42 protein-coding genes, 1 tRNA gene and 1 riboswitch (1 of these 44 running past the window's edge) are annotated in these 57,671 nt (G+C 61.3%); of the genes, 23 read left to right on the top strand and 20 right to left on the bottom strand.

Annotated elements, in window-relative coordinates; translation table 11 throughout:
- Positions 1-11,782, top strand: the 3' portion of a protein-coding gene (locus L4923_RS16710; RefSeq protein ID WP_239367087.1) for an Ig-like domain-containing protein. Its footprint begins 11,189 nt before the window's first position; the window shows 11,782 of its 22,971 coding nt (coding positions 11,190-22,971); its start codon lies off the left edge, out of view; the stop codon is at positions 11,780-11,782.
- A gap of 144 nt (positions 11,783-11,926) precedes the next feature.
- Here L4923_RS16710 and L4923_RS16705 read toward each other — a convergent pair.
- Positions 11,927-12,001: transfer RNA gene (locus tag L4923_RS16705), tRNA-Glu, on the bottom strand.
- Between the two features lie 292 nt (positions 12,002-12,293).
- Between L4923_RS16705 and L4923_RS16700 the strand changes: the two genes are divergently transcribed.
- On the top strand, positions 12,294-12,704 hold the full coding sequence (locus tag L4923_RS16700) for a hypothetical protein (protein ID WP_239367085.1): 411 nt from the start codon (positions 12,294-12,296) through the stop codon (positions 12,702-12,704).
- Between the two features lie 21 nt (positions 12,705-12,725).
- On the opposite strand, the gene L4923_RS16695 is transcribed toward L4923_RS16700, so the two are convergent.
- Positions 12,726-14,027, bottom strand: a complete 1,302-nt coding sequence (locus L4923_RS16695; protein ID WP_425530962.1) for a YcbK family protein — start codon at positions 14,025-14,027, stop codon at positions 12,726-12,728.
- A 213-nt stretch (positions 14,028-14,240) separates the two neighbouring features.
- Positions 14,241-16,073 carry a class I poly(R)-hydroxyalkanoic acid synthase gene (gene phaC, locus L4923_RS16690; protein WP_239367081.1) on the bottom strand — a complete coding sequence of 611 codons (1,833 nt, stop codon included), beginning with the start codon at positions 16,071-16,073 and terminating at the stop codon, positions 14,241-14,243.
- Between the two features lie 124 nt (positions 16,074-16,197).
- Between phaC and L4923_RS16685 the strand changes: the two genes are divergently transcribed.
- The 3 genes from L4923_RS16685 to L4923_RS16675 are packed head-to-tail and all read left to right on the top strand — an operon-like array spanning position 16,198 to position 19,224.
- Positions 16,198-16,602 carry a hypothetical protein gene (locus tag L4923_RS16685; protein ID WP_239367078.1) on the top strand — a complete coding sequence of 135 codons (405 nt, stop codon included), beginning with the start codon at positions 16,198-16,200 and terminating at the stop codon, positions 16,600-16,602.
- Between the two features lie 41 nt (positions 16,603-16,643).
- Positions 16,644-17,861: an LL-diaminopimelate aminotransferase gene (locus tag L4923_RS16680; protein WP_239367075.1), complete on the top strand. Its 1,218-nt coding sequence runs from the start codon at positions 16,644-16,646 to the stop codon at positions 17,859-17,861.
- Between the two features lie 49 nt (positions 17,862-17,910).
- Positions 17,911-19,224, top strand: coding sequence for a homoserine dehydrogenase (locus L4923_RS16675; RefSeq protein WP_239367072.1), 1,314 nt, complete (start codon positions 17,911-17,913; stop codon positions 19,222-19,224).
- A gap of 50 nt (positions 19,225-19,274) precedes the next feature.
- On the opposite strand, the gene L4923_RS16670 is transcribed toward L4923_RS16675, so the two are convergent.
- Positions 19,275-19,745 carry a methyltransferase family protein gene (locus L4923_RS16670; protein WP_239367069.1) on the bottom strand — a complete coding sequence of 157 codons (471 nt, stop codon included), beginning with the start codon at positions 19,743-19,745 and terminating at the stop codon, positions 19,275-19,277.
- The gene (locus tag L4923_RS16665) at positions 19,742-20,731 is read right to left on the bottom strand and encodes an acetyltransferase domain-containing protein (protein ID WP_239367066.1); all 990 of its coding nucleotides are present in this window, start codon (positions 20,729-20,731) and stop codon (positions 19,742-19,744) included. The genes L4923_RS16670 and L4923_RS16665 overlap by 4 nt, the downstream gene beginning before the upstream one ends.
- 225 nt (positions 20,732-20,956) lie before the next feature.
- On the opposite strand from L4923_RS16665, the gene L4923_RS16660 reads away from it, so the two are divergent.
- The 5 genes from L4923_RS16660 to cobO all read left to right on the top strand — a co-directional run bounded on the left by L4923_RS16660 (position 20,957) and on the right by cobO (position 24,515).
- Positions 20,957-22,156, top strand: coding sequence for an MFS transporter (locus L4923_RS16660; protein ID WP_239367063.1), 1,200 nt, complete (start codon positions 20,957-20,959; stop codon positions 22,154-22,156).
- A 70-nt stretch (positions 22,157-22,226) separates the two neighbouring features.
- A riboswitch (cobalamin riboswitch) is annotated at positions 22,227-22,417 on the top strand.
- Between the two features lie 34 nt (positions 22,418-22,451).
- Positions 22,452-22,631 (top strand): CbtB domain-containing protein, encoded by a 180-nt coding sequence (locus L4923_RS16655; RefSeq protein ID WP_239367060.1) that lies wholly within the window; start codon positions 22,452-22,454, stop codon positions 22,629-22,631.
- Positions 22,632-22,647: 16 nt separating this feature from the next.
- Positions 22,648-23,397, top strand: coding sequence for a CbtA family protein (locus L4923_RS16650; RefSeq protein ID WP_239367057.1), 750 nt, complete (start codon positions 22,648-22,650; stop codon positions 23,395-23,397).
- Positions 23,390-23,899: a bifunctional adenosylcobinamide kinase/adenosylcobinamide-phosphate guanylyltransferase gene (gene cobU, locus L4923_RS16645; RefSeq protein WP_239367055.1), complete on the top strand. Its 510-nt coding sequence runs from the start codon at positions 23,390-23,392 to the stop codon at positions 23,897-23,899. The genes L4923_RS16650 and cobU overlap by 8 nt, the downstream gene beginning before the upstream one ends.
- A gap of 1 nt (position 23,900) precedes the next feature.
- Positions 23,901-24,515: a cob(I)yrinic acid a,c-diamide adenosyltransferase gene (gene cobO, locus L4923_RS16640; RefSeq protein ID WP_239367053.1), complete on the top strand. Its 615-nt coding sequence runs from the start codon at positions 23,901-23,903 to the stop codon at positions 24,513-24,515.
- A 3-nt stretch (positions 24,516-24,518) separates the two neighbouring features.
- On the opposite strand, the gene cbiB is transcribed toward cobO, so the two are convergent.
- Positions 24,519-25,481, bottom strand: coding sequence for an adenosylcobinamide-phosphate synthase CbiB (gene cbiB / locus L4923_RS16635; protein WP_239367051.1), 963 nt, complete (start codon positions 25,479-25,481; stop codon positions 24,519-24,521).
- On the opposite strand from cbiB, the gene cobD reads away from it, so the two are divergent.
- Positions 25,480-26,535, top strand: a complete 1,056-nt coding sequence (gene cobD, locus L4923_RS16630) for a threonine-phosphate decarboxylase CobD (protein ID WP_239367049.1) — start codon at positions 25,480-25,482, stop codon at positions 26,533-26,535. The two genes, cbiB and cobD, sit on opposite strands and share 2 nt — an antisense overlap.
- The gene (locus tag L4923_RS16625; protein WP_239367047.1) at positions 26,532-27,041 is read left to right on the top strand and encodes a tyrosine phosphatase family protein; all 510 of its coding nucleotides are present in this window, start codon (positions 26,532-26,534) and stop codon (positions 27,039-27,041) included. The genes cobD and L4923_RS16625 overlap by 4 nt, the downstream gene beginning before the upstream one ends.
- 82 nt (positions 27,042-27,123) lie before the next feature.
- Here L4923_RS16625 and L4923_RS16620 read toward each other — a convergent pair whose 3' ends face one another.
- Both L4923_RS16620 and L4923_RS16615 read right to left on the bottom strand, forming a co-directional pair.
- Positions 27,124-27,918 carry a creatininase family protein gene (locus L4923_RS16620; protein ID WP_239367142.1) on the bottom strand — a complete coding sequence of 265 codons (795 nt, stop codon included), beginning with the start codon at positions 27,916-27,918 and terminating at the stop codon, positions 27,124-27,126.
- 61 nt (positions 27,919-27,979) lie between these two features.
- Positions 27,980-28,363: a RidA family protein gene (locus tag L4923_RS16615; RefSeq protein ID WP_239367045.1), complete on the bottom strand. Its 384-nt coding sequence runs from the start codon at positions 28,361-28,363 to the stop codon at positions 27,980-27,982.
- Between the two features lie 318 nt (positions 28,364-28,681).
- On the opposite strand from L4923_RS16615, the gene L4923_RS16610 reads away from it, so the two are divergent.
- The 7 genes from L4923_RS16610 (at position 28,682) to L4923_RS16580 (ending at position 35,360) form a co-directional block, all read left to right on the top strand.
- Positions 28,682-29,632 (top strand): ABC transporter substrate-binding protein, encoded by a 951-nt coding sequence (locus L4923_RS16610; protein ID WP_239367139.1) that lies wholly within the window; start codon positions 28,682-28,684, stop codon positions 29,630-29,632.
- A 94-nt stretch (positions 29,633-29,726) separates the two neighbouring features.
- Positions 29,727-30,539: an ABC transporter ATP-binding protein gene (locus L4923_RS16605; protein ID WP_239367043.1), complete on the top strand. Its 813-nt coding sequence runs from the start codon at positions 29,727-29,729 to the stop codon at positions 30,537-30,539.
- Positions 30,536-31,387, top strand: coding sequence for an ABC transporter permease (locus L4923_RS16600; protein ID WP_239367041.1), 852 nt, complete (start codon positions 30,536-30,538; stop codon positions 31,385-31,387). The genes L4923_RS16605 and L4923_RS16600 overlap by 4 nt, the downstream gene beginning before the upstream one ends.
- A gap of 79 nt (positions 31,388-31,466) precedes the next feature.
- The gene (locus tag L4923_RS16595) at positions 31,467-32,783 is read left to right on the top strand and encodes a cytosine deaminase (protein ID WP_239367038.1); all 1,317 of its coding nucleotides are present in this window, start codon (positions 31,467-31,469) and stop codon (positions 32,781-32,783) included.
- The gene (locus tag L4923_RS16590) at positions 32,783-34,186 is read left to right on the top strand and encodes an FAD-binding oxidoreductase (RefSeq protein WP_239367137.1); all 1,404 of its coding nucleotides are present in this window, start codon (positions 32,783-32,785) and stop codon (positions 34,184-34,186) included. Before L4923_RS16595 ends, L4923_RS16590 begins: the two co-directional genes overlap by 1 nt.
- A gap of 8 nt (positions 34,187-34,194) precedes the next feature.
- The gene (locus L4923_RS16585) at positions 34,195-34,776 is read left to right on the top strand and encodes an NAD(P)H-dependent oxidoreductase (protein ID WP_239367035.1); all 582 of its coding nucleotides are present in this window, start codon (positions 34,195-34,197) and stop codon (positions 34,774-34,776) included.
- On the top strand, positions 34,776-35,360 hold the full coding sequence (locus tag L4923_RS16580; protein WP_239367032.1) for an NAD(P)H-dependent oxidoreductase: 585 nt from the start codon (positions 34,776-34,778) through the stop codon (positions 35,358-35,360). The genes L4923_RS16585 and L4923_RS16580 overlap by 1 nt, the downstream gene beginning before the upstream one ends.
- Positions 35,361-35,384: 24 nt before the next feature.
- Here the strand turns inward: L4923_RS16580 and L4923_RS16575 are convergent, their stop codons facing one another.
- From L4923_RS16575 to L4923_RS16555, 5 genes are all read right to left on the bottom strand, one after another.
- Positions 35,385-37,829 (bottom strand): GcvT family protein, encoded by a 2,445-nt coding sequence (locus L4923_RS16575; protein WP_239367029.1) that lies wholly within the window; start codon positions 37,827-37,829, stop codon positions 35,385-35,387.
- Positions 37,826-39,007 (bottom strand): pyridoxal phosphate-dependent aminotransferase, encoded by a 1,182-nt coding sequence (locus L4923_RS16570; protein WP_239367026.1) that lies wholly within the window; start codon positions 39,005-39,007, stop codon positions 37,826-37,828. The genes L4923_RS16575 and L4923_RS16570 overlap by 4 nt, the downstream gene beginning before the upstream one ends.
- A 1-nt stretch (position 39,008) precedes the next feature.
- Complete coding sequence (locus L4923_RS16565) at positions 39,009-39,701, bottom strand: HAD-IA family hydrolase (RefSeq protein ID WP_239367023.1); 693 nt, start codon at positions 39,699-39,701, stop codon at positions 39,009-39,011.
- Positions 39,701-42,154, bottom strand: coding sequence for a GcvT family protein (locus L4923_RS16560; RefSeq protein WP_239367021.1), 2,454 nt, complete (start codon positions 42,152-42,154; stop codon positions 39,701-39,703). Before L4923_RS16560 ends, L4923_RS16565 begins: the two co-directional genes overlap by 1 nt.
- A gap of 116 nt (positions 42,155-42,270) precedes the next feature.
- On the bottom strand, positions 42,271-42,858 hold the full coding sequence (locus L4923_RS16555; RefSeq protein ID WP_239367019.1) for a helix-turn-helix domain-containing protein: 588 nt from the start codon (positions 42,856-42,858) through the stop codon (positions 42,271-42,273).
- A 182-nt stretch (positions 42,859-43,040) separates the two neighbouring features.
- On the opposite strand from L4923_RS16555, the gene L4923_RS16550 reads away from it, so the two are divergent.
- Positions 43,041-43,751: a nitroreductase gene (locus L4923_RS16550; RefSeq protein ID WP_239367017.1), complete on the top strand. Its 711-nt coding sequence runs from the start codon at positions 43,041-43,043 to the stop codon at positions 43,749-43,751.
- Positions 43,752-43,829: 78 nt separating this feature from the next.
- Here L4923_RS16550 and L4923_RS16545 read toward each other — a convergent pair whose 3' ends face one another.
- The 6 genes from L4923_RS16545 to L4923_RS16520 form a co-directional block, all read right to left on the bottom strand.
- Positions 43,830-45,272, bottom strand: a complete 1,443-nt coding sequence (locus L4923_RS16545; RefSeq protein WP_239367015.1) for an MFS transporter — start codon at positions 45,270-45,272, stop codon at positions 43,830-43,832.
- Positions 45,273-45,430: 158 nt separating this feature from the next.
- Positions 45,431-45,817 (bottom strand): RidA family protein, encoded by a 387-nt coding sequence (locus L4923_RS16540; RefSeq protein ID WP_239367013.1) that lies wholly within the window; start codon positions 45,815-45,817, stop codon positions 45,431-45,433.
- Positions 45,818-45,832: 15 nt separating this feature from the next.
- Positions 45,833-46,420 carry a sarcosine oxidase subunit gamma family protein gene (soxG, locus tag L4923_RS16535; RefSeq protein ID WP_239367011.1) on the bottom strand — a complete coding sequence of 196 codons (588 nt, stop codon included), beginning with the start codon at positions 46,418-46,420 and terminating at the stop codon, positions 45,833-45,835.
- Positions 46,413-49,406, bottom strand: coding sequence for a sarcosine oxidase subunit alpha family protein (locus tag L4923_RS16530; protein WP_239367009.1), 2,994 nt, complete (start codon positions 49,404-49,406; stop codon positions 46,413-46,415). The genes soxG and L4923_RS16530 overlap by 8 nt, the downstream gene beginning before the upstream one ends.
- A complete protein-coding gene (locus L4923_RS16525) occupies positions 49,403-49,705 on the bottom strand; it encodes a sarcosine oxidase subunit delta (protein WP_239367007.1) in 303 nt (100 codons plus the stop codon). The genes L4923_RS16530 and L4923_RS16525 overlap by 4 nt, the downstream gene beginning before the upstream one ends.
- A gap of 8 nt (positions 49,706-49,713) precedes the next feature.
- A complete protein-coding gene (locus tag L4923_RS16520; RefSeq protein ID WP_239367005.1) occupies positions 49,714-50,973 on the bottom strand; it encodes a sarcosine oxidase subunit beta family protein in 1,260 nt (419 codons plus the stop codon).
- A 214-nt stretch (positions 50,974-51,187) separates the two neighbouring features.
- Here L4923_RS16520 and L4923_RS16515 point away from each other — a divergent pair, with 214 nt between their 5' ends.
- From L4923_RS16515 to L4923_RS16505, 3 genes are all read left to right on the top strand, one after another.
- Positions 51,188-53,818: a mechanosensitive ion channel family protein gene (locus L4923_RS16515; RefSeq protein WP_239367003.1), complete on the top strand. Its 2,631-nt coding sequence runs from the start codon at positions 51,188-51,190 to the stop codon at positions 53,816-53,818.
- A 139-nt stretch (positions 53,819-53,957) separates the two neighbouring features.
- The gene (locus tag L4923_RS16510) at positions 53,958-54,221 is read left to right on the top strand and encodes a hypothetical protein (RefSeq protein ID WP_239367000.1); all 264 of its coding nucleotides are present in this window, start codon (positions 53,958-53,960) and stop codon (positions 54,219-54,221) included.
- A gap of 248 nt (positions 54,222-54,469) precedes the next feature.
- Positions 54,470-57,031: a GcvT family protein gene (locus L4923_RS16505; protein ID WP_239366997.1), complete on the top strand. Its 2,562-nt coding sequence runs from the start codon at positions 54,470-54,472 to the stop codon at positions 57,029-57,031.
- Positions 57,032-57,044: 13 nt separating this feature from the next.
- Here the strand turns inward: L4923_RS16505 and L4923_RS16500 are convergent, their stop codons facing one another.
- Positions 57,045-57,617 carry a TetR/AcrR family transcriptional regulator gene (locus L4923_RS16500; RefSeq protein WP_239366994.1) on the bottom strand — a complete coding sequence of 191 codons (573 nt, stop codon included), beginning with the start codon at positions 57,615-57,617 and terminating at the stop codon, positions 57,045-57,047.
- Positions 57,618-57,671: the final 54 nt, after the last annotated feature.

The raw sequence follows: 57,671 nt of genomic DNA, 5'->3' as shown, positions 1-57,671 counted from the left end.
CAGTGAGGACACACCCGTCACCTTCGACGTGCGCACCAATGACAGCGACGTCGATGGCGGCACGATCACGGTCACGCAGATCGAGGACCAGAACATCGCACCCGGCGGTACCGTCGCTGTGACCGGCGGTACCGTGACTCTGAATGCTGACGGTACGCTGACATTCACGCCGGCCCCCGACTTCAATGGCTCGCCTTCCTTCACCTATACCATCTCTGATGGACAGGGCGGAACGGGCACCGGAACCGTCAACGGCACGGTCAATCCCGTCCAGGACTCGCCGGTGGCGGCGAACGATACATTCGTCACCAATGAAGACACTGCGGTCACCGTGGATGTTCTTGCCAATGACAGCGACCCTGACAGAGACCCGCTTTCCGTAACGCAGATCAATGGCACGGACATCGTGCCCGGCAGTTCTGTAGCCGTTACCGGCGGCACGGTGACGCTGAACGCAGACGGCACCTTGACCTTCACGCCGGCTGCGAATTTCAACGGCTCGCCGTCTTTCACCTATACGATTTCCGATGGCCATGGCGGCACGGCCAGCGCGACTGTCAACGGCACGGTCAATCCCATCCAGGATCCGCCAGTCGCCGCGAACGATGCCTTCACCACCAATGAGGACACGGCGGTCACCTTCGATGTCCGTGGCAATGATGGCGATCCTGATGGGGACCCGCTTTCGGTCACGCAGATCAATGGCACCAACATTGCGCCCGGCAACTCAATTGCCGTCACGGGCGGCACGGTGACGTTGAACGCAAACGGCACGCTGACCTTCACGCCGACGGCCAACTTCAACGGCTCGCCGTCCTTCACCTATACCGTGTCGGACGGGCAGGGCGGTGTTGCCACCGCCACCGTCAACGGCACAGTCGTGGCGGTCAACGATGCACCGGTGGCCAATGACGATACGTTCACCACGGATGAAGATACGGCTACCGTCTTCGATGTCAGGACGAATGACAGCGATGTCGAGGCCGACGCGCTTTCGGTTACGCAGATCAATGGCCAGAACATCGCCGCGGGCAGTTCTGTGGCGGTTGCCGGCGGCACCGTCTCGCTGGGCGTCGACGGGCGCCTGACCTTCACGCCTGCCGCCGATTTCCACGGTTCCCCATCCTTTACCTACACGATCTCGGATGGGCATGGTGGTACGGCCACCGCGACCGTGACGGGCACCGTCAACCCGGTCAACGATGCGCCGGTAGCGGTCGCCGACAGCTTTACGACGAACGAGGACACGCCGGTCGTCATCAACGTGCGCTCCAATGACAGCGACGTCGATGGCGACACGATCACGATCACCCAGATCAACGGCACGGCCATCGCGGTGGGCGCGTCGGTCTCGGTCACCGGCGGCAGCGTCATGCTCAATGCGGATGGAACGCTGACATTCGCGCCGGACGCGAATTTCAACGGCAATCCAAGCTTCACCTACACGATCTCCGACGGCAATGGCGGCTCTGCGACCGCAACGGTCAGCGGAACGGTCGCGGCGGTAAACGACGCGCCGGTGTCTTCCGATACGACTGTCACCACACCGGAGGACGGCACGCTCAATGGCACCTTGCCACCGGCAAGCGATGTCGACGGCGATACCGTCACCTATGCGGCCGGATCGACCACGCCGGCACACGGCACGGTCACCATCAATGCGAACGGCACTTACTCCTATGTGCCGGCTCCAAACTTCAACGGCTCCGACAGCTTCAGTTTCATCGTCAGTGACGGCAACGGCGGCACCAACGAATACACGGTGACGGTGAACGTCACGCCGCAGAACGATGCGCCTGTCGGCACTCCTATTCCCGACCGCTCCAGCCAGGATGGTGCGGCAGTGAATGTCAGCATCGCCGGCTTCTTCAGCGATATCGATGGTGACACGCTGAGCTTTAGCCAAACCGGCTTGCCGGCGGGTTTGAGCATCGGCGCCAATGGCGTCATTTCCGGCACCATCGATCGCCAGGCCAGCCAGGGCGGGCCTGGCGCCAACGGCATCTACACCGTCACGATTACAGCGAGTGATGGTCATGGCGGCACCGCCAGCCAGACCTTCACCTTCACCGTTGGCAATCCTCCGCCGGTAGCGGTCAACGATACGGCCGTCACCAACGAGGACACACCGGTCACCATCAATGTCCTGGATGGTTCTGCCAGCGGCGGTGCTGCCGACAGTGACCCTGATGGGGATCCACTGACGGTGATCTCTGCCAGCGCGGCGAACGGCGCGGTCACCATTGGGGCGAATGGTCAGATCACCTATGTGCCGAACAGCAATTTCAACGGCACCGACATCATCACCTACACCATCTCGGATGGTAACGGTGGCACTGCTACGGCGACGGTCACGGTTACGGTCAATCCGGTCAACGACGCGCCATCGGGCACGCCGATCGCCGATCGGACGCGCAATGACGGCGATACGGATTCCATCAACGCTTCAGCTTTCTTTGCCGATGTCGATGGAGACACGTTGGCCTATTCTGTCACCGGGCTGCCGGCCGGTCTCACCATTGATGCCGCCACCGGGGTGATTTCCGGAACGATCGCACATGATGCGTCCGGCCCGACCGGAGAACGTGTCTATACCGTCACGGTGAGCGCAAGCGATGGCCATGGCGGCACGATGCCGATCACGTTCCGCTACACCGTCCTCAATCTTCCACCGGTGGCCGAGAACGATACGGCGACGACGACCGAGGATACGCCGGTCGACATCCCGATCCTTGCCAATGACAGCGATCCCGACGGCGACGATGCCGAGGTTATCCGCGTCAACAACATCGTGCTGACCGTGGGTGGGCCGGGGGTTGCGACAAGCAATGGTCTGGTCCAGCTCGTGCTCGACGGATCGGGCCAGCAGGTTCTGCGCTTCACGCCGAACGCGGACTACAATGGACAGGAGGCGTTCACCTACACGATCGACGACGGCAATGGTGGGGTGGATACCGCAACAGTCACGATCACGGTGGTTGCCGAAAACGATGACCCGGTCGTCACCAATCCGATCCCCGACCGGGTGAGGGCGGATGGACAATCGTTCACCTACGATACCAGCGACTTTTTCAACGATCCGGACGGCGATGGCCTTAACTACGTCATCACCGGGCTGCCGGCAGGTCTCACCTATGATCCCTTGACCGGCATCATTTCCGGTATGATCGACCATAATGCGAGCCAGGGCGGTAGCGGAGGCGTCTATACCGTCACAATCACCGCCTATGACAGGCCGGGCGGTACCGGCCTCTCTGTCGCCCAGAGTTTTGACCTGACGGTGACAAATCCTCGTCCAGTTGCCATCAACGATACGGTGACCGTCAACGAAGACGCCGTGGCGGTTTTCAACGTATTGACCGGAGCTGGCACGACAAGTGGAGCGTCAGGTGCCGATACGGATCCGGACGGCGACATACTCACAGTCACCGCCGCCAGCGCCGGCAACGGGACCGTGATCATCGGTGCCAATGGTCAGCTGACCTATACGCCGAAGGCGAATTTCAACGGAACCGACACGATCATTTACACGATCTCGGACGGTCAGGGCGGCACATCGACCGCGACGGTCACAGTCACGGTCAACGCCGTCAACGATGCGCCGATCTCCCAGGACATCGCCAACAGGATCGACAATGACAGCCAGATCATCGCCCCGCAGTCATTTGCCCCTTATTTCGAGGACATCGACGGCGACACGCTGACTTACACCGTTACCGGCTTGCCGCCTGGGCTGACCTTCAATGCCGCGACCGGCGAGGTGAGCGGAACAATCGACTCCGGCGCATCCACAGGAGGGCCTGCGGGCAATGGCGTCTATACGGTCACCATCGTTGCCAGTGACGGCAGCCTGACCGCCACCGAGACTTTCACCTGGTTCATCGACAATCTCCCGCCGACCGCCTTTGACGACACCCTGACGGTCAACGAAGATGCAGGCGCGACAGGTGGCAACGTTCTTACAAATGACATCGATCCCGACGGCGATGGCTTTGCAGTCTCTGCGGTGGAGGGACAGACTGTGGTGCCCGGGTCGCCTGTCACCGTCACCGGTTCGAGCGGCGGCACCTTCACCATAAACGCCGATGGCAGCTACACGTTTGTTGCCGGTCCAGTCTTTTCCGACCTTCAGGCCGGCGAGACGCGGACGACAACGATCGTCTATACCATTCGCGACGACGATGGCGGGCTCGACACGGCGACCTTGACGGTGCTTGTCACCGGCGTCAACGACAGTCCGACTGTGGATGCCATTCCCAGCTATACGCGCGCCGATGGCCAGTCGATGACCAGCAATCCGTTGAATATCTCGACCTTTTTCCACGACGTGGAAAGTGACGCGCTGACTTTCAGCGCCACGGGTCTGCCGTCCGGCCTCACAATGGATGCCGCAGGCAACATCACCGGCGTCATCGCCAACAACGCGTCGGTGAACGCCCCCTACACCGTGACCGTGACCGCAAATGACGGCAACGGTGGCTCGGTCATCCAAACCTTCACATTCAACGTGACGAACCCGGCACCGACTGCGGCCAATGACACCGCTTCGACGGCGGAAGACACGCCCATTGAAAGCATCAACGTTCTAGGGAACGACACCGATCCCGACGGAGACATTCTGTTCGTCGATCCTGCGTTCCCACCCCAGGCTGGTCATGGAACCGTCTCCATCAATGCCGATGGGACGCTGCGCTATGTCCCGAACCCCGACTACAACGGTACCGACACCATCGTCTACCGGATCAGCGACGGCCAGGGAGGGTTCAGCACCGGTGTGGTGACCGTCAACGTCGGCGCTGAGAACGATCCGCCGAGTGTCACGCCCATCCCGGACATCCTGCGCAATGATAGCGATACTTTCAGTCTCGACGTCACCGGCAACTTCTCCGACCCGGAAGGCGACCCGCTGACTTATACGATCACCGGTTTGCCGCCGGGGCTCACCTATGATCCCGCAACCGGCGTGGTCTCCGGCAAGATCGCACCGGATGCTTCCGGTCCGACCGGTCGCCAGACCTACATCGTCACGGTAACGGCCAGCGACGGCTTCCCGGGAGGCAGTGCGGCCACGCAATTCGCCTTCGTTGTCGAGAATCTGGCGCCGGAGGCAAACAACGATACCGCAACGACTGCAGAAGATACGCCGGTCAACATTCCGGTCCTGGCGAATGACCGCGACCCGGACGGCGATGACGGCGTCGTCATCAGCGTCAACGGCGTAGATCTGATCCTCAACGGCCCATCCGTGCAGACGACGAATGGCTCGGTGCAACTCGTAATGGACGGCAGCGCGATGGTGCTGCGGTTTACGCCGAACCCGAACTACAACGGCACGGAATCCTTCACCTATACGATCGACGACGGCAACAGCGGCGTCGACACTGCAACGGTGACGATCACCGTCACGCCGGTGAACGATGCGCCGGTGGCAAGCACCATCCCGGATCTTTCCCGCCCGGATTCGTCGACCGTCAACCTGAACATATCCGGTTACTTCAGTGACGTGGACGGCGACGATCTCGACTATGCGATCACCGGCCTGCCACCAGGCCTGACGTTTGATCCCGAAACCGGGCTCATCACGGGAACGCTGACCGCAAACGCATCGCAAAACAGTCCATACACGGTGACGGTCGTGGCGAACGACCGTGAGGGCGGGAGTGGCCTGTCGGCAACGACGACCTTCATCTTTACGGTGACGAACCCAGCGCCGGGGGCCAATAACGACACGGTCGTCACCAATGAGGACACGGCTGTTACGTTCAATCCGATCACGGGCGTCGGAACCACCAGCGGTGCTGCCGGTGCGGATGTTGATCCGGATGGAGATCCTCTCACCGTCACGCAGATCGGTGGTCAGCCTATCGCAGTCAACGGGACCGTGTCGGTCACCAACGGAACCGCTCGGCTCAATGCCGACGGCACGCTGACCTTCACCCCGTCCGCCAATTTCAACGGCACGGCCATCATCAACTACCGTGTCAGCGACGGCAATGGTGGCTTCGACGATGCATCGATCTCGGTCACCGTAAACGCGGTCAACGATGTTCCCTCAATCGACCTGAATGCGTCGACAGCCGGCACTGGCCACGATGCTACCTATGCCGAAGGCGACAGCCCGGTGACCATCGCCCATGGCGATGCTATCGCTCTTGATGCCGAAGACCAGATCGTGCGCCTCGACATCGCGCTTGCCGGTTTTGTCGACGGCAGTGCGGAACGTATCCATCTGAACGGATCCGTGGATCTGATCTATGGAACAGCCCGCAACGGGACCATCAGTTTTGGCGGCACCACCTTTGCCTTTACCTATGATGGCGCCGGCAGCCTGCATTTCGAGAATGCCGCCGGTGCGACCGTTCCCATGACGGGCAGTGCTGTAAGCGCTCTCGTCCGCGCTCTGCAGTACGACAACACCAGCGACAATCCGACGACCGGAGCGCGCACGTTGACGTTCACGGTTACCGATGCCGAAGGGGCAATTTCACCAACGGCGGTGGCGACAATCTCGGTCGCACCAGTGAACGACAATCCGATCGCGGTCGATGACACCTCGACAACCGGAGAAAATACGCCGCTGACCGGCGCCGTGCCGGGCGTGCTCGGCAATGACAGCGATCCCGAGGGAGACGCGCTGATGGTGACCGCCGTCAACGGCGGCGCGGTCGGGACGACGGTGGCTGGTTCGAATGGCGGCAGCTTCATCATCAATGCCGACGGCAGCTACAGCTTCGATCCGTTGACGGCCTTCGATGATCTCCAGGTCAACGAAACCCGTTCAACAACCGTCACCTACACGGTCTCAGACGGCCATGGCGGAACCGCCACGGCGACACTGACGGTTGTCGTGTCCGGTGCCAACGACGCTCCGGTCGGGGCAGGCGACAGCATCTCGACGGCTGAAGACACGCCGTTTACAGGAACGTTGCCGGTGGCGACGGATGTCGACGGTGACACGTTGACTTACGCGGCCGAGGTACAACCGGCCCACGGCACCGTGTCGATCAGCACGAACGGCACCTACATCTACACGCCGGCGCCGGACTACCATGGACCGGACAGCTTTACCTATACGGTCTCCGACGGAACGACATCGGTGACCTACACAGTGTCCATCGACGTTCTGCCTGGTCAGGATGCTCCGGTCGGGCGCGACATCCCCAACGCTGTCTATAGCGACGCCCAGACGGTATCGTTCAACGTTTCCGGGTACTTCAGCGATGTCGACGGTGACACACTCACCTTCTCGCAGACGGGCCTGCCCGATGGGTTGGTGTTCGATCCGGTCACGGGCCTGATCTCAGGCCAGGTGGCCAGCAATGCCTCGCAGGTCGGTGGCGGCATCTACACGGTCACCATCACCGCACGGGATACCGCCGGCAACACGGCGAGCGAGACCTTTACGATTACGGTGACCAATCCGGCACCGATTGCCCGCGACGACAGTGTCGCGACGGCGGAAAACACGCCGCTATCCGGCTCGGTGTTTGCCAACAACGGCAATGGCGCGGACAGCGACCCGGATGGGGACACGATCGCGGTCAGCGCCGTCAACGGCCAGGCAGCGAATGTCGGAGGAGCTGTTATCGGCTCCACGGGCGGAAGCTTCACCGTCAATGCCAACGGCACCTTCACTTTCGATCCCGGAGCGGATTTTGATACGCTGAAACCCGGCGAGAACCGCACCACCAGCATTGTCTACACCATCTCGGACGGGCAGGGCGGAACGTCGACCGCAACATTCACGGTGACGGTGCATGGCCAGAATGATGCGCCCGTCGGATCGAATACGTCCATCAGCACCCTGGAAGATACGCCTTTCAACGGCACTCTGCCGGTGGCAACGGATGTCGATGGCGATCCGCTCTCTTATGGTGTCGGATCGCAGCCGACAAACGGCACGGTGACGATCAATCCGAACGGTACCTACACCTATACGCCGAATGGCAATTACAACGGTCCGGACAGTTTCACCTACACCGTCACCGACGGCACCAGCGTGGTGACCTACACGGTTTCGGTGGCGGTGGGCCCAGTCAACGATGCTCCGGTTGCCCAGGACAACACCCACACGACCGCGGAAGACATCCCCGTCAGTGGGGCCATCAGCTTTACCGACATAGACACTCCGACTGCGCAGATCTCGGTCGTGCTGGAGACCGCTCCGGCCAGCGGAACTGTGGTCGTCAATGCGAACGGCACCTATATCTATACGCCGAACGCGAATTTCCACGGCATAGACAGTTTCGTGGTGCGCGTCGCCGATCCTGATGGTGGTTTCGATCTGGCAACGGTGACGATCACTGTGACACCGGCGAACGATGCTCCCGTTGCCGTCGATGACACAGGCGCAACGACGGAAAACGCCAGCACGTCCGGCAACGTTATTCTCGATCCCCCAGGCCGCGATAGCGATATCGACGGGGATACCTTGATCGTGGTCGGGGTTGGCGCGCCGACGGGCGGTGTCGGTTCTCCGATTTCGGGCAGCAATGGCGGCAGGTTCGTGATCCAGCCCGACGGCTCGTTCCAGTTCGAGCCAGGTGCGGATTTCGACAATCTTGCCGCGGGCCAGACACGCACCACCAGCGTTACCTACACGGTCTCGGATGGCCAGGGTGGCACGGCTTCGGCAACGCTCACGATCACCGTGACCGGCACGAACGATGCACCGAATGCAACGACATTGCCGCCTCAATCGAGCGCGGACGGCGCCGCTGTCTCCATATCCCCCGGCTCAGCTTTCTCGGATATCGATATCGGCGATGTGCTGACATTTGATGTCACCGGACTGCCGCAGGGGCTGATTTTCGACCCCGCCACCGGCACAATCACCGGCACCATCGACCGCGATGCGTCGGGACCGACCGGCACCCGGGACTATTCCGTCACCGTCACCGCTACAGATCTCAATGGTGCCACGGTGACCCGCAGCTTTGTCTGGACGATAACCAACCCAGGCCCCGATGCGGTCAACGACAATGTCAACGTAACCGAAGACGGCACCCTCACGGGATCCGTGCTTGCCGACAACGGCAACGGACCCGACAGCGACCCGGATAGCGATCCTCTTTCGGTTTCACTGGTGACGGGGCCGGCAAGCGGCACGCTGATCCTGAACCCCGATGGAACCTTCACCTACAATCCAGGTGCAAACTTCAATGGCGTCGACAGCTTCGTCTATCGGGTCAGCGACGGCAATGGCGGGTTCGATACGGCGACGGTGACCATCACCGTTACGCCGGTCAATGACAGCCCGGTTGCCGGCAACGACAGCTTTGCCATCGATGAGGACGGCTCCGTCGATATCGCGGTGCTCGGCAATGACAGCGACATTGATGGTGATCCGCTGACGATAACCGAGATCAACGGACAGTCGATCGTCGTCGGTGGCGTCGTGGCCGTGACGGGCGGCACGGTGACCCTCAACGCTGACGGCACGCTGCACTTTACCGCCGATCCGGATTTCAATGGTGCACCTTCCTTCACCTACACGGTGTCGGATGGCACGGCCAGCGTCCAGACAACCGTCCGGGGGACGGTGGGAGCAGTCAACGATGCCCCCGTCAACACCCTGCCGCCGACATTCAACGGCACGGAAGATCAGCCACTGACCCTCACCGGCCTGTCGGTATCCGATGCCGATGCAGGCGGCGGAACGATCCAGGTAACGCTTGCCGTGGATGCGGGCACATTGACCGCCAATTCAGGGGGCGGCGTCATCGTGTCAGGATCCGGCAGCGGATCCATCATCCTGTCGGGAACACTTGCCGACATTAACGCCTACCTGGCCAGCGGCCTTGCCCCCGTCTACCAGCCGGTAGCCAATTCGAATGCTCCGGTGACGTTGACGATGGTCACCGACGACCAGGGCAACAGCGGTAGTGGCGGCGCCTTATCCGATACGGATACGGCGATGATCCTGCTCCAACCGGTCAACGATGCGCCGGTGGCCTTGGGCAATTCTCATGTCACGCCCGAAGATACTCCCGTTGCGGGTAGGATCGTTGCATCTGATGTCGATGGTGACGCGTTGACCTTTGCGCTGGTCGGACAGCCTGGCAACGGAACCGTCGTGCTCAATGCGGACGGCACTTATGTCTACACGCCCAACGCTGATTTCAGCGGCAGCGAAATCTTTGAGATTGTTATCGATGACGGTCATGGCGGCGCGACGACCGTCGCGGTGACGGTGACCGTCACACCGGTGAATGACAGCCCGGTCGGACGTGACACCACGATCACCGCGAAGGAGGATCTGCCTGTCTCGGGAACTCTGCCCGCGGCGACCGATCCGGAAGGCGATCCGTTAACCTATGGCCTGGGCTCGCCGCCCGCGCATGGTACGGTAGTGGTTAATGCCGATGGGACCTACACCTATACGCCCAATCCGGACTACAACGGGTCCGACAGTTTCACCTATACGGTGAGCGATGGCACGAACACGGTGACGTATACCGTTTCCGTCAATGTGACACCGGTCGACGACAGGCCGGTCGGCTCGGATGACAATGTCGCCACCGATGAAGATACGCCGATCAGCGGCAGGCTGCCGGTGGCAGTCGATCCCGACGGCGACCCGCTGACCTATGGTCTTGGTTCGCAAGCGGGACACGGTACCGTTACGGTCAATGCCGACGGAACCTACACTTACACCCCGAGCCTCAACTACAATGGGGCCGACAGCTTTACCTACACGGTGAACGACGGCACCAGCACGGTGACCTATACCGTCTTCATCAATGTCAGGCCGGTTAATGATGCGCCTGTCGGATCCAATGCCGACATTGAGGTCCAAGAGGGGACGTCTGTTGTCGGCAAGTTGCCTGTGGCTACCGACGCTGAAGGCGATCCGCTGACCTATGGTGTCGGCTCGCAACCGGGACATGGCACCGTCACGGTCAACGCAGACGGCACCTATGCCTATACGCCTGCTCCGGGCTACAGCGGCCCTGACAGCTTCACCTATTCGGTGAGCGACGGCACGAACATGGTGGTCTATACCGTTGCGATCAATGTCCGCGCATCCGGTGGACTTCCGACGCTCGAGATCGACCCGCCGATGGTTTTCCCGGAGGAGCGCGAGCAGATTTCCGAGCGGCCTCAGATGGTGGTCCAGGGAGAGGTCCTGCAGTCTATCGGGGACCTCGGAGGTATTTCCGATCGCATTACTGCGGATGGGCCAATCGACAGCGTCGTCAATGCCTTTGGCACGCTGAACGGCATCTCCGGCCTTCCGGCTGAAGGCGCGGTTCTTCATGTCGTCAGGCAGATCGGCGAATGGTCCGATAGCACGAAGCGGATCGATGATCTCATTGTCAAGCCGCTGCGTGGCGGTTCGAGCATCGATGTCAGCAGTGCAGGCGGCGAGCATACTTGGTTCAAGGTCGACGCGATCCTCGATCAAGGCCTCATCTATGTTCTCATCTCGGCGCGCGAGGGAGGTGCTGCCGTCGAATTCCGCGTGACACAGGCTGACGGCAGGGCGCTGCCGGAATGGTTGAGCGTAACCAGTCGCGGCGTGACCATTGGTCAGGTGCCTGCGGGCTCGCCATTCATCGATCTGCGCGTTCAGGCTGTGGTCGAAGGAGGTGTCGTGGAAGACACGTTCAGGGTTGATCTGCTCACCGGAACTATCCTGGATCATGCAGCGGATCGCAGGGCCGACCTGGACAGTGGCTTCTTCTCGACCAGGCTCGACCAGGAGCTTGATGGTGGGATCGAAGAGGCAAACCTACTCGTAAAAGCGCTGCAAGGGTGGTCCGGCCTTGATGCGACGTAGGTCCAACTCAACGACCGGACTCCAGCACCAGTTACGATCGTGCCGTTTGTCGGCACGATCGTAACTGCTCGGAAGCGGGCATAACCGTTGAAACGCCCGCCAGTCGTATCCGGCAGCTACGATATTAGAATCTGATTGGAGAACTGGTACGCCCAAGGGGAATCGAACCCCTGTTACCGCCGTGAAAGGGCGGTGTCCTGACCGCTAGACGATGGGCGCAGCCAAGGCGGCTTATAGTGGCGTTAATCGCGGTGGGCAACCCGTCTAAATCGGGTTTTCTGCATTTTTTTCCACCCTCCTCAGAGAAGGCCCAATTGCGCCGGATTCCTTGGAGTCCGTAGTTCGGTTTGGGATATCTGGTTCAGCATTGCGCGGTTGCCGGCATGATCGGTGCCGCATTATCGCTGTCTGCCAGACATCGGAGTCTGGGCAATGGCAATGATTCTCCTGACAACGTGGCCTGAGCGATTCCTTGCACGCGTGTTATTCTCTGCAGCCGAAGAGAGAAAACATGGCGTTCGCGATCAAGGCCGAGATTGCCGATCCGATGGCGGAAACGTTCACGTTTACCGCGCAGAAAACCATGTATGACGGCAAAAATATTGCCGCGGGTGACACGATCTTCCTGTTCGCTAGCGAAAACGAGGGTGGCAATGGTCTTGTCGCGCGCGGCATCGTGCTTTCAGCTGCGGCGATCGCACGGCAGTCCGACATCGAACGGCAGACGCCACGTGTCAGCATCCAGGTTAGGCGTACAGCACTTGCCCGGCGGCCGCTCGGCCGAAACGAGCTCAGGCACCTGACGGACTGGCAGGACGGCAGGCCCGGTACCGAGCTCAATTTCAAGCTTTATCGGCAAGCGACGAACAAGATCGTCGGCATTTCCGAGAGCGCCGCGGCGTTCCTGAAAGGCTTTTTCTAAACAATCGCGATCAGAGACTTCTTAGCCGCGGCGGCGGCAGCGCCAGTTCCAGTCGCGCTCGGGGCCGACATCGACATGCACGGATTCGGTGTGGCAATAGGTGCCGACGCCGCCACGTCCGGGAAGCGAACGCACATAAGTGGCCAAATCCCACTTGCTGACACCCGGAACCTGAATGTCTGCGGCGGCGCAATACATATGCAGCGAGTTCTTGGCGCCGCGCGCACGCACGTTGCGAGCCTGATCGCGATAGCCTGAGGTCACGATCATCTTCTTACCGTAGTGACCTTCGATCTGCTTAAGGACGCGTACCAGGGATGGCTTCAGACAAGCGACGTCCACGCTTTCGGTCTGTTTCAGCAGCCCGTTGGGCGCCAGGCGCGCCAGACCAGCGGCGGAGGCCACTTGATAGGCGCCGCCTTCATCGTCCTCGTTCAGGTCGACGTCGCTGTCATCATAGGTGCCGGAACGGCGGGTGATCTCGAACAGTGCGGTCTTGCGCACGCCAGGCAGATTGCTGAATGCGGCCGAACTGTCCGCAGAGGCGAGCATGGCCTGCTTTTGGCCAGACTGGGCGGAGGCCAGAGTGATGATCGGCTTGGCCGGCTTGTCTTCGGGAATGATCGCCTGCTTGGCTTCGGCTTGCTCTGTGGGCACGATCGGTTTCGGCTTTTCGGCAGTCGGCGCTGCTTTGGCAGGCGAGGCGCCGAACAGCGAGGCGAGGAAGCCTTTCTTTTCCGGTTTGGACGGTGCTGCAGGCATCTCGCCTGCGGTGACATAGACCGGATGGTTCATTTCGGGCGTTGCCGCGCTGGCCGTCTGCGTCGCTGCCGCCGGCTCCGCTGCCCGCTGGCTGTTCGTTCCTTGTTGCGGCAGTACGGTAGTGGTACCGGCCGCGACCTGTTGGGCCGCCGTGGCTGTTTGCTGCTGCGTCTGTTCGGGCGCGACAAGCTGCTGCGGCGTGTTGCCGGCGATGGTCTGCGCATCCGTGGGCGCCGTCAGCGGGAAGGCCGGCGTGCCGGGCTTTGCGGTCGGCAGATAAGCGATCTGCTCGGGCAGGGCGGTATCGCCTTCGGTCGTCATCAGCGCTTGCGGAGTCGTGGCCGTAGCGGCAAGGGCCGGACCTGCGGTGGTCACGCCGGACGTACCTGGCGTGGTGGCTGCGGCTGCTCCGGCCTGTGTGGGGGCGTAATTCGGGTTGGCGACGCCGAAGTCCGGTGCTCCGGTGGAGGTGCAGGACGCCAGCAGCAAAGAACACAACGCCACCACGACGGCGCGGCGTTCTCCATTCGCGAAGCGCGAGCTGTTTGCCCTCAAATCCAAATTCCCCCTCGCTAACCGATCCGAACCGTCATCTCAGGCGCAGGAGCGCCGCCGAATGATCGAGTTTCCGCAATCGGAAACGAGACCTGTGACAAATCCGCAAGCTTCCTTCTGAAATCGTGCGAGCCTGCGTGATTTGCGTCAAATAGATGATTGACGTGACCATTTCGCCCGCTTTGGCGAGCAGGTCAACTCACCGCATATTACAGATTGTTACACTCGTACCTTCACGTAGTCGCCAGGGGCGTCGCCCAGGGTTTCCATGGTCTTCCCCGGAATCCGGGCCGGCACGCGCTTGTCGTCCTTCGCCTCGATCCAACGCTGCCAGTGTGGCCACCAGGAGCCCGGGTTCTCGGTGGCGGCGGCGAGCCAGTCCTCGAATCGCCCGACCGGCTTGCCGCCGGTCCAATGTTGGTACTTGCCGAGCGACGGCGGATTGACGACGCCGGCGATATGGCCGGAACCGGCCATCACATATTCGACGTCGCCGCCGAAATACTGGCAACCGACGAACACCGAACGCGCCGGTGCGATATGGTCTTCCTTTGAGGCGAGATTGTAGACTGGAATTGTGATGTCGGAGAGGGAGACGTTGCGCCCGGCAAGCTCCATCCGACCGCGCGAAAGATTGTTCTCCAGATAGCAATTGCGCAGATAGAAAGAGTGGTTCGCTGCCGCCATGCGGGTGGAATCGGCGTTCCAGTAGAGCAGGTCGAAAGGCATCGGCTCCTTGCCGCGCATATAGTTATTGACAACATACGGCCAGATCAGGTCGCCCGAGCGCAGCATGTTGAAGGCGGTTGCCATCTTGGTCCCCTCGAGGAAACCTTTGCCGCGCATGGCAATTTCAAGTGCGGCGATCTGTTCCTCGTCGACGAAGACCTTGAGGTCGCCGGCATAGGTGAAATCGACCTGAGTGGTGAAGAAGGTGACCGATCTGACGCGGTCGTCACCTTCCTGGGCGAGCAATGCGAGGGCTGCTGCCAGCAGCGTGCCCCCGACGCAGTAACCGATGGTGTTCACTTCCCGCTCGCCGGTCGCCTTTTCGACGATGTCGAGGCCATATTGCAGGCCCTCGCGGATATAGGCCTCCCAGTTCTTGGTGCCGTGTCGTTCGTCCGGGTTGATCCAGGAAATGACGAAAACCGTATGGCCCTGTTCCACCGCCCAGCGGATGAAGGATTTCTCGGGGTTTAGATCGAGGATGTAAAATTTGTTGATCCAGGGCGGGCAGATCAACAGCGGCCGTTTCAGCACCGTTTCGGTTGTCGGGCTGTACTGGATGATCTCGGCGACATCGGACCGACCCACCACCTTGCCAGGGGTGACGGCAATGTTGCGGCCGATCTCGAACTTCGAATAATCCGCCTGACGCAACCTCAGGTCGCCTTTGCCGGCGGCGATGTCTTCGGCAAACATCTTCATGCCGCGTACAAGGTTCTCGCCATGCGAGGAAACCGTCTCGCGAAACAACTCCGGGTTGGTGAGGATGAAGTTGGACGGCGAGATCGCGTTCGAAACCTGCTTTACGTAGAAGCCGGCCTTGTGGCGCGTATGTTCGTCCAATCCATCGGCATGCTCCACCAAGTCGGCTGCCCAGCGCGAGGTGACCAGATAGGCCTGTTTCAGGAAGTCGAAGAAAGCGTTCTTACCCCATTCCGGATCCTGGAAGCGCTTGTCGCCACGTTCAGGCTTGACGCCTGCCGCCTCATCTTCGACGCCGCCGAGGCGGTGGATGGCGTTTGCCCACACATTCATATAACCCGCGAACAGTCGGGTTTGCGCTTCAAGCGCGCGCTTAGGGTCGGCCAGCCAGTATTCTGTGAGCTTGGAGAAGGTCTTGACCATGTCGGCCACGGGTTCGGCGACGCTGTCGCGCACCTCGCCGCGCTCGCGCGGTTCCACCCAGGCAGAAGCGGCCTTGCCGGCCTGTTCGACCATGCGCGCCATGTTGAGCGCGAAGCGCTCGGGATCTTTTACCAGATACTGCTCGACGGAGGGCGGTTCTTGAGTGTCCGTCTTGCCTGCATCAGGTCTGTCGGCCATGGTTTGCGCGGTTCCTCCCTAGCGATTTCTTGACATAGTATCATGCAAGGTCGAATAGGAGCCAATATGCTTTTGCTGCCCATTACGGGAAAGTGAGCTTCAACTGGCCATTGCGGGTAATATTATGACGGATCGTGTTGGTCAGCTCGTGCTTGCAGTCTGCGGGCGTTTCGTGTTCGCGGCCATACTGACCTCGGCCGTCGCCATAACGGGGTGCGCGGGTTCGAGCAGCAGAAATACCACCACCGTGGAGTCGGGCGGCACGATGACCGGCCCGAAGGACACCGGATCCTTCCCTAATCTCAACATCAAGCCGCAGAACGCGGCGACGCAATTCACCGAAGACGAGAAGAATGCCAAGCTTGCCCAGCTTGCCGCGGCCAGGGCGAACGCACAATCACATCCGGGCGATCCGGCGGCCGCGACCGACGCCGCCGAAGTGGAAAAGCTTAAGGCCAGTCATGCCAAGAATGCGTTGAAGCAGATCGGGGCCAAGTGCGACCCCGCCCTCGACCCGAATTGCAAATAAGGCTATAGGCGCGCCACCGCGCCCCCTTGATCGGAACGAACATGGAAGAGTTTCACAAAGTCCGCCGTCTTCCTCCCTACGTCTTCGAACAGGTCAATCGCCTGAAGGCCAGCGCGCGGTCTCGTGGCGCCGACATCATCGATCTCGGCATGGGCAATCCAGATCTCCCGACTCCCAAGGCCATCGTCGATAAGCTGTGCGAAGTGGTGCGCGATCCGCGTACCCATCGCTACTCGTCGTCGCGCGGCATTCCCGGCCTGCGCCGCGCCCAGGCCAACTATTATGCCCGCCGTTTCGGTGTGAAGCTCAACCCCGACACTCAGGTGGTGGCGACGCTGGGCTCGAAGGAGGGCTTTGCCAACATGGCGCAGGCCATCACGGCGCCTGGCGATGTGGTTCTTTGCCCGGATCCGACCTACCCGATCCATGCCTTCGGCTTCATCATGTCGGGCGGTGTCATCCGCTCGCTGCAGGCCGAGCCGAATGACGGCTTCATTCCAGCGCTGGAGCGTGGCGTGCGCCACTCCATCCCGAAGCCGCTGGCATTGATCCTCAATTATCCGTCGAATCCCACGGCTTATGTCGCGACGCTCGACTTCTATAAGGACGTCGTGGCCTTCGCGAAGAAGAACGACATCATCATTCTATCGGATCTTGCTTATTCGGAGATCTATTTCGATGGCAATCCGCCGCCCTCGGTGCTGCAGGTGCCGGGCGCGATCGATGTCACTGTCGAGTTCACCTCGATGTCGAAGACCTTTTCCATGCCTGGCTGGCGCATGGGCTTTGCCGTCGGCAACGAGCGGCTGATCGCGGCGCTGACGCGCGTGAAGTCGTATCTCGACTATGGCGCTTTCACGCCGATCCAGGTTGCTGCCACCGCAGCGCTCAACGGTGATGGTTCCGATATAGAGGAAGTGCGCGATATCTATCACAAGCGCCGCGACGTGATGGTCGATGCCTTCAGCCGCGCCGGCTGGGACATTCCGGCGCCGGCGGCGACGATGTTTGCCTGGGCACCGATCCCCGAGCCGTTCAAGCATCTTGGCTCGCTCGAGTTCTCCAAGCTTTTGATCGAGCATGCCGACGTGGCGGTGGCGCCCGGCATCGGCTTCGGCGAGCATGGCGACGACTATGTGCGTCTGGCGCTGGTCGAGAACGAGCACCGCATCCGGCAGGCGGCCCGCAACATAAAGAAGTTCCTGGCCACCACCGCCAAGCAACCCAACAATGTGGTGCCGCTGGCGGCACATCGCTGAACCGCCGCCACCAATCATCCCGAACGACCGAGAAAGAGAGCCGTCCATCATGGCTGAATCCTTGCGTGTTGGAATTGCCGGCCTCGGCACTGTCGGAGCCTCGGTCGTGCGTGTGCTTACCGAAAAGGCAGCCGAACTCACCCGTCAGTGCGGCCGCACCATCACGGTGACCGCCGTTTCGGCACGCAGCCGCGACAAGGACCGCGGCATCGATCTTTCCAGTGTCTCCTGGTTCGAAAACCCGGTCGACCTGGCTCGTTCGAACGAGATCGACGTCTTCATCGAGCTGATCGGTGGCGATGAGGGTGCGGCACGTGAAAGTGTGAAGGCCGCGCTCGAGGCCGGCCGCCATGTCGTGACTGCCAACAAGGCACTGCTCGCCAAGCATGGCGTGGCGCTGGCGGAGATCGCCGAGAAGAAGGGTGTCCTGCTTAACTACGAGGCGGCGGTGGCCGGCGGTATTCCCGTCATCAAGACGATGCGCGAGGCGATGGCCGGCAATTCGGTCAATCGCGTCTTCGGCATCCTGAACGGCACCTGCAATTATATCCTGACCCGCATGGAAGCCGAGGGCCTGTCCTTCGAGGCTTGCCTGAAAGATGCGCAGCGGCTTGGTTATGCGGAAGCAGACCCGACCTTCGACATCGAAGGCAATGATACCGCGCACAAGCTCGCCATTCTGACCAGCCTGGCCTTTGGTCACAGGATCGCTGCCGACGACATCTATCTGGAAGGCATCTCCAACATTACCCAGGCCGATATTCGCGCCGCCGCTGAACTCGGCTATCGCATCAAACTGCTCGGTGTCGCTCAGCGGACCGAGAGCGGCATCGAACAGCGTGTGCATCCGACAATGGTACCGACCGCCTCGGTGATCGCGCAGGTCCACGGCGTCACCAATGCAGTGGCGATTGAGACCGACATTTTGGGTGAACTGCTGCTGTCCGGACCCGGTGCCGGTGGCAATGCCACGGCCTCGGCTGTCGTCGGCGACATCGCCGACATCGCCAAGAGCCGCCCCGGTTTCCAGCACGGTCCGGTGTTCGGCCGCCCGGCCAAGGAGCTGAAGCCCTACAAGAAGGCGCAAATGCGCAGCCATGCCGGCGGTTATTTCATCCGTCTCACTGTGCATGACCGTGTCGGCGTGTTCGCGTCGGTGGCCAAGCGCATGGCAGACAACGACATTTCATTGGAATCGATCGTGCAGCACGCCGTAGGTCCGGAAGCCGTCGACAAGAAGACCGTTATCCTGGTTACGCATGAAACCACCGAAGCGGCAGTTCGCAAGGCGGTCGAAGCCATCACCAAGGATGGTCACTTGACCGACAAAGCACAAGTGATCCGCATCGAGCGCGCAGGTTGAGAACGCCAGTCCGCGACTGCCTTGTAGTGCTTGGCTGAGAGCGGGTTATCTCAGATCCAGCGTCGCACACGTTTGGCGTAGTCGTGATATTTCTTGCCGAATTTGCCGGCGAGCGCCTTTTCCTCTCGCTGGATCACCAGCTTGGTGGTCACCAATCCCGCAATGAAGGCTAGCGGTATGAGCCAGACGTTACCGGTTATCAGTCCGATGCCGATGACCAGGGTCGCCAGCGACAGATAGATCGGGTTTCGGCTGATGCCGAAGGGGCCGCCTGTCAACAGATGCGTGGGGGTAGCAACCGGGTTCAGAGGCGTCCTGGCTTTGAACATCATGCGGATGGCGGCAAACCACAACGCGACCGCGCCCAATGCAGCCAGCCAGCCAAAGCCGAACAGGATATCGCCCAGGACATCGCCGAACCAGGGCATGGGGTAGAGGATACCCAAGCCGACCCCTATGATCAGTGCAATCAGGAAGATGATGGGCGGCAGCGGAAACGGCAGGCGTGCAGCATCGGTCATTGGGCTTCCCCCAAGCTCATGGCGTCCTCGGTCTGAACCGTGCAGGTGCTGGCGAGATCGCCGATACGCGTCCTGTCCGAAGCCGGCTGGTCGCCTTTCATGATGCCTGTCAGCAGTCCGTCCTTTTCGACCGCTGTGAGCATACAACCACAATAGCGCACACAGAAGGCGGCGTCGCGGCTGTCCTGGCACGATGCCTGGCAGGCATTGATGAAGCCAAGCTTCGGATCTTGCGCGGGGGCCGGCCACAGCTGCGCGAACAGCCAGACGCAGGCGATCAGTACCGGCTGGTGGATGAGGTAGAAAGCCAGGCTATGACGGCCGATGAAGGTGAGAGGCCGCTCCAGCGTTTGACCGAGCGAGACGTTTGCCAGTCGCTCGAACAAGCCAGCTGATTTGGCGAATTTGGCAATGCCGATGCCGATCAGCACTGCGCCGAACCAAGGAAACAGAGGCACATAATCATTCGAACGCGGATCGACCGACGAGAGGCCGACCCATAACAGCGCAGGATGATCGAAAATGGGCGAGCGCAGATAGAAGGGGGCGGCGATCACCAGCGCTGCGACTACGAGTGTCACCGGCGCAGGCAAACGCAGGAAGAGAAGGCCGAGCACACTGGCCAGCGCGATCTGATGCAGGATGCCGAAGAAGATGAAGCTTCCGGGTGTGGCGACATAGGTCACCAGCGAGATCGCGGCAGCCGCTACCGCGACCATAGCGAAGCGCTTCCAGAAGCCAGGCCAGCGTATGTGCTCGCCATGTGCCAGCACGAGCGAAACGCCGACGAGGAAGAGGAAGCTCGACGCTATGCAGCGCGCATAGATCTTCCAGGGGCCATGCGCAGTCAATCCGGCGCTCGCATAGCCGAAAAATTCGAGGTCCCACGTGAAGTGATAGCTGGCCATCGCCAACAGCGCGATGCCGCGCAGGACATCGATCAGTGTGATGCGTCGGGAGGAGGAAGTCTGCTGTTCAAGGCTCATGCGGCGGGATTCGAAATTGCGATTGCTCCATGCCTAGCATGGATGCGGGCGGAGCGAGAGTGTCGGCGGGTATCGTCCATCGCCTCTCAAAAGCACATGCTGTTGTACCACCTGTCAAAACCCTTTGGCCGGCTTCGCATTCCGGCGCGAGTGCGTCGGTTTCCTGCTACCGGTCGAGGCATCGGCGACGCAAATTTCCCTCGCGAGTCGTAAGTTTGGGAATTCATGTCCACGCATGTCCGCCATCCGATCTGGCTACCGGTTGTTCCGCCGGCGGACGCGCGCACCTTTGCCTCGCTTTATGCCATTGAATCCTGCGCGCGAGCCACGGTCGCTTCCGTCATCCCGATCCAGGCCTATGAAATCCTGAAGAACGAGCAGGCAGTCTCGATCCTCTATACGATCGTGTCGTTGCTTGGCCTCTCCGTCACGCTGTTCATGCCGATGCTCATCCATCGTTTCGCGCGCAGATGGGTTTATACCGCGGGAGCGCTGTTGCTTGCCATCGGTTCGTTGTTTTTCGTCACCCATTCGCTACCGGGCCAGATTATCGGCATGCTATGCCGGGTGATGGGCGCAAGCGCGCTGTCGATCACGCTCAACCTCTACATCATGGACCACGTCCGCAAAACGGATCTCCTGCAGGCCGAATCCCTGCGCATGGCGTGGTCGATGATCGCCTGGACCAGCGGGCCCACGCTCGGCATCTTCCTATACACGCGCTACGGCATCTACGCTGCGCATGGAGCGGTGGCCGTCTTCGCGCTCTTGCTGCTTGCGCTCTTCTGGTACTACCGCTTGGGCGACAATCCGATGATCGTGCCGGGCAAAAGCCGTCCCATCAATCCTTTCGCCAATATCGGCCGCTTTGTCCGCCAGCCGAGATTGCGGCTGGCCTGGCTCATCGCGTTCGGCCGGTCCTGCTACTGGACGACCTTCTTCGTCTACGGTCCGCTGTTCATGGTCATCACCGGCCAGGGTGAACTCGCCGGTGGCCTTCTGGTTTCGGCTGGCAATGCTCTTCTGTTCGCGGCGATTTACTGGGGCAGGGCGGGCAAACGTTATGGCGCGCGCAACGTGATGACGCTCGCCTTTGTCGGAATGGCGGTTTCGCTCTGGCTCGCCGGCGCCATTGGAGAGCTTATACCCCTTGCCACCGCTGGCCTGCTTTTGGTCGGAGCCCTGTTCACCATCGCACTCGATGCCATCGGCTCCACCGCTTTCATGCGTTCGGTGCGTGCCTATGAGCGGCCGCAGATGGCTGCTGTCTACCGCACCTATCTCGATTTTTCGGAACTGACGCCGCCATTGGTCTATTCGGTGGTGCTGACCTTTTTAGGACTTGGGTCGGTTTTCGCCACGCTTGGCTGTCTTGCTGCCGTCTGTGCCGTCGTCACTTGGCGATATCTGCCGAAATCGATGTAGTGCCCCGTCGGATGACGCTTACACATCCGTCGATGGCGGAATTTGGTTTGCTGGACGTCGCGATTCTTTCTATAGTCCTGCTGTCGTCGGTCCCTTCGGGACCAAGAGGGAATACGGTGAGGGGAATATCCATCCAAAGCCGTGGCTGCCCCCGCAACTGTGAGCGGTAGTCCTCTCCAATGCCACTGAGGTTCGCCTCGGGAAGGTGGGGAAGGGCGCTGATCCGCAAGCCAGGAGACCTGCCGGCGACAGCAATGATGGTAATGCCCTCGGGTGGAGGGTGAAAGGACAGACCATGAATACCGCTTCCGTCTCGCTCGGCACCTCGGCTTCCTCGCAGTCGCGGCTCCTGCAACTGGCGTTCGCTGGCCTGCTGGGCATCTTCGTCATCGGCTTCACCGGCTTCTCGCATATCGAAGCCGTGCACAACGCCGCTCACGACGCACGCCACTCGATGGCGTTCCCCTGCCACTAACCAGGGGGTCCCCGACATGTCTATTTTTCGCAACGTCGTGTTCGTCGCGGCGATCGCGGGGCTGTTCGCCGGCATCGTCCTCGCTTGTCTGCAGGCCTACGCAACCGTTCCGCTGATCCTGAAGGCGGAAGTCTATGAACAGGCTGCCGGCGGCCACGAGCACGCGGCTGCGCCTGCTGCCGATGCCGGTACCAATGCGACGAGTTCGGCTGCGCCTGCGGAAGAAGAGGAAGGTTGGGCACCCGCCGACGGCGTGGAGCGCTTTACCTTCAATGTGCTGTCCAATGTCGTGACCGGAATTGGTTTTGCGCTGATCCTGGTCGCCTTCTCGGAGTTCGCTGGCGGTATCGGCAATTGGCGCCAAGGTGTGTTCTGGGGTCTAGCCGGTTTCGCTGTCTTCACATTGGCGCCGGGTCTCGGACTGCCGCCGGAACTGCCGGCGATGCCTGCGGCCGACCTGATTCCCAGGCAGGTCTGGTGGATTTCCACGGTCGTTGCCACCGCTGTCGGCCTTGCTCTGATCGCCTTTCGACGGTCATTGCCGCTCACGGTGCTCGCAATCGTGCTGATCGTTGCGCCGCACATCGTTGGTGCGCCACAGCCGGCAAGCTACGAGACGCCGATTCCGGAAGGCCTGCATCATCAGTTCGTTGTGGCGGTAACGCTGACCAACCTGGTGTTCTGGGTCGTGCTGGGTGCGGTCGTCGGCGTCGTGCGCGGTCGTTTCACCGGGCAGTCGTCGAGCCTTCGCGACAGCTTTGCCTGATCGTCTGACCTTCATCATCGGCGGTGCGCGCTCAGGCAAGAGCGCGCATGCCGAAAAGCTTGTCACGGCGCTGCCGGCGCCATGGATCTATATCGCGACCGCACAGGCTTATGATGATGAAATGCGCGAACGCATCGCGCATCATCGGGCTCGTCGCGGCGAAGGCTGGGAAACGGCGGACGCACCACTAGACCTGGTCGAATTGCTCGTGCGCTTGCCTGCTGGGCGCCCGGTATTGCTCGACTGCCTTACGCTTTGGCTTACCAATCACATGTTGGCCGAGCACGATGTCGAGGCAGAATGCGCCAGGCTGACGGCTGCACTGTCGAAACCGCGCGGTCCGTGGTTCGTGGTGTCCAACGAGGTCGGCCTTGGCATCGTGCCGGACAATGCGCTGGCGCGCCGCTTCCGTGACGCTGCGGGGCGCCTCAATCAGCAGGTCGCAGCAGTCGCCGACGACGTGGTGCTGACGGTTGCCGGCCTGCCCCTCAAGGTGAAATGACATGGCTGATATCGACGATAGCGAAGCCGAGCGCCACCGCGCCAAGATGGCCAAGCGCAAGGCGGTGCAGGACGCCGAGGTGGCGCAAAAGACGATCGAGAAAGGCCTGCTCATCGTCAACACCGGTCCGGGCAAGGGCAAGACCACGGCCGCCTTCGGGTTGGCGCTGCGCATGCTCGGCTACGGCCGACGCGTCGGCGTCGTGCAGTTCATCAAGGGCAAGTGGCATACCGGCGAAAAGGACGCTTTCAAGGCATTCGGCGATCAACTGGTCTGGTATTCGATGGGCGAAGGCTTCACCTGGGAAACGCAGGATCTGAAGCGCGACATCGCCGCCGCCGAAGCTGCCTGGGTGAGGGTGGAAGAATTAATGGCAGACCCGTCCATCAGCCTGCTGGTGCTGGACGAACTCAACATCGCGCTGCGCTACGACTATCTGGATCTCGATCGTGTCGTGGCCGCACTGAAGGGCCGGCGCGAGGATCTGCATGTCGTCGTCACCGGCCGCAACGCCAAGCCGGCTCTTACCGAAGCCGCCGATCTCGTCACCGAAATGGGAGCGACCAAGCATCATTTTTCCGCCGGCGTAAAAGCGCAGCAGGGGATCGAATTTTAAGGCCTACCAAATCAACAGCGCGATCACGCCAAACAGCGCGATGAGCAGCATATCAGCAGTCCAGTAGAGCCTGAGCGCCTGGCGGATATCGGCACTGGTGACGGCGGTGCGGCCGCCTTCTCCCATATAGCGGCCCTCGACCAAGACACCGCCATAGGAACGCGGGCCGGCAAGCGCCAGCCCCAGGGCGCCGGCCATAGCAGCCTCCGGCCAGCCGGCATTGGGGGAGCGGTGATGGCGCGCATCGCGCCGCATGGCGCGCCAGGCTTCGGCCGGGTCAGCACCCTTGATGAAAAACGCAGCGGCGACGATCAGCAGGCCGGTCATACGTGAAGCGGGCAAGTTGATGAGATCATCGAAGCGCGCTGCCGCCCAGCCGAAAGCTTCGTGGCGCTCAGTCCGGTGGCCGATCATGGAATCGGCGGTGTTGGCGGCCTTGTAGGCGACGCCGCCTGCCAGACCGCCAACGCCGAGCCACAGGGCAGGAGCAACAATGCCATCGGAAAAATTCTCGGCCAGGCTCTCGATGGCGGCGCGACCGACGGCGGCTTCGTCGAGTTTTTCGGGGTCGCGGCCGACGATCATCGAGACGGCCTTTCGCCCGGCGGCGAGACCGCCGCTGTCGAGGGCGTCAGCCACCGCCTCGACATGGCAGGCAAGGCTCTTCTGTGACAGAAGAGCACTACCCAACAACGCGACGGCAACAATGCCGAGCGGCAGAGAAAGCAGGACTGACTCGGTGAGCCGGGCGATTGTCGCCGGCACAAGAACAATGACTACCAGCGCAAACAGGCCGGCCATGCGATGCGCCGCGTCGCTGTCGGCAGCGCGGTTGAGCCCGCGGTCGAGACAGGATATCACGGCGCCGATCCACGTCACCGGATGGCCGATGGCGCGAAACAGCCGGTCCGGGTAGCCGAGCCGAGCTTCGATCAGCAGCGACAGAAAGGCGGTCAGGGCGGACATGGGGCTTCCAGGCGAGGCGATTGCAGCAGTTGATCACGGCGGAAGCCTCGGCCGGGCGCGGGCGCTGTTTCCTGACGCACCGGAGCCGTTCGTCGATCTCTCGACCGGGATCAATCCGCACTCCTATCCGCTTTTCGATCTGCCCGCCACCGCCTTCAGTCGGCTACCGGAGGCGGCACGACTTTCCGAGTTGCTGGCAGTTGCGGCGGCGGCTTATGGCGGGCCGTCGGCTGCAAACGTCGTTGCCGGCCCAGGCACACAGATCCTGTTGCCGCGCGTCGCCTCGCTGGTGCAGGCGGGCCGCGCACTGGTGCTGTCGCCGACCTATGCCGAGCATGCTCGGGCCGCCGCCATCGCCGGCCACGTCGTTTCTGAAACCGCGGACTTCGATGCGTTGAGCGACGCGGACCTCGCCATCCTCGTCAATCCCAATAACCCGGACGGACGTGTCGTTTCCCGCGTGCAGCTACTCAAGCTTGCCGATGCCATGAGAGCAAAAGGCGGTCTTCTGGTGGTCGACGAGGCCTTCATGGATGTTGGGCCGCGCGAGGCAAGTCTCGCTGCCGATGTGGGGCGAGGCGGGTTGGTGGTCCTGCGCTCCTTCGGTAAGTTCTTCGGGCTAGCCGGTGTGCGGCTCGGATTTACACTGGCGGACGAGATGACGGCTGCCCGTCTTGAGAGGCAACTTGGTCCCTGGGCGGTAGCTGGGCCGACACTGGAATATGGCATTCGCGCGCTTGGCGACGTCGTGTGGCAGGAGCAGATGCGGCGGCAGTTGAGTGAGGATGCCGCGCGGCTCGATGCCTTGTTTGCGCGCCATGGCGTGCCAGTCGCAGGCGGTACCTCGCTGTTCCGCTATCTCGATTTCAACGGCGCGTCGGGGCTTTTCAAGGCTCTCGGCCAACAAGGCATTCTGCTGCGCCATTTCGCGGAACGTCCGCATACGCTGCGTTCCGGCGTGCCGGGCTCGGAAGACGAGTGGCAACGGCTGGACACCGCGCTTGCCGGCTGGGCTGCAAAGGACGATGGTTTCCAAAATAGGATCCGCGCATGATCATCGTCTGCCCGCTCTCGAAGGTCGAAGCCACCGTCACCCGGGCTGGCGCCGAGCGACTGTTGTCTTTGCTTGCGGCAGGCACCGACATGGTACGTCCAGTCGTGATCCGGCCGGAAAATCATCTGCATCTGGTCATGCATGACATAGCCGAGGCGCAGGAAGGCATGACGCTGCCCGGCGAGGAGCATGTGCGCGCCTTGCTTGGCTTCGCACAGAACTGGGACCGCTCACGCCCGCTGGTGGTGAATTGTTATGCCGGCATCAGCCGCTCGACAGCTTCGGCCTACATCATCGCGGCTGCTCTTGCTCCCAAGCGCGACGAGATGGAACTGGCCAAGACATTGCGCTGGCTGTCGCCTTCGGCCACGCCCAATCCACGCCTTGTCGCGGTTGCCGATCACATCCTCGGCCGCGAGGGCCGCATGGTGGCTGCGATCGCCTCGATCGGTCGCGGCGCCGAGGCCTATGAGGGCTTGCCGTTCGAATTGGAGATCGGAGGGTAGCATTTTTGGTGTGTCCTTCGAAGCTCGCCTGCATAGATTTTGGCAATTTTTCCAAAGGCGTGCGGGCCGCGAAGAAGGCAGCCTACAGCACCCAATCGCTCAACTTCGCTGCGCGCACGTCTTTCAACAGGGTGATGAACCCATCAGCCTGGTGCTCGGCCGTCAGTCGCCCTTTCTCCGCGGTGGCAATCGAAGCGTCGCCCACCACGCCATTCGGGTTCAGGTCGCGCGCGATCCAGGCATAGGCGTGAGTACCGGTCTGGCGCAGCAGCGAGAACGCCTTCTCAGCCTTAGCAACGTTGGAAACGAAGTTCTCGGCCTTGTCCATGTCGACCAGGTCTGGCCGGAAATGCAGCATCAGCGAGGTCTCGACATCGCCGCCATGGATGCCATGGCGATCTTCGAGTTCCGTATACATGCCGGCCGGGCGACCGAAGCGTTGCCAGCTCGTCTTCACGGCAAGCATTTTTTCGCGCACGCGCAGTTCCCGCGTGACGATACCCATGATTTCCTCATTGCCGCCATGCGAGTTGACGACAACAAGTTTCTTCACTCCGGCACGCGCTATAGAGAGACCCAGTTCCGTCCAAGCGTCGACCAGCGTCGCCGGAGGCAAGGTGAGCGTTCCCGGTGCATGCACATGTTCGTTGGATTTGCCGACGGCCTGGACCGGCAGAATGCGGATGTCGAGATCGGCGGGCAGTCGCCCGATCACCGTCTCCAGCATGCCGTTCATGATGCTGGTGTCGGTCGACACCGGCAGATGCGGGCCATGTTGCTCGATCGCTGCCACCGGCAACACCGCGATCGTTGTTTCGGGATCCATCGAAGCATACTCGGTGGTGCGGAAATCGCCCCACCACACGCGTCTTTTCATCGTCACATCAGGCTCCGCATCACAGGCAACTTTGCTTCTCTTCTTGGGAAAGACAGCTTTGTCATCCCGCCGCGATCACTTCCACCTCGACCTTGAATTCGGGCCGCGCAAAACCACCAACGATCATCAGCGTGGATGCTGGCGCCGGGTCTGCGAAGGTGCGGTCGCGCACGGCCATGTATGGCTTGAGATAGGCGCGATCGGTGACATAGGCGTTGATGCGCACGACATCCTTCAGGCCGAGGCCGGCTTCGGCCAGGACGGCGGCGATGTTCTTGAAGCAGAGCTCGGTCTGTTCCTCGACGCCTTCGGGAATGTCGTCGTTGGCGGTGATCGCCACCTGACCCGCGCACAGGATGAGCCGCTTGCCGGCGGGGACTTCGACGCCGTGGCTGTAGCGGGCGAAGGGCGGCTTGATCGATTTCGGCATCAGATATCGGAACATGGCAGTCTCCATTCGAGGCTGCGAAACTAGGCCCGCATGAGGTTGCGATTCAAGCGTTGCCTGCGTGGTGACAACATTAGTTTGATCGTGAACTACTCATGGACAGCTGCCCGGAAAGTGGGCACGATGACGAACGAAGCTGCAGGGCAGGGAATACCCATCACGACGTTCTTCCGGAATTGCGCGGCGGGCGTTGTGGCATGGCCTTTGCTTTGTCGATGGTGATGCTGTGCTCCGGGTGAACGAAGGGGAGAGGAATTGATGACAAGGATTTTGGCCAAGGCCACCGTGGCGGCTGTGGCGCTGCTCGGCGGCTGGATGTCCGCTGCGACGGCAAACGAAAAGGTGACGTTCGCGACCAATTGGCTCGCCCAGGCCGAACATGGCGGTTACTATCAGGCCGTTGCTGACGGCTCCTATGCCGCATGTGGACTAGACGTCACCATCCAGCAGGGCGGTCCGCAGGGCAGCGGACGTCCGCTGCTGATGGCCGGCAAGATCGATTTCTACATGGGCGGCAACATGCTGCAGGCTTTCGATGCGGTGAATCAGGGCATTCCGCTGCGCGTCGTCGCCGCCACTTTCCAGAAAGAGCCGCAAGTCATCATGGCGCATCCCGGCGAAGGCTTGGACAAGTGGGAAGACCTGCCCAAGGCTGATCAGTACATCATCGGTGACGAGGGAGCGCAAAGCTTCTTCTTGTGGATGGTGTCCGAGTTCGGTTTCGATGCGGCCAAGCGCGTGCCCTACACCTTCAACCCGGCTGCTTTCATCGCCAACAAGAAGTCGATCCAGCAGGGTTATGTCACCTCCGAGCCGCATGCCGTGGCCAAGGAGGGCGGCTTCCAGCCCAATCTGTTCCTGCTCGCCGATTATGGATTCAACACCTATGCCACCACGATCGAGGCCATGCAGACCACGATCGACACGCGGCCTGAGGTGGTTCAGTGTTTCGTCGATGGTTCGGCCAAGGGCTGGTACAACTATCTCTACGGCGACAACAAGGCCGCCAACGAAGCGATCAAGAAAGATAATCCCGACATCACCGACGAACAGATCGCCTTCTCCATCGAGATGATGAAGAAGTACGGCATCGTTGATTCGGGCGACACTGAAAAGCTCGGCATTGGCGCCATGACGGATGAACGTATGCAGAGTTTCTACGACAAGATGGTCAAGGCCAAGGTGCTGCCGGCCGGCATCGACATCAAGAAGGGTTACACGCTGCAATTCGTGAACAAGGGCATCGGCCTCGACCTGAAGAAGTGAGCAGTGTCGCGACAAATCGCGTGGCAGGCGCAGGGCCATCCTTCTCCCGCAAAGGGAGGAGGGGAGACGGACGCTTATCTGCGGAAAGGCATTGATGTTGCAGAAGGTGGCCGACAAGAATGATAGCGGGCAGCGCGGCGCCGCGCCGCTGCTTTCCTTCAAGGGCGTGGGCAAGGTGTTCTCCAATGGCGTGACGGCCTTGGACAATGTCGATCTCTCCGTCCATGAGGGCGATTTCGTCAGCCTGCTCGGCCCTTCGGGATGTGGCAAGTCGACAGCACTCAGGCTGATTGCCAGGCTTTCCACGCCGACCTCCGGTCATCTGGAGTGGCGCAAGGCGCAAGGTGACGACAGCGTCGGCTTTGTCTTCCAGGAGCCGACCTTGCTGCCTTGGGCGAGTGTGTTCGACAATGTCTGGCTGCCGCTGCGCCTGCGCGGCGTATCGCGCCTCAAAGCCACGCCGGCGGTGATGGAGATGCTGGCGCGCGTGCATCTGGAAAATTTCGCCGATGCCGTGCCGAGGGAACTTTCCGGCGGCATGAAGATGCGTGTTTCCATCGCGCGCGCCATGGTGACCAAGCCACGTGTGCTGCTGATGGACGAGCCGTTTGCGGCATTGGACGAGATCACGCGCTTCAAGCTCAACAATGACCTGCTGGAGTTGTGGCAGCAGGAGCGATTCACCGCCGTCTTCGTCACCCACAGCGTGTTCGAGAGTGTCTTCCTGTCCAATCGCATCGTGGTGATGGCGGCCAAGCCCGGGCGCGTGTACCGGAACATGACGGTCGATGCGCCTTACCCGCGCGACGAGGCGTTTCGTACCTCTACGGCCTATGCGGAATTGTGCCGGCGGGCGTCTGACGAATTAAGCGCGGCCATGGATGTCAAGGTGGAGGCGCGATCATGACCGCCGTCGAGAGCCGGACAGTCGTGCTCGATCCGGAGGAGGCGCGCCGCGTTCGCCAGCAGCGGCTGGAGAAAGTCGGCTCATGGGCGCTGCCGCTTGCCATCATGGTACTGGCGGTCTGGTTCTGGGACCGCATCTGCGTGTGGAACGACATTCCGAAATACATTCTGCCGAGACCGGGCGTGGTAGTGCAGACCCTTCAGGATGACGCGCCGCTGCTGTTTTCTTCGCTGCTGGTCACCCTCAAGATCACATTTCTCAGTCTCGCGCTCGCCATTCTCGGCGGCGTAGGTCTGGCAGTGCTGTTTGCCCAGTCGAAATGGGTGGAAATGTCGTTCTTTCCCTTCGCCGTCATCCTGCAGGTGACGCCGATCGTGGCGATCTTCCCACTGATCAACATTTACGTCGACAACCAGACTGCCAAGCTTTTGTTGTGCGCCTGGATCGTTGCCTTCTTTCCGATCCTCTCGAACACGACGCTGGGTCTGAATTCGGTTGACCGCAATCTGCGTGATCTGTTTCGGCTGAATGGCGCGACACGCTGGCAGGAACTTTGGCACTTGCGCCTGCCGGCTGCCATGCCGTACTTCCTCGGCGGTCTGAAGATCGCCGGCGGCCTGTCACTGATCGGGGCGGTGGTGGCCGAATTCGTCGCCGGTACGTCCGGCCAGGCTTCGGGGCTCGCTTCGCGCATTATCGAGGCAGGTTATCGTCTGAATGCGCCAAGGCTGTTCGCAGCGCTGATCCTGATTTCTCTGACCGGCATCGTCATCTTCCTCGCGCTGTCCTTGCTCTCGCATCTCATTTTGCGCCGCTGGCACGAGAGCGCGTTGAAGCAGGAGGCATGATGGCGGACGCTTCACACAATTGCCGAGGCTGCGTTCCGTTCACGTCGAGTGACCGGACCGTGGCGGACGCGGAGGTGCATTGAATACGCTGCCGATCCCGTCGTTTGGAATCTATACACTTAAAAACGCTCGACTTCATGGCTCTTGTATCGTCGGGGTCGACGCTGTTGCCGATGCAGACGGCTTTGTGAAGGCCGATGTCGCCATTGATGACGGTCGCATCATTTCCATTGCTCCGCACTATCTGGGAAAATCGGATGCGACGGAGGTCATCGACCTCAATGGGCGCGTCATCCTGCCCTGTTTCGTCGACTGCCACACCCATCTCGACAAAGGCCACATCTGGCCGCGCAATCCCAATCCGGACGGGTCCTTTGCGGGCGCATTGCAGGCAGCGCACGCCGACAGGAGGGCGCATTGGAACGCCGAGGACGTTTCCCGACGTATGGATTTCGCATTGCGCACCGCTTTCGCGCATGGAACCAGGGCAATCCGCACACATCTCGACAGTGCGGCGCCCCAAGACGCCATCTCCTGGCCGGTGTTCGAGGACATGCGGGAAAAATGGCGAGGGCGTATCGACCTGCAGGCATCCTGCCTCGTCGGCATCGAAGAAACCCGTGACCACGCCTGGTTTGCGGAATTGGCGCGACGGGTAGCCGTTGCGAGAGGTATTCTAGGCGCCGTCACCTATATGGTTCCCGATCTGGACGCTTTGCTCGATCGGATGTTTGCGCTCGCCATCGAGCATGACCTCGACCTGGATTTCCACGCCGACGAGACCGACGTTATCGAAGCGATCTCGCTGAAAAAGATCGCGGAAGCGGCGTTGCGTCACCGTTTCGAGGGCAAGATCCTTGTCGGCCACTGTTGCTCGCTTGCGCGGCAGCCCGAGGGCTACGTGCTCGATACGCTGGACAAGGTGGCACGCGCGAAGATTGCTGTCGTATCGCTGCCCATGTGCAATCTCTACCTGCAGGATCGCCGGCACGACCGGACCACGCCGCGCTGGCGCGGCGTGACCCTGCTGCATGAATTGAAGGCGCGCGGTATTCCCGTAGCGGTGGCCTCGGACAACACACGTGATCCATTCTACGCCTATGGTGATCTCGATATGCTCGAGGTGTACCGTATGGCCACCCGCATCCTGCATCTCGACCATCCGGTCGGTGATTGGCCGCGTGCGGTCACGCAGACACCTGCGGAGGTGATGCGGCTAGACGACATGGGTGTGTTGCGGTCCGGCGGTCCGGCCGACCTTGTCGTTTTCAGAGGGCGAAACTGGACCGAACTGTTGTCGCGCCCGGAAGCCGATCGCATTGTCATCCGTGGCGGCAAGCCGATCGATACAAGCCTGCCGGACTATGCCGAGCTCGACGAATTGATGGGGGCATGATGGACATTGCGGCGCTGAAACGAGATCTCGAAGGGCTGAAGATCGAAGACAATGAAAAGATCGTCCAGCAGAAGAGCCGCGACTTCTACTGGTATAGCCCAGTGCTCAAGCGTCAGCTCGAGCACGTTACTGGCGACCTCGTCGTATCGCCGAAATCCGAAGCAGAAGTGGTGCACACACTCGCAGCCTGTTTCGCGCATGGGGTGCCGGTGACGCCGCGCGGGACGGGCACCGGCAATTACGGGCAGGCGATGCCGCTTTCCGGTGGCGTGGTGCTCAGCTTGGCCGACATGAATGAAATCCTCGCGATTTCCCCCGGCCGCGTGGTGTGTCAGCCCGGCGCTATCCTGGCCGATATCGACCGCGCGACGCGCGCGCATTCAGCGCAGGAATTGCGGCTGCACCCTTCGACCTACAACACCGCTTCCATCGGCGGTTTCATCGCCGGCGGCTCGGGCGGTGTCGGCTCGATCAATTTCGGCGGCCTGCGCGACTTCGGCAACATCATCCGGCTGCGCGTGGTGACCATGGAGGCCGAGCCGAGGGTACTGGAATTGACAGGCGAGGATCTGCACAAGGTCACCCATGCCTACGGAACCAACGGCATCATCACCGAAGTCGAGATGCCGCTGACCGCTGCCTATGACTGGGTGGACGTGCTGGTCGGTTTCGACAGTTTCATGGGTGCTGCCCGCTACGGCAATGCCTTGGCGTGTCAAGACGGGCTGCTGACCAAGCTGATCACGCCGATCGCGGCCCCGGTGCCGCAGCTTTATTTCAAGCGGCATCAGAAGTTCCTGCGCGACGGACAAAGCATCTGCGCGGTGATGGTCGCTCCGCATTCGCTGGATGCATTTCTTGCCTTCACGCGCCGCGAGGGAGGCGAGGTGATCTTCAACGCGGCGGCATTGAGCGACGAGGAGAAGAGAGGCCTGCCGCCGGCCTTCGAACTGGCGTGGAACCATACGACGCTGCGAGCGCTACGCATCGATCCATCGATCACCTATCTGCAGTCGCTTTATCCGTTTCCCGATCACCTGGCGCTGGTCGAAAAGATCGACGCGATGTTCCCCGGCGAGGTGTTTTCGCATCTCGAGTTCGTGCGCCTCGATGGCAACATCACCTGCTTCGGCCTCAATCTGGTGCGCTTCACCACAGAGGAACGGCTGGACGAGATCGTGAGGCTGTTCGAGGAGAACGGCTGTCCGATCTTCAATCCGCACCGCTATACGCTGGAGGAGGGCGGCATGAAGCAAACGGACTCCGTCCAACTCGCCTTCAAGCGTGAAGCCGATCCGCAGGGATTGCTCAATCCCGGCAAGATGATCGCCTGGGAAAATCCAGACTATGACTACCGGTCGGGGCGGACATTCCTGTTCAAGGGTCTCGCAAAAGCAAGTTGAGCGCGGCGATGCGTATTCTGGTTCTTTATGCGCATCCGGTGGAGACAAGCTTCAACGCTGCGCTGCACACAATGATCGTCGAGCGTCTCAAGGCGAAAGGGCATGAGGTCGACGATTGTGATCTTTATGCAGAGGACTTTGACCCGCGACTGACCCGTGCCGAGCGCATGGCCTATCACGATGTCCCCGACAATATCGAGCCGGTGCGAAGCTATGTCGAACGACTGCGCAAGGCGGAAGGGCTGGTTCTGTGTTTTCCGGTTTGGAATTACGGATATCCCGCGATCCTGAAAGGTTTTTTTGATCGCGTCTTCCTGCCGGGCGTCTCGTTTCGGCTGATCGAAGGCAAGGTGAAGCCTACACTCGACAACATCCGCAAGGTCGTCGCGGTAACCAGTTATGGCGGCTCCCGGCTGCGCGCCTTCCTGGTCGGAGACCCACCGCGCAAGCTGATCCATCGCCTGTTGCGCGCGTCCGTCAAGCGGGGCGCTTCCGTCTCCTATCTGGCGAACTATTCGATGAACCTGTCGACGCCACAGTCGCGGGATCGCTTCATGGCCAAGGTGGCGCATAAGATGGATACGTTCTGATGCGGGTGCTGGTCGTCTATTGCCATCCTGTGCCAGAAAGTTTCTGCGCGGCGGTGCGCGATGCCGCGCTCGACGCCATCGCTGCCAAGGGTTGCGAGGCGCGGCTCGTTGATCTTTATGCCGAGAATTTCGACCCGGTGATGCGGGATGGCGAACGGCGCGAATACAATGAGCGCGCCCCGACCGACCCCGCCCTGGCCGAACACATCGCGCATCTGAAATGGGCCGAGGCGATCGTCTTTGTTTATCCGACCTGGTGGTACGGGTTACCGGCGATGCTGAAGGGGTGGCTGGACCGCGTCTGGGCCAAGGACGTCGCCTTCGCTCTCGATTCCGGGGGGCGCATTACCCCGCTGATGGGACATATCCGGAAGATCGCCGTGGTGACCACTTGTGGCGCGCCGCGCTGGTGGTCGCACATCGTCGGCCACCCGGGCCGAAAGACCATCTTGCGCGGCATCCGCGCCCTGTGCGCCAAACGCTGCAAGACATTGTTTTTGGCGCATTATCTGATGGACGCCTCGACGCCACGAAGCCGGGAGACCTTCCTCGGACAGGTACGGCACAAGCTCAGGACGTTTTAGTGCCTTCTCCCCGCAGGCGGAGAGCTAGGCTCGAACCCTCTCTGCCTTCGGATCGTACATCGACTTCAGCGAAACTTCGGCGTTGAAGCGTTCGCCGGCGATCTCGATCTCATAGCGGGAGCCAAGGATATCGGCTTCGCTCTCGCCCTTGGCCGGGACGTATCCCATGCCGACAGCTCCGCCGAGATGATGGCCGTAATTGCCCGAAGTCACCGTGCCGACGATCTTGCCGTCACGCACGATCGCTTCGTTGTGGAACAGCAGCGGTTCGGGGTCGGTGAGGCGGAACTGTACCAGGCGGCGCTCCAGTCCGGCATCCTTCTTCGCCAGCACGGCATCGCGGCCGATGAAATCGCCTTTCGCCGGCTTCACCGCAAAACCGAGACCGGCCTCCAGCACATGATCCTCGTCGGTGATGTCATGGCCGAAATGACGAAAAGCCTTTTCGATGCGGCAGGAATCCAGGGTGTGCAGGCCACAGAGTTTCATGCCGAGGTCTTTGCCGGCTTCCTCGATCGTCTCGAAGATATGCGCGGTTTGGTCGGTCGAAACATAGAGCTCCCAGCCCAGTTCGCCGACATAGGTCACGCGATGGGCACGCGCGAGACCCATGCCGATCTCGACTTCCTGAAAGGTGCCGAAAGGGTTGCTTTCGTTCGAGAAATCGTTCGGGCTCACTTTTTGAATCAAGTCGCGCGAGCGTGGGCCCATAAGGCAAAGGACGGATTCGGCGGCCGTCACATCCGTGATGATGACGAACTCGTCCTTCACATGCCGGCGCATCCAGGCAAGATCGCGCTGCAGCGTGGCGCCGGGAACAACGGCGAAGAATGCGGTCTCAGAAAGCCGCGACACGGTCAGGTCGCTCTCGATGCCGCCGCGCCGATTGAGCATCTGCGTGTAGACGATCTTGCCCGGCGCGACGTCGAGGTCGTTGGCGCAGAGCCGCTGCAGGAAGGCAAGCGCATCGCGTCCCTCGATCCGGATCTTGCCGAATGACGTCATGTCGAACAGCCCGACATTGTTGCGCACGGCCAGATGTTCGTCGCGCTGGTTGTCGAACCAGTTCTGGCGCTTCCAGGAATAGCGGTATTCGCGCTCCTGCCCATCTTTCGCGAACCAATTGGCGCGTTCCCAGCCGGCGACTTCGCCGAACACCGCGCCGCGCGCCTTCAGATGCTCGTGGATGGGGGAGCGGCGCACGCCGCGCGAGGTCACGACCTGGCGGTAGGGGAAGTGGTCGGCATAAAGCAGGCCGAGTGTTTCGGAGACGCGCTCCTTCAGATAGGTTCGGTTCTTCTGGAACGGCTGGGCGCGGCGGATGTCGACTTCCCAAAGATCGAACGGCGCCTCGCCGTCGTTGATCCATTGCGCAAGCGCCATGCCGGCGCCGCCCGAGGAGACGATGCCGATCGAATTATAGCCGGCAGCGACCCAGTAGCCGCCGAGTTCCGGTGCTTCGCCAAGATAATAGCGATCGTCCGGCGTGAAGCTTTCCGGGCCATTGAAAAAGGTATGGATGCCGGCTGTACCCAGCATCGGCATGCGGTTCACGCCCATTTCGAGAATGGGCTCGAAATGTTCGAAATCTTCCGGCAATTGATCGAAGCAGAAATCTTCGCGGATGCCCTCCATGCCCCAGGGCTTGGCCTTGGGCTCGAAGGCGCCGAGCATCATCTTGCCGGCATCTTCCTTATAGTAGGCGCATTCGTCCGGCACACGCAGAACCGGAAGACGGGTCAGCCCGCTGATCGGTTCGGTGACCAGATAGAAATGCTCGCAGGCATGCAGCGGGATGGTGACGCCATTTTGCGCACCCAGTGCGCGCGCCCACATGCCGGCACAGTTGATGACCACATCGGTCTCGATCGTGCCCTGGTCTTCGCCCTGTGCCCAGGACACACCGGATACGCGACCGTTTTTGGTGTGGACCTTGGTGACTTTGACGTTCTCGACGACCTTGGCGCCACGCTGGCGTGCGCCTTTTGCCAAAGCCATGGCAATGTTGGCCGGGTCGCATTGGCCGTCGAGCGGCAGATGCACCGCGCCGACCACGTCGGACACGTTGAGATGCGGGTACATCTCCTTGACTTCATTCGGAGAAATCTCGCGCACGTCAACGTCAAATGCACGGGCAAGAGATGCCTGTCTGTAGATCTCGTGCTTGCGTTCCTCCGTCAGGGCGACGGTGATCGAGCCGACCTGCCGCATGCCCGTGCCGACGCCTGTCTCTTCCTCGAGCTTGACGTAGAGGTCGGCGGAGTATTTTGCCAGCCGCGTCATATTCTGCGAGGCACGCAATTGGCCGATCAGGCCGGCGGCATGCCAGGTGGTGCCGGAGGTCAGCTGCTTTCGCTCCAGAAGCACGATGTCGCTCCAGCCGAGCTTGGCCAGATGGTAGGCGACGGAACAGCCGGATACACCGCCGCCGATGATAACGGCGCGGGCTTTCTGGGGAAGGCTAGTCATGCGGCCTCGCGTCGATAGGTGGAAACGAAGCGGCGCAGCCTTTCGGCCGCTTCGAGCAGGATCGGTTCGGGTTGGCAAAGGCTGATGCGGATGTGACCGGCTGCAGCATCGCCGAAGGACGAACCCGGCATGACGCCGACATTCTCGCCGTCGAGGAAAGCCCAGGCGAACTTCTCATCGTCCGGCTCCACTGCGCTGATGTCGAGCATGGCATACATGCCACCTTCCGAGCCGCGAACGGTCACGTTGTTCATTCCGCGCACCGCATCGAGGAAGAGTTTGCGCCGGCCGGCATAGAGCGTGGCGATCTGTTCCACGCCATAATCGTTGTTCAGCGCTTCGATGGCCGCGCGGCTGACAAAATCGGTCAGGCCGTAAGTGGTGACGAGATTGAGGCTGATCAGCAACGTGATCAATTCCTGTGGCCCGGTCAGCCAGCCCAAACGCCAGCCAGTCATCCCGTGGCTCTTCGACATCGAATTGATGACCAGCGTGCGCTCCTCCATGCCGGGCAGGGTGCGCGGGGAAAGATGCTCACTGTCGCCGAGCGTCCAATAGACCTCGTCGCTCAGCAGCCACAGATCGTGTCGGCGGCAGATATCGGCGATGCCTTCCAGCGATTTCCTGGAATAAACCGCGCCGGTGGGATTGTTCGGCGTGTTGATCAGCATGGCCCGGGTGTTCGGCCGAACCGCGGCTTCTATCGCCCTGGCGTCCGGCTGGAAGCCGTCTGTAGCGCGGGTCTCGACGACCGTGAAATCGGCGCCTGCAGCCCGGAATGTGCCAGGATAGGTGGCATAGTAGGGCGCGACGACGATGGCGTGATCACCGGGATCGAGCACCCCTTGCACGGCAGCGTAAAGCGATGCCTGGCCACCGGGCGTGGCAATGACCTGATCCGGACTCGTCTCCACGCCGGTACAGCGGGTGGAAATCCGCGCCATGGCCTCGCGCAGTGCCGGAATCCCTGGCAATTGGGTGTAGTGATGATGACCGGCGCGCAGTGCGGCAACCCCCGCCTCAACTGTCTCGGACGGCGTATGGAAATCATGGTCGCCGACCGACAGCATAATGATGTCTTCGCCGGCTTCCAGGCGTTGCCAGGCAGCGAAATGGACTTCCCAGCCGTCCTTGCCGGAAGGCGTGATGCCGGAAATGCGGGACGAGGGTTTCGGCATGTCAGGCTCCTGCAGCCGCAGAGGTCGTCGTGCCGGATTTGGTGAGCGTCAGCCTGCCACCCTCGTTGAGCAAGGGTGTCAGCGAACCATATCCGGCGATGGTTGGATGCGACGTTTCGAGGGCGTGCTTGTGCGTGGCGGTGATCACCACGACCTTCGTGCCCGCGGCCTCCGCGGCCTGGATGCCTGCCGGCGCATCCTCGAACACCAGGCAATCTTGTGGCTTCAGGGCAAGCCTTTCTGCGGCAAGCAGGAAGCAATCAGGTGCGGGCTTGCCATTGGTCACGTCTTCCCCCGTGATCATCAGTGACGGTATCGGCAGGCCCGTGGCTTCCAGCCGGCGGATCGCCAGCCGGCGCGGTGACGAGGTGACGATCGCCCAGTGCTGCGGCGGCAGTGCGTTGAGGAATGCCGCCGCGCCGGCAATGGCCTCGATCCCTTCGACGTCCTCGAATTCGGCCTGGGTCAACGCCTCGACTTCCGCCATGACGTCGACGCCCGGCAGGTTCAAGCGGCGTATCGTTTCCACCGCCCGCACGCCGTGGATGGTCGGCAGGAACGTTTCGACATCCAGTCCGTGCCGTTGCGCCCAAGCCGCCCACACACGCTCGGCAGCCGCGATCGAGCTGAGAATGGTGCCGTCCATGTCAAACAGGAAGGCACCGAAGGCGTGGTCGGGGAAGGGAAGGGTCATTATGCGCGCAGCCTTTGATTTTCGGGGTCCCACAAGGGTCTGTCTTCCTGAACCGTCGCCTTGAAACGCTCGCCGAAGATCTCGATTTCGATTTCGGTGCCAGGAACGGCCAGATCGGCACGCACCATGCCGAGCGCAATGGATTTGTCCACCCTGTAGCCCCAGCCTCCTGACGTGGTTTCGCCAACGATCGCCCCGTCATGCCAAAGCGTGGACATGTAGGGCGCGTCGCACTCGCCGGGCTCTTGAACGACCAGCGTCGCAAAACGTTTTTTGACGCCTTGCTGCTTCTCGCTGAGCAATGCCGCCTTGCCGCGAAAATCGGGCTTGTCCCATTTCACGAAACGTTCGAGCCCACCCTGCAGGATGGTGTAGTCGGTCGAGAGGTCGCCTTTCCAGGCTCGGTAGCCCTTTTCGAGGCGCAGGCTGTCGAGCGCGAACATACCGAATGGTTTCAATCCGTGCTTCTGCCCGGCAGCCCAGACGGCGTCGAAGACGATTGCCGTGTCTTCGATTTTTGTATGCAGCTCCCAGCCGAGTTCACCTGCGAAGGAGACACGCACCAGTTGCAGCCAGCGCCCGGCAATCTGGCACGATTGATGCGAGAGCCAGGGAAGGGTCAGATCGGCGTCCGTGACTTCCGCCAATATGGCTCTGGAATTCGGCCCGGACAGGATTTGGCAGGAGAAGCTCTCGGTCATGTCCTGCAGCCTGATTTCCGTGCCCTCGGGCAGATGCTTTGCGAGCCACTCGAAGTCGTGCAGCTGCGCCACTGCGGCGGTGATCAGGAAGAAGGAGTCTTCTTCCAGTGCCATGATCGACATTTCTGTGACGATACGTCCCTTGTCGTCGGCGAAGTAGCCGAGGCCGATGCGCCCGGGCTTTGGCACCACACCGGTGATCAGGGTGGAGAGCCATGCACGGGCGCCTGGACCTTTCAGGCGGAAACGGCTGAAACCAGGCAGGTCGAGAATGCCCGCCGCATCGCGCACCGCCAGGCATTCCTCGCGGATGCGTGGCTCCCAGGGTCCAGAGCGCGCGAAGGTCTGCGTCGATTGCTCCGAGACGTCATCACCCGGCTTGGCATACCAGGTGGCGCGTTCCCAGCCATTATAAGCGCCGAATTGCGCCCCCAGGGCCTTCAAGCGCTCATGCAGTGGCGAGAGCTTGCGGTCGCGCGCCGCGGGCCAGGCGTGGCGTGGGAAATGGATGGCGTATTCGTGGCCATAAACCTCCATACCCTTGGCGACGGCGTAGTCCTGAGCTGATCCGAATCCGGTAAAGCGGCGCGGATCACACGACCACATGTCCCATTCGGTCTGGCCCTCCATGAGCCATTCGGCAAGCACTTTGCCAGCACCCCCGGCCTGAGCGATACCAAAGGTGAAGACGCAGGCTTCGAAAGCGTTCGGTACGCCTGGCATAGGGCCCAGCAGCGGGTTGCCGTCCGGAGCATAGGGGATCGGGCCGTTGATGACTTTGGAGAGGCCGGCCGTGCCGAGGATCGGGACGCGCTCGATGGCATCGTTCAGGTACCATTCCAATCGTTCGAGATCGTCCGGGAACAGCTGGAACGAGAAATCGGCGGGCATGGGATCGCCAGGAGTGGCCCAGTGCGCACGGCAGTTGCGCTCGTAAGGGCCAAGGTTCATGCCATTCTTTTCCTGGCGCAGATAGTAGGAAGAATCGACATCGCGCAGCAGCGGCAGCTTGTGACCGGCTTCTTTCGACCAGGCAGCGAGTTCGGGGATTTCGTCAAACAGAATGTATTGATGGCTCATCACCATCATCGGCACGTCGCGGCCGAACATCCTGCCCACTTCAGCTGCACGGTAACCGGCCGCGTTGACGACATATTCGCAACGGATCTCGCCCTTTTCGGTCACCACGACCCATTCATTGTGTTCCCGGCGCACACCGGTAACGGGGCAGAAGCGAATGATCCTGGCGCCTTTGTCGCGCGCCCCCTTGGCCAAGGCCTGAGTGAGCTGGGCGGGATCGATGTCGCCGTCATTCGGGTCGTAGAGCGCGCCCTGAAGTCCATGCGTCTCGATGAAAGGGTATCGCGCTTTGATCTCGTCGGTCCCGATGACATCGACGGCCATGCCCTGATAGCGGCCCATGCCTTTGGCGCGCTGGAATTCCTGCATGCGCTCCTTGCTGTGCGCCAGCCGGATCGAGCCGGTGACGTGATAGTTCATTGGATAGTCGACTTCCGCCGCCAGCCCCCGATAAAGCTCGGTCGAATAACGCTGCATGTTCATCAGCGACCAGGACGACGAAAATGTCGGCACATTGCCGGCGGCGTGCCAGGTCGAACCGGAGGTCAGTTCATTTTTTTCGAGCAGGACGCAGTCGGTCCATCCAGCCTTGGCCAGATGATAGAGCACCGATACGCCCACCGCGCCGCCACCGATGATGACCACACGTGCTGCCGTCGGGATTTCGGCCATTTTGTTCCTCCCAATCTCCCTGATGGGATAAGATCAAGCTTGATCGGTTCTCCGATCGCTCTCTTTATTTTGGCGCATGGTTTGTCCGAAAAACTGCAATTTTCGGAATTTGCGCGTTAGTAGACCGGTGGTGAGACCACCCAGATCACCACTGCAGGCACCGCCCCTGGGTTCCTCCAGCGGAACGGCTTGCCGGCAAAGCGAAAGCTGTCGCCTTCGCCAAGTGTGTGCCAGACCCCGTCGATCTCGATCTCGAAGATGCCAGACGTGACATAGCCGGCCTCTTCGGTCGGTCTTGTCGCAGCCCTCTTCAATTCCGCGCCTGGTGCGAATTCCGAGCGCAGCATTTCGAAACTGCCGCCGAGGTCGGGTGAAAGGAGCTCTTCCACCAATCCCGATTCGCTGGTACCCAGCGACCGTCGACGGCCGGCGCGCACGACCACGCCCCGCTCGGTTTCTTCCGGCACGTCATGGCTGAAGAACAGACTGAGCGGCACTTCGAACAAATCTGCCATGGCGCGCAGATCGCCGAGCGATGGTACCGAAAGGCCACGTTCGACCTGGCTGACCCAGCCGACGGAACGGCCGAGTTTCAAAGCGATTTCGGCCAGGGTCAGGCCTCGTGTCTTGCGTAGCGCGCGAATGTCCGCGGCGAGAAAGCGCTCGCCGGTCTGCGCGTCCGGTTGGGCAGCAGGTGATGTCACGGTTCGACCATTCGTGAAAAAAACAGCTAGAATTTCATGAGACGCCAAGTGCGCGAAAAGATCAAGCAGGATCTGGTAGTCCAGACGAAATTGCTTGCGGTATTTTAGTGCTTCATGCAAAGGCACCGCGACTGCGCGTTGGGGGAACGTGCTTACTGAAATCCTGCATTGAAGAGATTGCCATGCTGGCACCGGAAAGCAGAACCCCGAAGTCGGACGAAACGACGCTGGTGGACGAGGCGATTATTTCGCGCCGCTCCGTGCGCGCCTTCCTGCCCGACTTAGTCGATGATGCGACGATCCGCGACATCCTGACGGTTGCCTCGCGCGCACCGTCCGGCACGAACATGCAGCCGTGGAAAGTGTATGTCGTAAAAGGCGAAGTGAAACAGACGCTGAGCAATGCGATCCTGAATTCCGGCATTCGTGCCGAAAAGGCGGAATGGGACGAGTATCGCTACTATCCCGATCAGTTCTTCGAACCCTACCTCACACGCCGCCGCGCCAACGGCTTCGGTCTTTACGGTGTGCTGGGAATTGGTCGGCGCGAGGTCGAAAAGATGCGCGCGCAACATGACCGCAACTTCATCTTCTTCGATGCCCCCGTCGGCATGATCTTCACCATCGACCGGCGCCTGAACCAGGGCTCTTGGATTGACTACGGCATGTTCCTGGAAAACATCATGATCGCAGCGCGGGCGAGAGGTTTGCACACCTGTCCTCAGGCGGCTTTCGCACCGTATCACAGGCAGATCCGTCCGGTGCTCGGTATTTCCGAGGAGGAGATCGTGGTGTGCGGCATGGCACTTGGCCATGAAGACACCTCAAAGCCGGAAAGCACTTTCCGCACCGATCGCGCGCCGCTGGAGGAGTGGGTGAAGTTTGTTGAGTGAGGCAGTCGGCAATGGGCAGTCGGCTACTCGATTGTCTATTGTAGAGAACCAGGCTCGCAATCTTCGACTGCCGACTGCCTACTCACTATTCGCCACGACATTGCCGCTCACATTCTGGCCGTCCTGCGGTGTCAGCCGGCGATAGGCGAGCAGCGCGCAGAGCGTGATCAAAGCTTCGATTACGAAGAGTATCTGGAAGTCGACGATTGAGGGCTGGCCTCCAGCATTTGCCAGGAATGACAAGACCGCTGCTGCAATGCCGACCCCGACCGCGACCCCCAGCTGCCAGAGGATGTAATAAAGCGCGCTGAAACGGGCGAGCTGTTCAGGCTCGATATCGGCGTAGGCGAGATTTCCCGTCGAGGCCCACTGCACCGAGCGGAATACCCCGAACAGGAATATATAGGTCAGCACGATCCACACCGGCGTCGTTGCCTGGATCAGAGCGAAGCCGGCGACAAGAGCTGCGACGATAGGCGTATTGGTGACCAGAACGCGGCGGAAGCCATAGCGCTTCAGCATCGCGGGCATCACAAAGCGCGCCAGCAATGAGCCGACCGCCGCGATGAACGTCAGCGACCCGGCGTGAACGGCACTCATGCCGAATCCGAGCTGGAACATCAGCGGTAGTATGAAGACGACCGAGCTCAGGCCGATCGTGTCCAGGCCGCCACCGGTCAGGAACGCGATGCGGAAGGTGCGGATTCGCAAAAGCCTGAGATCCAGGACAGGATTGCGCGCCCGCAGCAGGTAGAAGACGGCGAAGCTCAGTAAGAGGACGGCGATTGCAACCTGCGCTGCGATCAGGCTGCCCGCCATATCCTTGGCGGCGAGGGAATCCATGCCAAGCACGAGAAGCACCATGCCGACGCCGACGAGGGCAAAGCCGGGAAAATCGAAAGGAGTACGGATCGATTTCCGTGTTGTCGGAAACAGGGTTGCCGCAAGCAGAAGCGCGGCCAGCGCCAGCGGCACGTTGATGAAGAAGATCCAGCGCCAGGAGATATAGGTGGTAAGCGCCCCGCCGACGAGTGGCCCGACCAGGGGCCCGGACTGGCCGGCAAGCGAGATGTACATGTTGATCTTCAGCGTGCGATTGCGCGGAAAGCTCTGCAGCACGACGATCTGGCCAAGAGTGCCCATCAGTGCGCCGCCAAATCCCTGCAGGGCGCGGGCGCCGACCAGTGTCCACATGTCGTTGGCGATGCCGCACAGGGCCGAGGCGACGCCGAATACGATCAGTGCGAAACAATAGGCGTTACGCAGGCCGAAACGGTCTGCAGCCCAGCCGCCCAGCGGCATCATGATGATGAGGCTAGCGACATAAGCGGTTACCAGCAGACCGAGCTGGCTTGGCGGGCGGGCAAGCGTTTCGCCGATACCGGGAAGGGCGGTAACGACCACATTCTGGTCGAGGCTGGTCATGAAGACGCCACAGGCAACCGTGACCGGAATGAGCAGCGAAACGCTGTCCGGGGGCTCGACGCGACCGACTGTGGTCGCGGAAGTCTGTGTATCCATGGTGGCGAAGTCGGGTATCGGCCTCTTTCGGTCAATCGGCGGCGGCCGAAGCCGTCGATTCTTCCGACAACTATCGAGCCGCCGACGATTTCTCCCTAGCGGCAGGACGAGCTCTTCATAAGGCCAGTTTTGCGGGCAAAGGGAAGGCGTTTCACCGGCTAGCGCCCAGGCATATAGGCCATGCATTCGAGCTCGAGCTGCGCTCCCAGCGCCAGGCCGTTCGCACCGAAGGCGGAACGTGCCGGCAGACGGTCCGGATCGAAATATTCGAGATAGATCCGGTTGAAATCGCTCCACTTCGACATGTCGGCCAGCATGACCGTGCATTTGAAGATATCAGGGAAGCCAAGCCCGTTTTCCCGCAATACGGTGCCGATGTTCTCCATCGTCTGGCGCGTTTCGGCTTCGACGCCGCCTGGCACCAACTCCGGCTTGCCCGGTACATTACCGAGAGCGCCCGATAGATAGAGGATATCGCCGACACGCACTGCCTGACTGAAGGGAAGCTTCGCTACCTTAGCCGCCGGTGAATTGATGAATTCCATGACGGCTCCTCGATTTCAGGCGACCTCAAATCCGACTTCTTCCGCCGCATGCCCGAGCGCCTTCCAGAAGGAGCGCGCAAAGGAGCGGAAGACGTAGATGTCGAAACGGTCGCCGCCCGTTCTCTGAATCTGGGCGAAAACGTCGTGATGGGTGGTCGAACGGGCCGCACCGACCGGGAAGGCAGTCAGCGCAAAGTCGATGGCGAAGAATTTCGCCAGCACCCATTCCGCTTCCGGACCCTCGATGCGGATGGCCGTGCGGCCATGTGACAGGTCCGTCACGGTACCGATCGTTGGTGTAATCGCCTTGGCGAGTGCGGCGGCAACACCTTCCGTCTCGTCGACAACAGTGAATTTGCCTGGCGCAAAGCCGAAGGCTGCCTTTTCGCCGTCAACGACACCGCCGCCGGCACCGTCGGGCAAGCCAAGCCCTGTCACCTTGCGGATGGCGGCGATGGCGCGCGCCTCTTCACCCGGCCAAGAGGCAACCTGGACAATCGAGCCCGGGCGTGTCTCGGACAGGATCACGCCGACGCCATCTTCGAAGCGGCCATGCGAGCCGGAGCGATAGACAGGTTCCAGTGGCGATAGACGCTCAACCATGCATGCGGGTCCCTTCCGGGTCGAAGAAGTGGTGGCTGACAATCTGGACGGGGCCGAAGCGCTTACGAAGTGGATCAGATACATAGGCCCGCGTGCCACGGCGGCCCTTGCCGCCCTGAACGAGCGCGAGCGCGATGTATTTGCCGAGCGCGGGTGCGTAGCAACAGGCCGTGATGTGGCCGATCGAACCGTGCGGATTCTCCTCGTCTAGTTCCTCGACGATGTGCGCGCCACCGTTGAGCGGCCGGTTGTCGAGTGCGACGATGCCGACGAGCTGCAGCCGGTCGGCGGCAATCAAGCCTTCGCGATCCATCATGGCCGAGCCGATGAAGGGCTTCTTCTTCGAAAGCATCCAGTCGAGATGCAGGTCGCGTGCAGTGGTGCGGCCATCGATTTCCGCACCGGTGACGTGGCCCTTTTCGATGCGCAGCGTGCCGAGCGCTTCCAGCCCGTAAGGCACGAGGCCGAACGGCTTGCCTGCATCGATCAGCGCTTGCCAGACATGGGTACCGTGCCCCGCGCCACAGTAGACCTCGAAGGCCATTTCTCCCGAGAAGGACAGGCGGCATATCATCACCGGAACGTCGGCGATTTTGCCGTGAACGATGCCCATGAAAGGGAGCGCTGCGTTGTCCACTGCGGTGTCTTCGACGCAGGCGGCGAGAATTTCACGCGCCTTTGGCCCACCGATCGCCGCGCCTGCCCACTCGTCGGTGACGGAAGTGACGGTGACCTTCAATTCTGGCCATATCACATCAAGGAAATACTCGAGATGCTGCATCACCTTGCCGGCATTGGCCGTCGTGGTGGTCATCAGGAAATCATCCTGGCCGAGACGCCATGTGGTTCCGTCGTCGAAGGCCAAGCCATCTTCGCGCAGCATCAGCCCGTACCGGGCCTTGCCGACCGGTAGGGTCGAAAAGATGTTCGTGTAGACCCGATCGAGCAATTCCGCTGCATCCGGGCCCTGAACAGCAATCTTGCCGAGTGTCGAGACATCGACAATGCCTGCGGTTTCGCGCACGGCCTTGGCCTCGCGCACATAGGCCTGTTCGACCGTTTCGCCGGCATGACCGTAGATCATGGGGCGAAACCAGAGGCCGGCGGAGTACATCGTGGCGCCCTGGGCAAGATGCCAGTCATGCATCGGCGTCAGTCGCTCAGGCTTGAGATCGCCATAGCGTTCCGCGGCCAGCGAACCGATGGAAACGGCGGTGTAAGGTGGACGGAAGCGTGTAGTGCCGACTTCCGGAATAGGCTTGCCGAGCGCTTCGGCCATGATCGCGAGGCCCGGGACATTCGAGCTCTTGCCTTGGTCGGTCGCCATGCCGAGCGTGGTGTAGCGCTTCAAGTGCTCGACCGAAATAAACCCTTCGCGGTGGGCTAGGCGCACGTCATCTGCGGTAACGTCGTGCTGGAAGTCGACGAAACTCTTGCCCTTTGCCTTGATCTCGAACACCGGCGCCGGTTCGGGATTGACCGAGGCAGGCTCGACTGCCGGTTTCTCCATGAGCCGTGCGTTGCCACCTGCGGCGGCAATGCCGGCTGCGTGGCCTTCGAGGATTGCGTCGGCGGTCGCAAGGCGCCCGGTGAATGCACCGGCGCCGCTCCAGTTCTGTGTCGGCTTTGGCGGCAGGAAAGCCTGGAGTTTCTCATCCCACTCAGGCTTCGCACCTGCCTGGCTGGCCAGATGCAGCACCGGCGACCATCCGCCTGACACCAAAAGGCAATCGCTCTGGATGCTGCGCGGTTCGCCGGTCAGCGTGCCGCTCGCACGATCCAGCCGCTGGATCCTGATGCCGCTGAGTGCCTTGCCGCCGTCGGTTTCACACACTGCGTGGCCCGCAATCAGCTCCGCGCCGGCCGAGGCCGCCAACGCGCGTGCCTGATCGGAGATGTCGATGCGAACATCGACGATCGTCGCGACATTGGCGCCGGCCTTCTTGAGGCTTGCAGCTGCCTGGTAAGCGGTGTCGTTGTTGGTGAAGAGCGTGATCTTTTCACCTGGAATCACGCCGAACTGGTTGGTGTAGCGTTGCGCGGCACCGGCCAGCATGACGCCGGGCCTGTCGTTGCCCGGGAAGACAAGGGGACGTTCCAAAGCGCCGGTTGCGAGTACGACCGACTTGGACCGGATGGTCCAATGGCGATGGCGTGGCTCGCCGCGTGCTGCGGTTTCCTTGTGATCCGAAACGCGCTCAAGGGCTGCCAGTGTATTTCCGTCGTAATAGCCCCAGACTGCGGTGCGGGGCAGCAAGCGGACGTTCTTGCGTCCCTTGAGGGCGTTGACGATTTCACTCGCCCAGTCAGCAATTCGCGCGCCGTCGATGGTTTCACCGGACCAGTTGGCCGATCCGCCGAAACGCGGATCGAGTTCTGCCAGGATGACGCGCGCACCGCTATCGGCAGCCGATTTGGCAGCCATCAGTCCTGCAGGGCCTGAACCCACCACCAGCACGTCGCAGAAGGCGTTCATGCGTTCATAGCGGGCATCGTCGGCCACTGTGCCGGCGCGACCGAGGCCGGCAGCGCGACGGATGAAATGCTCGCAGAACATCCAGAAGCGGGTACCTTGCAGCGGCCCGATCACGGGTCCCATGAAGGTCTTGTAGTAAAAGCCGGCGCCGATGACCTTGCTTGCAAGCTGGTTGACCGCGCCGACATCCCAGTTCAGCGACGGGAAACGGTTCTGGCTCTCAGCGCGCAAGCCGTCATAAATCTCGATGGCCGTGGCTGGAATGTTCGGCTCGCGCGCAGTGCCGCGCAGGACGGTAACCAGTGCGTTCGGCTCGTCCACACCGGCGCTCAGAACGCCTCGCGGCCGGTGATATTTGAAAGAGCGTCCCATCAGGGTGACGCCGCTGGCAAGCAGGGCCGAAGCCAGCGTGTCGCCTGCATGGCCGGTGTAAGGCACACCGTCGAAAGTGAATCGGATGGTCTTCAGGCGGTCGATCTGACCGCCGGTTTCATTACGGCGCGGGCTCATGCCTTGGCTCCCGGCTTGCGCCGCTCGGTTGCGCGATGATGGACATCTCCGCGCGCCGGCACGGCGCTCGAAACCGAATGAGTCATCGTGTTGCGGGTCACGCGGATGTGGCTGCGGCAGCCGCCCGAATGCTGCCAGACCTCATTGTGGTCACCGGCAGGATTATGCCGATCGTAGACATATTCATTCCAAGCCTGCAGGTCCTGCGCTTCGGGGGCAGGGCGCTGACGGTTGCCGTCACCTTGATAGGTGAACTCGGACACGTCTCGCGGGCCGCAATAGGGGCAAGTGAGCAGCATGGTCGGTCCTAATGCAGGCGGGGCGTCGCGCCCTGGCCCTTCTCGTCGATGACAGCGCCGCGATAAAAGCGGTCGAGCGTGAAGGCGGCGTTGAGTTCATGCGGCTCATCGCGCGCGATGGTATGGGCAAAACAGAAGCCCGAGGCAGGTGTCGCCTTGAAGCCGCCGTAGCACCAGCCGCAATTGAGATACATGCCAGGCAGGGGGCCCGTCGTGATGATGGGGGAGCCGTCCATCGACATGTCGCAGACACCTGCCCAGGAGCGCAGCATGCGAACGCTGGCGAGGCTTGGGAACAGCGCCAGCATTTCGGCCATCACTTCTTCCACGATCGGCAGGTTGCCACGCTGGGCATAGGAATTGTAGCCGTCGAGATCCCCGCCGTAGATCAGGCCGCCCTTGTCGGACTGGCCCATGTAAAAATGGCCCATGCCAAAGGTGACGACGGTGTCGAGGAAGGGTTTTAGCGATTCCGAGACAAAGGCTTGCAGCACGTGGCTCTCGATCGGCAGCCTGTCGATGCCGGCAAGCTGCATGACGCGGCCGGTGCTGCCGGCAGCGGCGAGAGCCACCTTCTTGGCGCGGATTTCGCCGCGGCTGGTCACGACGCCGGTGACACGATCACCGTCGCGCAGAAAACCGGTGACTTCGCAATTCTCCAGGATGTCGACGCCGCGCCGGTCTGCGCCGCGTGCATAGCCCCAAGCGACGGCGTCGTGGCGTGCAGTGCCGGCGCGCGGCTGCATCAATCCGCCTAGAATGGGAAAACGCGCGCTGGCCGATACATCGATCGACGGCATCAGCCGCTTGATTTCAGCAACCGACATCAGTTCTGCATCGACACCCTGGTGACGCATGGAATTGCCCCGACGGGCATAATCGTCGAGCTGGGCCGGCGTGTGCGCAAGGTTGAGCACACCACGTTGCGAGAACATCACATTGTAGTTGAGATCATGGGAGAGGTTCTCCCACAACTTCATCGAATGTTCGTAGAAACGAGTATTGGGCGGCAGCAGATAGTTGGAGCGCACGGCCGTCGTGTTGCGGCCGACATTACCGGAGCCGAGATAACCCTTTTCGACCACCGCGACATTGGTGATGCCGTATTCCTTGGCGAGATAGTAGGCAGTGGAAAGGCCGTGACCACCACCGCCGATAATCACCACGTCATAAGAAGCCTTGGGAGCGGGCTTGCGCCAGGCGGGCTTCCAATCCTTGTTGCCGGACAGCGCATTGCGCAGCAGCGAGAGAGCCGAATATTCCGCCATGCCAACTCCATCCCGAATCCGCATGCGGCTCGGATAACTCATTTGAGCGAGAGACTATAGAGCCTGCTTTGCAGCCAAAGCCAGAATTGCGCCACGGCTTTTCGACTGACCGACCAGCACGCCGAGCCGCGAAGCTGCTTGCTCCGCCCCAATGCCGTCTCTATCAAAGGCAAGATTCCGCAACCTTTGTGGTTGCTTCGCGGGTTGCCGGTCCATGCTTTTTCGATTTGTCCGTCTTTTGCTTGTCCTGGTTCTTACCGTGGCGATGCCAGCGCTGGTGCTGGCGCAGACCGGTATTCCGCTGCTTGGCGAAACCGCCCAGCCGGCCGCTCCAGCTCCGCAGCCCAGCCAGCAGACGGCGCCACAACAAGCTGCTCCGAATGGGACCGCTCAACCCTCTCAGCCGCCCGTGCAGGCTGCACCGCCGGCTCCGCAGGCTGCACCTGTGCAGGCACAGCCATCCGATGAGCTTGTCGCGGAACAACAGAAGGCGCTCAAGGACCTTGTCGCGAAAACCGATGATTTCGCCAAACAGATTGACGACAACCAGGAAGACGACAGTGCGTTGGTTGAGATCCGCACCGAGCTGGAAGATCTCTCCAGGCAGGCGCTCGGCACGGCCACCGTCTTTCGGCCGCGACTGACCGAAATCAACGCCCGCCTTGAGCAGTTGGGGCCGCCGCCCGCTCAGGGCCAGCCGGCCGAGCCCGATATCGTCGCGACGGAGCGGAAGGCGCTGACGACTGAAAAAGCCGAAATCAATGCAATCGTCGCGGGTGCCCAGACGCTTTCGGTTCGTATTGCGACGATGGGCGACAAGATTTCCACCCTGCGCGGCGAGCTGTTTCGCAAGACTCTCACCAAGCGTTATGCGCTGAACGATCTTTTGAGCACCAAGCTTGCCGTCGACGCGAATGCCGAATTTTCCAATCTGTATAGCGCCGTTTCGTCCTGGTTCTCCTTCGTCCTGAAATTCAAATACCAGGCCGCGCTGGCAGCAACGCTGATGGCGCTGGCGGCGGCGCTGATCCTGCATATCCTGGTGCGGCGTATCTTCGGACGCATCTTCGAGCCCGACCCGGCCGTCGAGGAACCGACCTATCTCAGCCGCTTGTCGGCTGCATTCTGGTCAACCTTGTTGCCGACGTTCGGCCTCGGTGTCTTCCTGACATTGGCCTATTTCTTCTACGATTATTATGCGGTGCTGAGAGGCGACATCGGCCTCTTCCTGCGTTCGATCATTGGCGTCATCCTGATCGTGTTCTGTGTTTATCGCCTGACCAATGCCGCGCTCTCCCCGAACGTACCCAACTGGCGGCTGATTCCGGTCGAATCCGGTCCGGCGCGCTGGCTGGTGGCGTTGTCCACCGCCATGGCCGTGGTGCTGGGGGTCAATGGCTTCCTGGCCGTGGTGAACGAACAGATGGGCTCGCCGCTGTCGCTCACCGTCGGGCGCAGCTTTGTCGCGACCATCATCGTCGGCCTGATCCTGATCATGATGGGCCTGGTGCGGCCGTTCCGTGCGAAATCCGGCGAATGGCGGCCATGGCCGGCCTGGCTGCGGTTCCTCGCCTATGCGCTGGGAATCATAACCATCGTTGCCGCTTTGCTGGGCTATATCGGTTTCGCCAATTTCCTGGCCGGCCAGATCGTGGTGACCAGCACGCTGCTGATCACGGCGTATATCGGCTTCCTGTCAGCCCGGGCCATCGGCGCAGAGGGCGGTTTTGCGGAAACTTCGGTGGGGCGCTGGATTGCCGGTCGGACGAGCCTGGAAGAAGGCACGCTCGATCAATTGGGGCTGGCGACAAGCATCGCTCTCAATCTGCTGATCGTCGTCGTCTTCCTGCCGATGCTGCTTCTGATGTGGGGCTTCCAGTTCGCCGATATCCAGGCCTGGGCCTACAGGATTGCGACGGGTGTCACTGTCGGGTCCGTAACGATTTCGCTGTTCGGCATTCTCACGGGCCTCATCGTCTTCATTCTCGGCTACTTCCTGACGCGTTGGTTCCAGTCCTGGCTCGACGATTCCGTGATGGCGCGCGGCAAGGTCGATACCGGCGTCCGTAATTCGATCCGTCTGGTGGTCGGCTATGCCGGCATGGCGCTGGCGGCAGTCGTGGGTATCTCATCGGCCGGCATCAATCTTTCGAACCTCGCGCTCATCGCCGGTGGTCTTTCCCTCGGTCTCGGTTTCGGCCTGCAGAACGTCGTTTCCAACTTCGTCTCGGGCCTGATCCTGCTGGCCGAGCGGCCATTCAAGGTGGGCGACTGGATCGTTGCCGGCGACGTCAGCGGTACCGTCAAAAAGATCAGCGTGCGCGCTACCGAGATCGAAACCTTCCAGCGCCAGTCGGTTATCCTGCCGAACTCCAACTTGATCAACAGCGCCGTCGGCAACTGGACGCACCGCAACAAGCTGGGCCGTGTCGAGATCAAGGTCGGCGTCGCCTACGGCTCGGACGTCCGGCGCGTGCATGAGATCCTGCTCGAAATCGCGCGGGGGCATCAACTGGTTCTGAAGAACCCGGAACCCTTCGTTCAATTCGTCAATTTCGGCCAGAACGCGCTGGATTTCGAAATCCGCGTCTTCCTGGCTGACATCTTGAATGGCGGCTCGGTGCAGAACGATATCCGTTTCGCCATCATCGATGCTTTCGACAAGGAAGGCATCGAGATCCCGTCGGCGCCGCGCCAGCAGGTGCCCCACGCCGAGAAGGAACCCTGGCCGACAGATGACGACAAGACGGAAGCGCTGCATGCGGAGGAACAGGCAGCGAAGGAAGAGGCCGAGCGCAACCAGCCGAAGAACCGCCGCAAGCCGCGCCGGCCCGATCCAACCTAGCGTTCGCGCCGGCTAAAACCGATTGCGGCCTGAATGAGGCATTCAGTTGCGGTTCAGCTTGATTGTCCTATAAGCTTGATTGCGAAGGGCGAAAATGCCTCGCGAACGCAACAGAGGCGGTGGAAACACCGGAATTGCCATGTGGAAGATCCTCATCGCCGCCGTCGCTCTCATCGCCGCGAGCGCGGTGGGCCATACAGCCAGCGCAGTCAACAAGGACAATGAGACGCGCACGCTCATCGTCACCGAAGGCGGCGGCAAGAGCGAGTTGACGCTTGCGGGCGGCGAGACGGTCGAGTTTTGCGCCAGCGGCTGTTTCGTGACCTTGCCCAATGGCGACCTCGAAGCGCTGACCGGTTCCGAGACCATCGTGATCTCGGGTGGCAATGCGACCGTAAAATAAACTCGAGTGCTTGTTGCGACAGGTAAGGCCGGACATGCGTTCCGGCCTTTTGTGCTTTATGATGCCGCTTCGCCCGACAACAGCAAACGAAGTGTGCCCCGCTACCTCGCCGTTTCGACGCCTGCCACCAATCTGGATATGGTTTTCGTGGTGCGTCGCGCCGCTTTTTTGCAATGTCGCAAACAGGCTGCAATCATGTCACGACGCCCTATAGTGTGCGCGCGAGCATCATCTCGGAGTGGCACGCAATGGCAGGGTTCCCGACAAAGGCGAAGGTCGTCATAATCGGGTTGGGAGGCATCGTCGGAGCGTCGGTTGCGCACCATCTGATCGAACGCGGCTGGGATGACATCGTCGGTATCGACAAGTCGGGAATTCCGACCGACATCGGCTCGACGGCGCACGCTTCCGACTTCTGCTACATGACCAGCCACGACTTCCTGTCCTGCTGGACTTCGCTCTATTCCCTCGAATTCTACGACAAGATGGGGCACTACGCCCGCATCGGCGGACTCGAAGTTGCGCGGGTCGGCGACGACACCCGCATGGACGAGATCAAACGCAAGGTGGCTTCTGCCAAGGCCTTCGGCACGCGCGCAAGATTGATCGAGCCGGCCGAGATCAAGGAGAAATTCCCACTTATCGAAGAAAGCCTTGTGCAGGGCGGCCTGTGGGATCCTGACGCCGGTCTGGTCATTCCGCGCTCGCAGACAGTGGCCGGCAAGCTGGTGGACCAGGGTGTTGCTGCCGGCAAGCTTCAGGCATTTGCGAATACGGCGGCGAAGTCCCTGGTCATCGAGAATGGCCGCATCAAGGGCGTGGTGACCGATCGCGGAACGATTGAAGCCGACTATGTCGTGGTCTGTGCCGGCCTTTGGGGCAGGCTGATTGCCGAGATGGCCGGCGAGGATCTTCCGGTCATGCCGGTCGACCATCCGCTGACGTTTTTCGGCCCGTACAATGAATTTGCCGGCACCGGCAAGGAGATCGGCTGGCCATTGCTGCGCGATCAGGGCAACTCTGCCTATATGCGCGACACAGGCGATCCGAAGACGACCGAAGGTGGCCAGATCGAGTGGGGCTATTACGAGGAAAAGAACCCGCGCTTGTGCCATCCGCGCGATCTGCTCGAAAAGCACGAAGCGCGCCTGTCGCCTTCGCAGCGCGATCTGGAAATGGAACAGATCCTCGAGCCGCTCGAGCGTGCGATCGAGCTGACGCCGATCCTTGGAGAAATTGGCTACAACGAAGGCCATTCCTTCAATGGCTTGCTTCAGGTGTCGGCCGCCGGCGGCGCATCCTGCGGTGAGAGCCAGAAGGTAAGGGGACTGTGGTATGCCGTCGCCATCTGGGTCAAGGACGGCCCCGGCTACGGCAAATTGATCGCCGACTGGATGACCGACGGGCGGACCCATGTCGATCATGCCTCGATCGACTTCAGCCGCTTCTATCCGCATCAGCTCGAGGAAGGCTTCATCGAAGGCCGTTGCGGCGAGGCTGCGCAAAAGATCTACACGCCGGCCGTTCACCCGCGCGAGCCCTACGCCACGGGCCGCAACGTCAAACGCTCGCCCTTCTACGAGCGGGAGAAGGAGCTCGGCGGCTATTTCATGGAACTCGGCGGCTGGGAGCGTGCGCACGGCTATGCCGCCAACGAGCACCTGCTCGCCAAATACGGCAACCGAGTGCCGGTGCGCGAGAACGAGTGGGACAATCGCCATTTCTGGCGCGTATCGAATGCCGAGCACCTTGCCATGAGCGAGGATTGCGGCATCGTCAACCTGTCGCATTTCTACATGTTCGACGTGGAAGGACCCGACCATGTCGAACTGATGGAATGGCTGTGCGCGGCCAAGATCGGCGGCGACAACAACATCGGCAAGGGCATCTACACCCACTTCCTCGATGACGAGGGCATGGTGCGCGCCGACCTCACGGTCATCCGCATGGCCGACCGCTGCCGTGTCATCGATGGTGCCGATGCCGGTCCGCGCGACTTCCACTATGTGAAGCGAGTGGCTGAGGACAAGGGCTTCGATGTAACCGTCACCGACGTGACCGAGAAATTCGTGACCATCGGCATATGGGGACCCAATGCGCGCGCCACCTTGCAAAAGGTGGTCGAGGATCCGGCTGGGCTGGCGCCGGAGAATTTCCCCTTTGCGGCCATCAAGCCAATCCGGATCGCTGGCAAGGATGTGACGGCTTTCCGCATCTCCTATGTCGGCGAGCAGGGCTGGGAACTGCATATGCGCTATGAAGACGGCCTTGCCGTCTGGGATGCGCTGCGCGCAACCGGTGTGATGGCGTTTGGCGTCGAAACCTATGCCAATTCGCGCCGTATGGAAAAGAGCCTGCGGTTGCAGAACGCCGATCTTTTGACGGAGTACAATCTGCTCGAATCCGATCTGCAGCGTCCGAAGGTCAAGGAGGCGGATTTCCGCGGCAAGGCGAAGCACCTGGAGCATCGCGCTCGGGAGCATCAGCCCGCGATGCTGTGCACGCTGGTGATGACCAACAACATCGATTCCAAAGGCGTCGCCCGCTATCCGGTCGGCATCATGCCGGTGATGGATCCGGCGACCGGCGAGACCTTGGTCGATGAGTTGGGCCGGAGATCTTTCACCACTTCCGTGGCCTACGGCCCGACGCTCGGCAAAAATATTGCTCTGGCCTATCTGCCTTGGGCTCATGCCAAGGAAGGACAGAAGCTGCAGGTCGAATATTTCGGCGAGACCTATCCCGTCGAAGTCGTTGGGGTCGGCTACAAGCCGCTCTACGATCCGGAGAATCTGAAGCCGCGGAGCTGAAGGCGCGTATTGCTCATTCCAGAATCATGTCGACCAGCGCCAGGTAAGCGTCGTCGTCGGCAAGGTCCTGATTGTAGCCGCGCGCCGTATAGAGGCCCAGCAAAGCCAGATAGAGCACCTTTGCTCCAGTTCGGGCTTTGCTGACCGTCAGTCCGCTATCGAGAAGCTCTGTTTCGAGATAGCCGACACGTGCGGCATCGATCGTGCACAGACGCGCGCCGACACGCGGATCGGTGGCTGCCCATGCCTGCATTGCAGCCTCGGCGCGCGCTGAATCGATGCCGAGTGCGGTCTTGATCAGGGCTTGCCCTGCAAGATGGCGCAAGCGTTCCTTTGGGGTCGCGAGCCCGGCGGCATTGTCGATAAGCTGCTGCGTGAAGTCGGCAGCCCAAAAATCCAGAATCGCGGCAAGCAGCTGGGCGCGGTCCTTAAAGTGCCAGTAGAACGAGCCCTTGCTGACCCCGAGCTTCTTGGCAAGCGGCTCCACCTTGACGGCTTCCACTCCGCCCCCTGCCAATGCGGCAACCGCTGCCACAAGCCAGTCCTGGCTGCTCAAGTCCTTTGTTGCGGTTTTCTGTTTGCTCATTTGGGCTCCTCGCCTCGTCTCGGCATTTCCATACGCCAGCGTATGGAAATGCCG

This window comes from Terribium retamae (assembly GCF_022347545.1).
Lineage (GTDB): Bacteria > Pseudomonadota > Alphaproteobacteria > Rhizobiales > Rhizobiaceae > Mesorhizobium > Mesorhizobium retamae.
Note: the sequence above shows the minus strand (reverse complement) of the source record. Positions and strands in the feature narration are given on the sequence as shown.

What these genes read in the sequence shown, in the direction of transcription:
- L4923_RS16500 (WP_239366994.1), bottom strand. Translation starts at nt 57,617, where the DNA reads ATGAGCAAACAGAAAACCGCAACAAAGGACTTGAGCAGCCAGGACTGG.
- L4923_RS16600 (WP_239367041.1), top strand. Translation starts at nt 30,536, where the DNA reads ATGACCGCCGTCGAGAGCCGGACAGTCGTGCTCGATCCGGAGGAGGCG.
- L4923_RS16680 (WP_239367075.1), top strand. Translation starts at nt 16,644, where the DNA reads ATGGAAGAGTTTCACAAAGTCCGCCGTCTTCCTCCCTACGTCTTCGAA.
- L4923_RS16565 (WP_239367023.1), bottom strand. Translation starts at nt 39,701, where the DNA reads ATGACCCTTCCCTTCCCCGACCACGCCTTCGGTGCCTTCCTGTTTGAC.
- soxG (WP_239367011.1), bottom strand. Translation starts at nt 46,420, where the DNA reads ATGGTTGAGCGTCTATCGCCACTGGAACCTGTCTATCGCTCCGGCTCG.
- L4923_RS16620 (WP_239367142.1), bottom strand. Translation starts at nt 27,918, where the DNA reads ATGAAAAGACGCGTGTGGTGGGGCGATTTCCGCACCACCGAGTATGCT.
- L4923_RS16590 (WP_239367137.1), top strand. Translation starts at nt 32,783, where the DNA reads ATGGACATTGCGGCGCTGAAACGAGATCTCGAAGGGCTGAAGATCGAA.
- L4923_RS16515 (WP_239367003.1), top strand. Translation starts at nt 51,188, where the DNA reads ATGCTTTTTCGATTTGTCCGTCTTTTGCTTGTCCTGGTTCTTACCGTG.
- L4923_RS16675 (WP_239367072.1), top strand. Translation starts at nt 17,911, where the DNA reads ATGGCTGAATCCTTGCGTGTTGGAATTGCCGGCCTCGGCACTGTCGGA.
- L4923_RS16570 (WP_239367026.1), bottom strand. Translation starts at nt 39,007, where the DNA reads ATGCCGAAACCCTCGTCCCGCATTTCCGGCATCACGCCTTCCGGCAAG.
- L4923_RS16505 (WP_239366997.1), top strand. Translation starts at nt 54,470, where the DNA reads ATGGCAGGGTTCCCGACAAAGGCGAAGGTCGTCATAATCGGGTTGGGA.
- L4923_RS16615 (WP_239367045.1), bottom strand. Translation starts at nt 28,363, where the DNA reads ATGTTCCGATATCTGATGCCGAAATCGATCAAGCCGCCCTTCGCCCGC.
- L4923_RS16580 (WP_239367032.1), top strand. Translation starts at nt 34,776, where the DNA reads ATGCGGGTGCTGGTCGTCTATTGCCATCCTGTGCCAGAAAGTTTCTGC.
- L4923_RS16655 (WP_239367060.1), top strand. Translation starts at nt 22,452, where the DNA reads ATGAATACCGCTTCCGTCTCGCTCGGCACCTCGGCTTCCTCGCAGTCG.
- cbiB (WP_239367051.1), bottom strand. Translation starts at nt 25,481, where the DNA reads ATGTCCGCCCTGACCGCCTTTCTGTCGCTGCTGATCGAAGCTCGGCTC.
- L4923_RS16530 (WP_239367009.1), bottom strand. Translation starts at nt 49,406, where the DNA reads ATGAGCCCGCGCCGTAATGAAACCGGCGGTCAGATCGACCGCCTGAAG.
- L4923_RS16525 (WP_239367007.1), bottom strand. Translation starts at nt 49,705, where the DNA reads ATGCTGCTCACTTGCCCCTATTGCGGCCCGCGAGACGTGTCCGAGTTC.
- L4923_RS16650 (WP_239367057.1), top strand. Translation starts at nt 22,648, where the DNA reads ATGTCTATTTTTCGCAACGTCGTGTTCGTCGCGGCGATCGCGGGGCTG.
- L4923_RS16665 (WP_239367066.1), bottom strand. Translation starts at nt 20,731, where the DNA reads ATGAGCCTTGAACAGCAGACTTCCTCCTCCCGACGCATCACACTGATC.
- L4923_RS16545 (WP_239367015.1), bottom strand. Translation starts at nt 45,272, where the DNA reads ATGGATACACAGACTTCCGCGACCACAGTCGGTCGCGTCGAGCCCCCG.
- L4923_RS16585 (WP_239367035.1), top strand. Translation starts at nt 34,195, where the DNA reads ATGCGTATTCTGGTTCTTTATGCGCATCCGGTGGAGACAAGCTTCAAC.
- L4923_RS16510 (WP_239367000.1), top strand. Translation starts at nt 53,958, where the DNA reads ATGTGGAAGATCCTCATCGCCGCCGTCGCTCTCATCGCCGCGAGCGCG.
- L4923_RS16700 (WP_239367085.1), top strand. Translation starts at nt 12,294, where the DNA reads ATGGCGTTCGCGATCAAGGCCGAGATTGCCGATCCGATGGCGGAAACG.
- L4923_RS16575 (WP_239367029.1), bottom strand. Translation starts at nt 37,829, where the DNA reads ATGACTAGCCTTCCCCAGAAAGCCCGCGCCGTTATCATCGGCGGCGGT.
- L4923_RS16520 (WP_239367005.1), bottom strand. Translation starts at nt 50,973, where the DNA reads ATGGCGGAATATTCGGCTCTCTCGCTGCTGCGCAATGCGCTGTCCGGC.
- L4923_RS16605 (WP_239367043.1), top strand. Translation starts at nt 29,727, where the DNA reads ATGTTGCAGAAGGTGGCCGACAAGAATGATAGCGGGCAGCGCGGCGCC.
- L4923_RS16540 (WP_239367013.1), bottom strand. Translation starts at nt 45,817, where the DNA reads ATGGAATTCATCAATTCACCGGCGGCTAAGGTAGCGAAGCTTCCCTTC.
- cobD (WP_239367049.1), top strand. Translation starts at nt 25,480, where the DNA reads ATGGGGCTTCCAGGCGAGGCGATTGCAGCAGTTGATCACGGCGGAAGC.
- L4923_RS16660 (WP_239367063.1), top strand. Translation starts at nt 20,957, where the DNA reads ATGTCCACGCATGTCCGCCATCCGATCTGGCTACCGGTTGTTCCGCCG.
- L4923_RS16685 (WP_239367078.1), top strand. Translation starts at nt 16,198, where the DNA reads ATGACGGATCGTGTTGGTCAGCTCGTGCTTGCAGTCTGCGGGCGTTTC.
- L4923_RS16610 (WP_239367139.1), top strand. Translation starts at nt 28,682, where the DNA reads ATGTCCGCTGCGACGGCAAACGAAAAGGTGACGTTCGCGACCAATTGG.
- L4923_RS16550 (WP_239367017.1), top strand. Translation starts at nt 43,041, where the DNA reads ATGCTGGCACCGGAAAGCAGAACCCCGAAGTCGGACGAAACGACGCTG.
- phaC (WP_239367081.1), bottom strand. Translation starts at nt 16,073, where the DNA reads ATGGCCGACAGACCTGATGCAGGCAAGACGGACACTCAAGAACCGCCC.
- L4923_RS16670 (WP_239367069.1), bottom strand. Translation starts at nt 19,745, where the DNA reads ATGACCGATGCTGCACGCCTGCCGTTTCCGCTGCCGCCCATCATCTTC.
- L4923_RS16625 (WP_239367047.1), top strand. Translation starts at nt 26,532, where the DNA reads ATGATCATCGTCTGCCCGCTCTCGAAGGTCGAAGCCACCGTCACCCGG.
- L4923_RS16560 (WP_239367021.1), bottom strand. Translation starts at nt 42,154, where the DNA reads ATGGCCGAAATCCCGACGGCAGCACGTGTGGTCATCATCGGTGGCGGC.
- cobO (WP_239367053.1), top strand. Translation starts at nt 23,901, where the DNA reads ATGGCTGATATCGACGATAGCGAAGCCGAGCGCCACCGCGCCAAGATG.